Genomic DNA, 52900 nt, shown 5'->3' on the forward strand with positions numbered 1-52900 from the left:
AAACGCTTTCTTCCGCTCTCTGAACTTTGATTTTATTTTTTGCTATAGGTGCAATTTACTTGGTCTTTCTATTAGCCTTGAGACTAAACGAGCTCCCGGAAAGCAAGGAGTTGCACCTAAGGGACTATGCCCAGTAAAGCCAGGCCCGGGCTTTACTGGACATAGTCCCTTAGGCTCCACTCCTTAAACGCTTTCTTCCGCTCTCTATGCAAAGGTCCCAATCTTTGTTATAATGACAAGTGAATTTTTATTAATCATACCCGATACTTTAGGAGAAAGTAGGGTTTTAACTATGGCGCGCGAAGCTAGAGGACCTAAGGAAGGCGACTTCGTTACGATCAAAAGCTATAAGCACGACGGAAGTTTGCATCGAACTTGGCGCGATACAATGGTACTTAAAACAAGTGAAAATGCCCTCATCGGTTGCAATGACCACACGTTAGTCATTGAAGACGATGGGCGGCGGTGGGTGACTCGTGAGCCGGCAATCGTTTATTTTCATAAACACTATTGGTTTAATGTGGTAGCGATGATCCGAGATAATGGTATTTCCTATTACTGTAACCTCGCTTCACCATACGTTCTGGATAAGGAAGCATTAAAGTATATTGATTATGACTTAGACGTTAAGGTCTTTCCTGACGGCGAAAAACGGTTGCTTGACGTTGACGAGTACGAAGTGTTCAGCCGTCGCTGGCATTACTCCAAAGAGATCGATCAGATTTTAAAGGCGAACGTGCTCATTTTGGTTGATTGGATCAACAACCGAAAAGGACCATTCTCCAAAGAATACGTCGATCTCTGGTATTCACGCTATCTCGAACTTTCCCGGCGGAGCTAATGGGTTGCTTTCGAGGTCAATTTAAAATGAACCCGGCAGGATCATCGCTGTGGTTCATTTTTTTGAATCAAAGCCCCGCTAGACAACACAACGACAAATTGTGCTGGAATCTATTAGAGACGCTGGTACGTGGGGCGTAATCACGTTATAATAAACATATTTTCAACACGAAACGAGGGAGGGGCCTATGTTTGATCAGTATCGCAGGTCCAAATTATTATTTTGGTCGTTAGAGATCCTTATTGCGGCAACGTTGATTTGGGTCTGCACGAAAATTGATTTTCTTTTTTCACCCATCGCAACATTCTTCAATACGATCTTCATGCCGATCCTATTAGCTGGGGTGCTGTTTTACCTGCTAAATCCGGTAGTTAAGCTGATTCAAAAGGTGAAGATCGGCAAGTGGCATATTAGCCGAACATGGGCAGTTGCCCTCATTTTTATTTTGTTTGCGGCGATTCTAGCTGGTGGCATTGTTTGGTTGATTCCACGACTGATTCAACAAGTTAGCACACTGGTCAATAACGTGCCGAACATCGTCAAAATTATTCAGACGGGGTTAGCTGACATTAACGATAAGCTGAGCAGCTATACTTGGCTGAAAAATGTTGACTTCAGTAAATATGGTGACCAGATTGAAAAGAACCTGGCCAGCTATGCGCAAAAATTTATGACTGGGCTGACCTCCAGCGTTGGGACGGTCGTCGGGATGGCAACGAGTGTGACAGTTGTAGCGGTCACCGTTCCAGTGATGCTGTTTTACATGTTGAAGGATGGGCATAAACTTGTTCCAAGTATTAAAAAGTTTTTGCCGGATCGTCACGCGGATCAAATCATCGACTTGCTGAACAAAATGAGTCATACGCTGTCACGCTATATCGGCGGGCAAATGATCGAGATCTTATTCGTTGGGACGTTTACCTCGATCGGGTTTAGCCTCGTTGGTGAAAAGTATGCGCTGTTGCTCGGTATTTTTGCCGGCATGTGCAATATTATTCCTTACGTGGGGCCTTACATTGGGGTCTTACCAGCAGTGATCGTTGCTATCGAAAGCGGCTTGACGCAGGTCATTCTCGTTCTCGTTGTCACGGTCATCGTGCAACAGGTGGATGGAAACTTCATCTATCCAAATGTCATTGGTCGGACGCTGAACATTCATCCGTTGACCATTATTATCATTTTGCTGGTGGCGGGTAACATCGCCGGGCTGTTCGGTATGATCCTTGGTGTGCCGCTGTATGCGGTGGTCAAAACGGTGGTTGAGTTCATCTACAACATTTTCCACCTGCAACGCGAGCAAAAGGAAAAGACGCCGGCTGATTCGGCCAAATAGCCGCCGTTTCTTAAAGGATTCCTAAGGACAGCAAACTTTCCCTGGTCAGATATTGGGTTGCATCGCAATTTATGATATTATAGTCGAGTTAGGACTCAGGGAAACAACACATTAATAGCGACTACACAGATAAGCGGGAGATTTTATGAAAAAAGTTATTACTTACGGCACTTTTGATTTATTACACAAGGGCCACGTTAGATTATTGAAGCGGGCGGCTGCGTTAGGTGACCACTTAACGGTCTGCCTTTCCTCTGATGAATTCAACGCCATTAAGGGCAAGCGCGCATACACCTCATACGAAGACCGAAAGTATATTCTGGAAGCCATTCGTTACGTGGATGAAGTGATTCCAGAAAAGAACTGGGATCAAAAAATCAAGGATGTTCAGGACAACGATATTGATTTGTTTGTGATGGGCGATGACTGGAAGGGTAAGTTCGACTTTTTGAAGGACTACTGTGAAGTGATCTACCTGCCTCGGACAGAGGGTATCTCCACCACGAAGATCAAGCAGGACCTTGGCTTGACCACTGGTGCGGACTGGAAAGAAAATAAGTAGAATGTGACGACAATATCCCCGGTTGCGACTAGGGATATTTTATTGTAAAAGCGAGGGTAATCATGAAGCAGGCAATCTTTTTAGTAACGTCATTAGCGGGTATTAAAAAATTGACGTTTAAACAAAAAATCACGATGCTGCGCAACGACGATATCCAAATCACTGTGGTGTTGGGTATGGTGCAGTTTGACGAGTATGAGGCCGCAAAACAGCTCATCCAAACGATGGTGGGTGCTGGCCGGGTGATTGTGATGTCACTGGCAGAATTAGTGCGCGATAAGCCGGGCATTGCGGTCGCTGAAAAGGATCAGTTTACGGCAGACTACCGCGACCTTGACGTGAAACGATTCAGTGCAGGAGACAACACTGATGATGTGATTCTCCGCTACGTGGCAGAGGGCGATATTGTGGCCGAGGAAGTGGTCGACGCTGATGGCCGGCTGATCACCGCGACTAAGATCAGTCAAAATCAACCGGTGGCAGCGGCCGTTTATGAAGACGACAAGCAGATCGGGCTGCTGCACTATACGGACGGTAAGCACGACGAAAGTCTGTTGCTGAACGGTGCCGGTGAGCTGGTCTATCGTTTCATTCGCCACGACCACCACGTGACCTATGATTATGAAATGCAGCGGACCTCGAAAATGGCCTTTACCAATCTGATCTCTGAAACCGACGAAAAAACGGATCAGGTCAGTTACCGGCTCAGCGAAGAGCGGCCATACTATGAGGTTGTTGATCACGTGGACTTTCACCGGTTCAACTCGATCTTTGAATTCTATGCGGAATTTATCAGTACGGAATTTGCGGACGTGCCAGCCAGTCTGTTCATCGATCTCAACGACAACCCGCATTTCGCTGCCTATCTGCAACAACTATTGATCTTTAATTACTAAGGAGTCGTTCTCGTGCGTGCAATATTATCAGGATTACATCAAAAAAAACAACAGCAGGAACTGGAATTCGAACTGATCGATGTGCCAGGATCCTTCGATAATTTACGGGTAACCTTCTTGGAAACGACCAGTCTGGCGTCCGTCACGTTGCCAGTGACACGCATCATCGACAACAATCTGGTTCGCGTACAGATCGATCCCGCAAAATTGCAGTTCAATGCCTTCGACCAGTCAGAATTCACCTGGCAGCTTTTCTTGGCCTTCGATGCCAACGAAGAACAGGTGATCCTGCAGGTCGAAAGTGAATACTTAAGCGACCGTCACCAGTTATCGCTGACGAGTCAGTTCCAATTTAATGCCGACTCTGAGGCATGGCCACATTAAACATCCACATTCGTCAAGCCGAGGATGAATTCACGGTCAACGCAGTGAACTTGGTGGATAATACCCTGCAGATCACCGGTTATAACAAAATTAACAACCAGAAGATCACGGATCAAAAGATCATCTTGAAGTCGCGTAATTCGGATGCTAAGTTGGCTTACCCAACCAAAAAGGGCACCCTGCGTGGGCTGTTTCGCGTTGCGATTCCGCTGACTGATCTGCCGCAGGATTCCATTGAGGACCTGTCGATTTCATATAAGATGGGATCCCAGCCCATTACTCAGCGGTTGATCTTAGCGCGGTCATTGGAAGGCCAAACTGTTCAAGCTGTGTTACCTGGCAACCGGCTGGTCCTTATCGAAAAGCGGTTTAATAACGGGATCGTCATCAAGGAGTTCCCAGCACCAAGCCTTGGCGAAAAAATTGCGGCCGTCCCTGGCAAGACCCACGCTGTTGTGGACCTTGGTCGGACGGTGCAGGATAAGGTGAATTTGCGGCGGATGCGGTTCCTGTTTAAGTCAGGCCACCGGCCATACGACCAGACGACCATCGTGTTTGAATCATTTGGCGGCCGTCAAGTCAGTGACAGTCCGTACGCCATTTACCGCTTGTTCAAGGAACTCTATCCCGGCTTTAACTTTGTTTGGTCGATCGATCGGTCATTGAAGAAGTTCTGCAAGGAAAACAACATTCCGTTCGTTGTCCGCCGAACTTCGAAGTGGGTCCGAACGTTGGAAAAGGCCACTTACTGGATCAGTAACGCACGGTTCCCATCCTGGGTCAAGAAACCTAATTATGTGACGTACATTCAGACCTGGCACGGGACACCGTTGAAAAAACTGGGGCTGGACATCGAAAACGTTTCGATGCCGGGGACGACCACGGCCAAGTACCACGCTAACTTTGTGAAGGAAGCCAACCGCTGGGATGCACTGGTTTCACCAAACGACTACTCAACACGCATCTTCCGGTCAGCCTTTGGGTTCAATAACCAGATTCTTAAGGTTGGGTATCCTCGTAACGATGAATTACTGAACTCTTCTGCTGATGATATTCAACGTCTGAAGGAAGAGATGGGCATCCCGCTGGATAAGAAGGTCGTGCTTTACGCCCCAACTTACCGGGACAACCAGTTTGCTGAAAAGGGAAAGTACACCTTTGAACTGCCGTTTAGTCTGGACGACTTTAAGAAACAGTTTGGCGAGGATACGGTCCTGATCTTGCGGATGCACTATTTGATTGCGAACGCGCTGGATATTAGTGATTACACCGACTTTGTGTACGATTTTTCGAGTCACCCAAACATTTCAGACCTGTACTTGGTTTCCGATATGCTGATCACCGACTACTCCTCGGTTTTCTTCGACTATGCCTACCTCAAACGGCCGATCTTGTTCTACCCGTACGACTACCATCTGTACAAGGATGAACTGCGCGGATTCTACCTCGATTACGAAAAGGACCTGCCTGGGGACATTGCCAATAATGAATCAGAACTATTAGCTGGCATTAAAAAAGATTTGCAGCAACCCGATATGAGTCATGACGCAAGGTTTATGAAGTTCTATAAGCGCTTCTGTGCCATTGATGACGGGTTAAGTTCATTGAAGATCGTTAACTATGTTGTGCATCAGATTGAAAAGAACGGTTAATATCCTTGTTCCCTAGTGGTAGCGATTATCGTTTCGTTCCAATAGTCTGCATAGGTTACGGTTTCCACTACTGCGGAGTGCCAAATTGCAGAATGCAGCGGATTTCAACGCAATCAAAAAAAGGCTGGGAATAACTTCCCAGTCTTTCTTGCTGTTTACCCAAAGGCAATTGGCTAATGGGCGTCATTAAGTTATACTACTAGATGGACGAATTTAAAAAAATGAACGCACAACCAACTGAAAACTTGAAAGGAACAACACTATGACAACATTATCCAACGACGTTGCGACCCGGCGGACCTTCGCCATTATTTCTCACCCTGATGCCGGGAAAACAACGATTACGGAACAACTGTTGCTGTTTGGCGGAATCGTGCGTCAGGCGGGGACAGTTAAAGCCCGTAAAAGTGGCAACTTTGCCAAGTCAGACTGGATGGAGATCGAACAAAAACGTGGGATCTCCGTTACCAGTTCAGTGATGCAGTTTGATTACGAAGGCAAACGCATCAATATCTTGGATACACCAGGACACGAAGATTTCTCTGAAGATACGTACCGGACATTGATGGCAGTGGACTCTGCTGTCATGGTCATTGACTCCGCAAAGGGGATCGAACCGCAAACTAAGAAACTGTTCCAAATTTGTAAGATGCGGGGAATCCCGATCTTTACCTTCATGAATAAGCTGGACCGTGATGGCCGCGACCCACTTGATCTGATTGCCGAATTGGAAGACGTTCTGGGAATCGAAGGGTATCCAATGAACTGGCCAATTGGTATGGGGAAAGAATTAAAGGGCCTGTACGACCGTTACCACAACCGAGTGGCTATGTTCCGTCCAGATTCCGAGGAGACCGCTACGTGCCATTAGACGACAATGGCGACATTCCTGCTGACAACCCGCTCCATGATGACTCGTGGTACGAAGATGCCCGGGACAACATGGAACTGATCGAAGACGCTGGTAATTCGTTTGACATGGACAAGATTGCAAAGGGGGACCAAACCCCCGTGTTCTTTGGGTCAGCGCTGGCTAATTTTGGGGTCAAGACATTCCTTGAGACTTACCTGCAATTTGCACCGCAGCCTGAAGAACATAAAACAACGGATGGTGAAGAAATCGATCCAACGGATGATAACTTCTCTGGGTTTGTTTTTAAGATTCAGGCCAACATGGATCCGAAGCACCGGGATCGGATCGCCTTTGTCCGAATTTGTTCTGGCCGGTTCAATCACGGCATGGACGTTACGTTAGGTCGGACTGGGAAAACGATGCGACTCTCAAATGTGACCCAGTTTATGGCTGATACGCGTGAAAACGTCGATACTGCTGTGGCCGGGGATATCATCGGGTTGTACGATACTGGGAATTACCAAATTGGCGATACGATCTATACCGGTAAGAAGAAACTGCAGTTTGAAAAATTACCGCAGTTTACGCCAGAATTATTTGTGCGGGTCACAGCTAAAAACGTCATGAAGCAAAAGTCCTTCCACAAAGGGATTAACCAGCTGGTACAGGAAGGTGCCATTCAGCTCTATACCTCGTATACCACTGGGGATTACATCCTTGGGGCGGTTGGTCAACTGCAGTTTGAAGTCTTCCAGTTCCGGATGAAAAACGAGTATAACTCGGACGTCATTATGGAACCGATGGGCCACAAGACTGCTCGGTGGATCGATCCGGAACAGTTGGATGAACGGATGTCTTCCAGCCGAAACCTGCTGGTCAAGGATCTGGCCGGTGAGCCGTTGTTCCTGTTTGAAAACGACTTTGCGGAACGCTGGTTTAAGGATAAGTATCCAGATGTGACGCTGACGGCAAAATTATAGACAACAGATAACCACTTGGGCCATCAATTGGACGGCTAGGTGGTTTTTTTTGACAACTTAGTTAGTTTATATTGACAATGACTAACTAAATAAGTACACTGGTTTTTGTTAGTTAGCGGGATCTTGACACTAACTTAGACTGAACGTGACAGCTGGAAGACGGCTTGACAGCCCTAAGACACTCCGGTATATTGGGCCACGGTACAAATAATCGAAATGAGGCAAGTGGGTAATGGCATTCTTGGAATTACACGACATTCATAAGTCGTACTATCTTGGAAAAGAAGAATTCCCGGTGTTAAAGGGGATCGACCTAGACTTTGAACTAGGTGAGTTTGTATCAATTTTAGGGGAATCTGGTGGTGGGAAGTCTACCTTGATGAACATTATCGGTGGCTTGGACCGGAACTTTGACGGCTCGGTCACGATTCAGGGCCAGACACTCGACCACACAAAAGAAAAACAAATGGATAATTACCGGCGCGGCACGATTGGGTACATTTACCAGTCGTACAACCTAATCAGCATTTAAGCGTGCTGGACAACGTTTTAGTCTCTTTGGACATGACTGACTTAAACAGCAGCCAACGTAAACAACGGGCCGTTGAATTGCTGAATAAGGTGGGTCTGAGTGATCAGATCAAAAAACATCCTAACCAGCTTTCCGGTGGGCAAAAACAACGAGTTGCGATTGCCCGGGCGTTGGCTTCCGACCCAAAAATAATTATTGCTGATGAACCAACGGGGGCGCTGGATTCAAAGAACACCGCTGAAGTTTTGAGCCTGTTGACTGAGATTGCTCAGGAGGGCAAGCTGGTCATTGCGGTGACCCACTCTCAGGATGTGGCCAACCATGGGACGCGAATCGTTCACCTTGCTGACGGTCAGATCGATGGTGATGACCGCTTGAAGGATGCGTACCCACTTGGTGAAGACAAGCATTTGATGCATCCTAAGGTCTTGTCGAGTACGGCCAGCTATCGCAACGCGTTCAAGCACTTTAGTTTTAACTTCTGGCGAAACTCATTGATTATGCTTGGGACAGCAATCGGGTTATTTGCCGTTCTGCTGTTTAGCGGGTTAGGTAACGGGATCAATGCGTTTATCCAAAATCAGATCAATTCGATGGTCAACCCCAACTCGGTCACGGTGATGAAAAACCCGACTGGCAAAAAATTGAGTACCAGCCAGTTCGAATCAGAAATGGGGAACTTCCAGAGCGACCCCACGAAGATGATGATCGATTCGTCACTTATGACCAAGCTGGATAACTTAAAGCACGTTGACAAGGTTGAACCGGGTTATCAAATGAGCAACTATTCGTTAAACTACGGTAAACAATCAAAGACGGGTTCTGGTTTCCAAACTTGGACCAAGGCCTATACCAGCAACACGATCAAGTCAGGTCACGCGCCAAAGAACAACCAGATTGTTCTAGATAAGACTCAGGCCGTTGCCTTTATGGGGCAAAAGAATTACAAGAAGATCCTGGGTAAAACGGTGACGCTAAACTTAACTTGGGTCAACGACCAAAAGCAGCCGGTTCAGGTGAAGGCAAAGCTTAAAGTTGTCGGGATTGCAAATGGCGGCCAGGCTGGGGCTATTACGGGTACCAACTACAGCACCATGCACAAGTTGCTGAAGGACGCCAAGCTTTCACAAAGCCAAACTTTGTCTCCGTTAACGCCAGCAGCATGAACGACGTTAAGACGGTTGCTAATGAGGTTAAGGACATTAAGGGCAGCAACGGCAAGTATGCGTTTGGCGCGATTACCGTTGGTGACATCCTTGATACGGTGAACCAGTATGTTAAGATCGCCTCGATTGTCTTATCATCGATTGCCGGTATTTCACTGATCGTTTCAGCACTGATGATCATCGTGACGATGTACATGTCAGTTTCTGAACGGACTAAGGAAATCGGGATTTTCCGAGCACTTGGTGAACGACGGAAGGATATTCGACGGCTATTTACAGCTGAATCCCTGATCATTGGGGTATTCTCAGCCGTTCTGGCGCTGGTTTTAGCTTACCTGGGCAGTATTGGGCTCAATCACGTGCTGTATGGCATCGTGAAGTTTAATATGGTCCAGCTGACATTGGGCAATGTGATCACGACGTTTGTGATTGCCATCGTGATCTCGTTTATTGCGGCCCTCATGCCAGCAAGACGGGCATCACGATTGAATCCGATCGATGCGTTGTCAGCTGATTAAGTTTAACTAAAAAAGGCGCGGACGTGATTTGTTCGGGCCTTTTTTAGTGGTATCGGGTGGGTTAGCCGACTGCGTTATATCAGGTTGACTGTTACCGCCACTTCTAGAAATAAAAACAGCATCCCCAAATTGGAGGTGCTGTTTTTTAATTTATTATTTTTTAGTTTGCGCCCGTTTCTGAAACAGGTGCAGGTTTTCGTTTAAAATGAATCTGTGGTCGCCCAATCAAGACGCCAAATGGTGGGACCTTGTAGCAGAACCATGAAATTAAGAAGGCACCGCCGGCCACAAAAGCATACCCGATCGGCAGGCAGAGGACCAGCAACCAAGCTGGCATGTGGATGTGATTCATGATCAGCGTTAAGAAGGTCAAGGGAATCATTTGAACAAGGTAGATCCCGAAGGAAACCTTCGCACCATTATGAATCCAACGGTCGACCCAGGGCCACAGACCGTGTTGACGCGCATAGGCGTAGCGCCGTCCAACCCAGAAGACGAAGATGATCATCACCGTGTCATACACCAACATGTAGGTTGGTGAACCGACATTGTTGCCGCCATTGAGAGTTTTAGGATGTGGATATTGCACCAGTATAGCGCAACGGTTCCAAGTGCCAGAACGGCGGTGAAGAACCCAATGGCTTTTGCATGATCGCCAATGAACTTATCCACTTCTTTATAGTGAATGGAAACAAATGCCCCAAACAGGAAGTAGAATTGGTAAACCAGAACGTTTTCGCCATAGTTTTTAAACAGGAACCACCAGTGACTGGTATCAACGTGTGGCAGCCAGTACTTGATGCCGATCATCAAAAAAATCTGAATAATGAAACTGACGACCATGATGCCAGCGTGGGAATTTGGCATTTTTTTGAACAGCATCACAAGCAGTGGGAACAGGACGTACAACTGAAGGGTGACCAAAATGTAGTACATGTAGAACTGATCCCCATGAATGATGGCGTCCCAGGCAAGGTAGGGAATGCCGGAACTGGAAAAACGTTTCTTCCAGAATGTGACCCAGTGAGGCTCACGGTTATAGTAGTTCAGCGTGAGCACTAGTCCAGACATGAACATGAATCCCATTCGGGTAAAATGCAGGATGAGGTGGGTTGCCTCAAGAAAAGTTTGACTGTTTGACGTGTTGACAATGTGCGCCATGTAGACAGTCGTTGTGTGGTTCAGTAACACCCCAAAAATAAAGATGACCCGCATCAGGTCAACTTCGTAAAGATAGGGCCGCTTGGTTTTGGTAGCCAAGCCATCACCTCCTAAATTAATGTCCCTAAACACAGGGTTATTTCTTTTTCCTATCAAGGTATGAGTGCAATAGTCTATGATGTGACTGGTAGCTTAAGGGAAGCTTAAAAGAGTGTGAAGCAAGGCGGTTAGCTTCTGCAGGAGCCCTCTGCCTTGCTGAACACGCTTCGGCAATGTAACAGCGATGCACATCGCCAAAAAACAACTCTAGCAGAGATACCTGGCATTTTTACCACAGCCAGCGCACAAAGACATTCACTAAAAAGCTGGCATAGCGCCCTAAATAAAAAGCACTTCCTAGAAACTAACAATCAGTCTAGAAAATGTTACCACAAAATCGCCTCACAATGATACACAATAGCAAAATTGAATCAACACCGACAATGTGAAAGGATTTGACTATCACCATAGCAGCATAAAAAACGCCACCCAGAGCGGGTGACGTTTTTAATCGATCATTAAAGTTTAAAGGCGATTATTTAACAGTTTCTTTGGCGACCTTTGCCTGGGCAGCTTGAGCCAGAATATTCAAGTAGTTGAATGGCCGGTCAAAGTTTGGTTGGAACAGCATGTCGACCATCGCAAGGTCATCAATGGTGTTCTTGTTTTGGATGCAAACGGACAACAAGTTTGCTGATTGTGAGATGTCGTACTTACTCATTAAAGCACCGCCAAGAATTTCTTTGGTGTCTGGGTTAAAGACGAGAGACATCAAGACGGGCAGGGTAGTCGCATGAATTCAGGCCGGTAGTTGTCTTCAACAATGACCTGTTCAGCGTTGATTCCCTGAGCTTTAGCTGCATCGTAGGTAAGACCGGTTGAACAAATTGATGTCCCATAGAGGGCTAAACCAGATGAAGATTGGGTCCCCATGTAACGGGTGGTTGGTTTTACGAGGTTCTTACCCACTAAGATACCTTGACGAACGGCGTTGGTTGCCAATGGAATGTAGGCATTTTTGCCCGTTGGGTTATAGTGAACTGCTGCACTATCACCGGCAGCAAAATGTCTGGGTCAGAAGATTGCATGTAGTCGTTGGTGATGATGGCACCGTTATCTGCCATGTCAACTTTACCCTTGAGCAGGTCGGTATTTGGCTTGAACCCGATGCATAAAATGGCAAGGTCAGCTTCAATTGTTTCTTTGTCGGTCGTAATCGTGACACCAGTGGCGGTCGTGTCGAATGAGGCTACTTTTTGACTAAGTGCCAACTTAACACCGTGGTCAACGTAGTCCTGTTCGATCTTATCAGTGAAGGCTTGGTCATAATACTTAGGCATCACCCGGTCTTGAGCGTCAATGAGCGTGACATCGTGACCCTTCAATGAGTAGGCTTCAGCTAATTCAGCGCCAATATAGCCGGCACCGATAACTGCGATGCGCTTTGAAGAGGCTGCTTTTTCAAACAGGGCTTGAGCATGTGCCCAGTTTTTGCAGAGCAAGACTTTATCAGAATCAATTCCCAGAATAGGCGGGATAACGGGCCATGAACCAGTCGTCATAACAAGCTTGTCGTAGGCTTCTGTGGTAGTTTCGTGCGTGTCCAAATCTTCCACAGTGATCGTGTGTGCTTGATTATCGATGTTTGTGACATCGTGACGCATCTTAATGGTGGCACCAAGTTTTGATAACGCATCTGGACTTGAGTAGAACAGGCCCTGAGGATCCTTGACTTGGCCCCCGAGATAAAGTGCGATCCCGCAAGACAAGAATGAGATGACATCGTTTCGTTCATAGACGGTGACCTGAGCATCCGGGTTTTCCGCCAAAATTTGTTGGGTCGCAAAGGTCCCATCATGGTACAACCAATAACAACGACTTTCATATTCAACTGCCTCCTATGTGCATCTTGCACAAATAAAATTGTTCACAATCATATTTTACACAATTAAAATTAATTGTCAACGTTTTCACAAGTAAATTGTCATTGTTCTTTCAGTTGTTATTTTCATGAGAGGGGTATAATGTTAGGCAAACGAGCAAAGGGAGATTTTGAAATGAAAGAATCAGCTTGTACGTCAGTGTTAGTCGGAAAGGCAGCTTCAATCGACGGATCCGTCATGATTGCCAGAAACGATGACACGTTTTTACCATTAACACCACAGCGTTTTGAAATGATGCCGGCAGTTAAGGGCCGGCATGAGACGCTTGTGTCAAACCAAAACGGGTTTACTGCGCCACTTCCAGAAGCCGGGATGCGTTACCAGCAGACGCCTAATGCGGATGTTGATAAGGAGGGAATTTACGCCGAAAGCGGCTTTAATGAACGAAACGTGGCGATGAGTGCTACCGAAAGTGTTTACGGCAATCCGAAGACGCTCGCCTATGACCCTTGGATCGAAAACGGCCTTGCTGAGGATAGTTTACAGACCATGGTCTTACCCTTTATCACCAGTGCCCGTAACGGGGTCGAATACCTCGGTAATTTGATCAAACAATACGGATCACCTGAAGGTAATGGTGTTTTGTTTGCAGATAACAATGAAGCTTGGTACATGGAAATCGTAACTGGCCACCAGTGGGTTGCCCAACGGATTCCGGATGATGCGTACGTCATCACCGCCAACCAGGTTGCCATTCAAACTGTTGACTTTGATGATCCTGATAACTTTATGTGGGCTGAAGGGATTCAAAAATTTGTGAGTGACCATGGCTTGAACCCAGATCTTTCCGGCTGGAATTTCCGTCATATTTTTGGGACGAGCAATGAAAAAGACCGTCACTATAACACGCCGCGGGTATGGTTTGGTCAACGGTACCTCAATCTAGAACACAAGCAGGAACCAACATCATCAGAGTTGCCGTTTATCTGTCATGCGTCACGTAAAATTAGCGTGGAAGATGTGGAATATATTTTGAGTTCCCACTATAACGAAACCGACTACGATCCATTGGGTCGCGGACCAGAAGATTTGAAAACAAAATTCCGGCCAATTTCAATGAACCGGACGCAGAATTCACACGTGCTCCAATTACGGAACAATGTGCCCGCGGAACAATCGGCCATCATGTGGTTGTGCTTCGGGGTGCCAGCTTTTAGTCCTTACGTGCCATTCTTTGCGAACGCAACGGATACGGATCCATCATACTCAACTACACCGCTTCATGCCGATGCGGACAGTGCCTACTGGATGTACCGTAAGTTATCAGTGTTAGTTGAATCGCACTATGCAGAATTCATCCAATCGGATACGGACTTCTTAACTGCGGTTAAGCAGGCATTTCAGACGCATATCGCAGAAACGGACGCAGCGGCAGCAAACTTGTCGGGAGATGCGTTAACTGATTACCTGACAAAACAAAACTACGCAGTGGTCGCTGAGATGAAGGCAAAGACCACTCAGTTTATGAATGAGTTGTTTGAAGAGGGGTTGGGGCTTTCGAAGTTGACGTTTAATATGGATGTCAATTTGTAGAGTGTGAAGCAAGGCGGTTAAGGGGCGGTGTGTAATGGACTCTGACCGAAAAGTCCGGACCTGACTTTTTGGTCAGAGTCCATTACACGTTAGTCCCGTGCCTTGCTGAACACGTTTCGGCAATGTGAAATTAGAACACGTCGCCAGGCCAACTTCTTACAGAAATTCGCAAAACCGGGTCTGACTTTTTGGTCATCATCCGTTACACGTTAGCCCCGTCTTGTTGAAGACGTTTCGTCAATGTGAAATAGAAAGTCAGAAACAAGAACCACTCGATATCAGCAAAACGGTATTTTTGCCAAAGTTAGCTTATGCAGGAGTACCTTGCTGAACACATTTCGACAACGTACAAAAAAATAAAACCAAAAAAGCCTGATGAAGCCAATCCCTTCATCAGGTTTTTTAGCATCTGCCTTGACATCCTAAAATCTTCACACAAAATTCATAGAAAAATATTATTTAAATCATAAGATATTAATTAAAATCTATTGTCTATCGCCAACAATTTCGATAAACTATAAGAGAAGACTAGGACAACTTTCAGCTCCTAAATCCAGCTGTTGATCCGATTCCCCGCAGCAAATTCAAGAAAGGACTGCTCGCGATGACAATTCATAATGCAGAACTGACGCACGCACAATTAGCTAAAAAACTCGAAACGGACCTGTCGCAGGGACTCACGACCGCTCAGGTGACCGAACGGCAACATGAAGGGCGCAACGTTTTACAGGAGGAGAAGCCACCGACCGTTTTTCAAAAGGTCTGGCGGCATCTGTCCGACGTTGCCTCCCTGGTACTGTTGTTTGCCGTTTTGCTGTCGACGTATTTAGCGCTGACAGCTGACGGTGGATGGACGAAAACTATCGTGATCGGCAGTATCTTGATCATTAACGTCGCCATCGGAATGTATCAGGAACACAGTGCTGAAAAATCGTTGGCGGCGTTAAAAAAATTGAATGTACACGAGGTGACTGTGATCCGTGATGGGGACTCTCAGGTGGTGGACGCGGCTGATTTGGTTCCGGGTGACATTGTGTTGCTGACTGGCGGTAATCAGATTCCAGCGGATGGGCGATTGATTGCTGCGACTGATCTGAGAATCGACGAAGCCATCTTAACGGGCGAAAGCGAACCCGTTAAGAAAACGGCTGAGGCAGTGCCAGAAGCTGAGGAACTCGGTGACCGGATCAATGAAGTGTTTTCGGGAACCGGGGTCGCACAGGGGACTGGAACAATGGTCGTGACCGCAACGGGGATGGCCACTGAGCTTGGGGCTATTGCTGGGATGTTAAACCGTACGAAGGCGCGGATGACACCGTTGCAGAAACGGTTAAATCAGTTATCAGCGCGACTGACGGCGGTGGCGCTAGTGGGTGGTGTGATCATCTTTGCGCTTGGTATCTTCTACCAGGGCGAGCCGCTGACGGATGCGCTCATGATTGGCGTATCGTTGGCCGTTGCAGCCGTGCCAGAAACGCTGCCAATCATTGTCACCATTAGTTTGTCACACGGTGTGAACGTCATGGCGAAACAACATGCCATCATGAGGCGAGTTGATGCGGTAGAAACGATTGGTGGCGTGAACGTCATTGCTTCAGATAAAACCGGCACCTTGACGCAAAATAAAATGACCGTCACGCGGTTTTGGCCGGCTGGGGCAAATGCCTCAGTGAGTGTGGCAAAGATGCACGTGAATGATGAATCACTCAAACTCATGCGTTTAATGGGATTAGCAACCAATGCCACACGCCAGACCGTCAACGGCGAACTGGTCGAGGTGGGGGATTCAACTGAGTTAGCAATTGTTCGCTGGCTGGCAAAATTTGATCATAGTCGCTCCGAATTAGAACGAGACTATCCGCGGTTGGCGGAAGACCCGTTTAATTCGACCAAAAAGACAATGGCGACGTTGCATGACACCCCGGACGGCCGTTACCTTTTGATCGTCAAAGGCGCAGTTGACCATTTGCCATTACAACAGACGGCAGCAGAGCAACGCGAGATGATGCGGGTTCATGATACGTTTGCGCACGAAGCACTGCGGGTGTTAGCAGTCGGTTACCGCTACTTCGAGGAACGCCCAACGGCGCCGATTGAAAACTTGCAGACCGACCTGACATTTGCGGGGCTGATCGGCATGATCGATCCGCCGCGCGAGACGGCTATTGCGGCCGTTCAGCAAGCTGCCGATGCAGGTATCAGAACGGTCATGATCACTGGTGACCACTTAGAAACGGCGAAGGCAATTGCCACTCAAATCGGTATTTTGCACGTGACGGATGATGTCATCACTGGTGCTGACCTTCGGCAATTGACGGATACTGAACTGACGGCAAGAATTGACCGCATCAGCTTTATGCGCGGGTGTCGCCAGAGGACAAGATTCGCATCGTGACTGCTTGGCAAAACAAGGGGGCAACGGTGGCAATGACTGGCGATGGGGTCAACGATGCCCCGGCTTTAAAGGCAGCTGATGTCGGTATCGCGATGGGCATTACGGGAACCGAAGTCTCCAAGAATGCGAGTGACATGATTTTAACGGATGATAATTTTGAAACGATCGTCGCTGCCGTCTCGACGGGGCGGGCGGTTTATCAAAACATTCTTAAAGCCGTTGAATTCCTGATTGGTGTGAACTTCGCGCAGATTTTCCTGATGATCTTCGCGGTAACCGTTGGCTGGGGTGCGCCGCTGATTGCCGAACAATTGCTGATCATTAACGTGTTAGCGGATGGGATTCCAGCTTCTATCTGAGTCGAGAACCAGCTGAGCCGTCTAATATGAAACAATCGCCAATTGGCAGGTCAGTCAGTATATTTGCGGACGGACTTGGACAGCGTGTCGCCCTGAGAGCAACCACGTTTGTCCTGTTGACGCTCGGCATTTATGCGCTTGGCCGGTTTGGGTTATCAGCTAATGATCCGTTAATGGGCACGACAATGCTGTTCATGATTTTAGCCATCGGGTCAATGATTGATATTTACCCAATCAAGCGGCGGTCGCCACTGACATGGGCAAGTATTAAGGCAAATCGTGAGATCAATATTGGTGTCTGTTTAGCCGCTGTAATTGTGTTTGCAATTGCGTTGGTACCTGGTCTGCAACACGTGTTTGAACTCACTGCAATGCCGGTATTGAACTGGATGATCGTGCTTGTAGCGGTGTTTGTGCCTAGTGTGATCTTGGAAATCAATAAGCGCGTTCAGCGTAAGCGTCGGCCTGAGGAAATTCAGGTGGAAGATGTAGTGGATTGATGGGATGAAAAAAGCAACCTCGGAGTGTCGGGGTTGCTTTTTTCGTGATTGCTTTTTCTGTTATATGTTTGAGAGGCTTTTCAAGGTATTGGGAAAGCGTCTGGTTTGAGGTGTTTTTCTCACGATTAGTTCTTGCGGCTGGTTTTCTATGTTATATTGCCGAAACGTGTTCAGCAAGGCTGAGGGCTACTGCGTAAGCAACTCTGGTCAAAAAAGTCAGACCCGGACTTTTCTGACCAGAGTTACTTACGCTCCGCCCTCAAACCGCCTTGCTTCACACTCTACACCATTTGCACATTCATCAACCTCACATACTGGGCTTGAATCACTTCCTTATGATCCAACTCATACCATGGAATCTTAGCATCATCAACAAGTTTACCCGTCACCATGACCAAGGTGCCGTCTGGAATGTGACCCATGATTTGCCCGTTTGGTGCATTGAAAATGTTGACTGAATGGTCGGCTATAAAGTCGATCTGGCCAGATTTATTCATTGGGTCAAATTTTGGTTGCTCCAACGCTGTTTCACTTTCTAAGGCTGATGCTGCGGGCCGGTCGGTGACGACGATCTTATCGTTAATGATCCACTGCGGCCCGCCGAGGTTGTACCAAGTTTGGCCATCAGATAGAGTTACCTTGATAAAGGCCCGCCAAACGGAATGGTCCGGGAAGTCGTACGGTTGAATTTGGCCATTTGGGGCATCGTAAACGACCGTTGTTTGATTGAGTTCCAGATAGTAATTGATGCGTTGAACAGACTGCCACGTATTTCGTCGTAACATGACAATGATCATTTGCGGTTCAGTCGTAAAGTGGCCATTGAGCGGGCGACTGGCCTTGATCAAATGATAGTCCTCAATATCAGGCTGTTTAAGCGCAAATGGGGCGTTAATTTGGCCAGTAATGACGTGGGGTGTTTGGAGCAGTTGGCCAGTGTCATAGTCGACTGGGTATAGCACAACTGGGTGTCCCAATTTCTGCATAAACTGCAGGGTCATGATGTGGTAGGGACTCGTATAGCTGGTTAGAAACCCCTTGATATTAATTAAAATCTTATCTTCAAAGTTTTTAAATTGGAGGTGGATCGGATCGCCGATGTGACCGTTCAACCATTCCGGATCAGCTAATGAACGGCCATCTTCGCCGAGATATAATACAACGAGCACAGCATCCGTGGTAGTGCTTGGCACACTAGCCTGAGCGGGTTGCTGATGCTGGGGTTCTGAGACGGTTTGATCTGGTTCGGGCTTCGGTGTTACCGTAATCTTTTTTGATTCACCACGGGGTGCAATGTGGCTGGCCTGATGCTGGCTTCGAGGCGCGGCAGCATGCCGCGGCGTGGGCGCATTTTGCCCAGATAACCAGTGCCATAATCGATCTAAAATTGCCATGCAACCCCTCCTCCGTGCTTTACTAATAGTATACCGCATACGTTGAGGGAATTTGTAGGTAAAAGGGAAATTTAGGAAAGAGCGCGGAGCAAGGCGGTTAGAAGGCGGAGTGTAAGTAACTCTGGTCAGAAAAGTCCGGGTCTGACTTTTTTGACCAGAGTTGCTTACACAGGAGCCTTCTGCCTTGCGGAGCGCGTTTCAGCAAGGTTGCCAAGAAAGAACCAACCAACATAAATCAAAACCACCAACCCCAAAAAGAGGTGCATTGTAAAACCCGCACCCAATAACCAAAATACAATTTGCGCCAAAATTCTCAAAAAGGGTCAGTGAAAGCAAGCCACCTAACAAGAGCTTACCCAAACTGAGCTTAGTTTCTCAGTCACAACCAACACCCTCAAACTCAGCAAACCAAAAAAAGTCTCGCAACAACACACCGTTGTCGCGAGACTTTCAAACATCACTATTTTGTTTCAGGTTTCTCTTCGGTACTTGCAGTGGCGGTATCGCCAGCTTCAGCACCTAACGTAATCTTGTCATGGTTCAATGTTGCAATCAGGTTCTTGATATCACTGTGGTCGAGGTAGTAGTCCGCAATGCGGTCTTCGATCTGTTCTTGAATCACTCGACGTAATGGTCGAGCACCCATGGCCGGATCGTAACCTAAGTCAACTAACTTATTCTCAACGGGTTCAGTAACGTGAACGTGGAGGCCTTGAACAGCCAACATACTGTTAACGTCATCGATCATCAGGTCAACGATCTTCATTAAGTTTTCCTTAGTGAGGGCGTTGAATTCAACGATGTCGTCGAACCGGTTCAAGAATTCTGGCTTGAAGTAGTTGGTTAATTTGTCCAAAACAGAGTGGGTCTTACCACTTGCTTCGGCACCAAAACCAACACTGGCTTCAACATCACCAGTTCCTGCATTTGAGGTCATAATGATGATGGTATCCTTAAACGATACAGTGCGACCCTGTGAATCAGTCAAGCGCCCATCGTCCAAGATCTGAAGGAACATGTGCATCACGTCTGGGTGTGCTTTTTCGACTTCGTCCAGCAAAATGATACTGTATGGATTCCGACGAACCTGTTCCGTCAGTTGACCAGCTTCTTCATAGCCAACGTAGCCAGGAGGCGAACCAATCAATTTAGACACTGAATGCGGCTCCATGTACTCAGACATGTCAAACCGGATCATGGCGTCCTTTGACCCAAAGAGTTCACGCGCCAGTTGTTTTGCAAGTTCCGTTTTCCCAACACCGGTTGGGCCAACGAATAGGAATGACCCGATTGGCCGACCAGTGCCGTTTAAACCGATTCGGTTACGACGGATTGCCCGCGTCACTTTATCAACGGCCTCATCTTGGCCGATCACGTGCTTCTTCAGTGATGGGCCAAGGTCTTGCAACTGCGTCTGTTCCTTGTTTGCTAACTCGCCAACAGGGATACCAGTCTTTTCCTCAACGATCTTTTGCATGTCTTCTTCAGTGACTTCAGGTGTTTCGTCAGGGGAGGCAGAGGCACTATCCTTTGTCTTTTCTAACTTATTCACCTGATCACGGTAGTAGGCTGCTTTTTCGTAATCTTCCTGCTTCAACGCCGCTTGTTTTTGGCCTTCCGCAGTATCGATCTTTTCTTGGATCGTCTTAGGGTCGGCAACGTTGATCGTCAGGTTCTTCTTTGAGCCTGATTCATCGAGTAAGTCGATTGCCTTGTCTGGTAAGAACCGGTCTTGAATGTAACGATCGGACAACTTGACGGCGGCTTCAATGGCACCATCAGAGTACTTAACGTGGTGATAGTCTTCGTACTTCTTTTGAATCCCTTTGAGGATCTCAATGGCTTCTTCAAGTGATGGTTCGTTGACCGTTACGGGTTGGAGCCGTCTTGCCAGCGCCTGATCCTTTTCGATGTCACGGTATTCATTGAGGGTAGTGGCCCCAACAAGTTGGAACTCACCACGGGCAAGGGCTGGTTTCAAAACGTTACCAGCATCCATGCCGCCTTCAGCGTTACCGGCACCCACAATTTCGTGGATTTCATCAATAAACAGGATCACGTTTGGATCTTGTTGCACTTCTTGCATCAACTGTTGCATCCGTTGTTCAAACTGACCACGAATACCAGTCCCTTGAACAAGTGAAACAACGTCTAACCGAATAATCTTCTTATTTAATAGTTTTTGGGGAACGTCACCAGCGACGATCTTGAGTGCCAGTCCTTCGACCACGGCCGTTTTACCGACCCCGGCTTCACCAATCAGAACAGGGTTGTTCTTGGTGCGTCGGTTGAGGATCTCAGTGACCCGAGCAATTTCTTTATCACGCCCAATAACGGGGTCAATTTTGCCCTGACTTGCCAGTTCAGTAAGGTCTAACCCATATTGGCCTAATAGACCACCTTGTTGGTTATTACGACCTTGGCCGTTACCACCGGTTGGGCCTTGCGGCTGAGTAGGTGGCACTTGCTGTTGAAACCCTTGCTGACCGTTGTTTGGGGTACCACCGTCCTGCATTGCGCGGAAGATGTCGTCTAAGTTACCGAACCCAAATGGATCTTGTGCCATTTGCGTACCTCCGTTTCCGGAATTTGGATTTTTTGGCTGCTGATCTTTCAGGAGCTGATAACAGTTCTGACAGAGATCAACTTGCTGCCGTTGGCCATTAACGTTTAAGTACAAATGAATTGTGGCTTCGCGTTGATGGCAATTTTGACAGAGCATATATTGACTCCCTTCTATATAAAGTAGTCAAGCCAATTGGCCAAACAATGCGAGATTGTTTGACCAATACTGACCATTGATTTAATTATACCCTAACTTGACCTTGAAGCAAGCAGTTTGCTTCAAAAATTAGCACTCTTTGATTCCAGTGCTAATCACACTGTAAGTTGTATAACATTTAGGCTTTAGATGCAAGTCATGTGCTTTAACGCGACTGATAATAGATGGTGACGGTTTTTGTTAGCGACGATTGCCACCAGATTGAACCATTACGTCAGGTCCATACCGACCTTGTCGCGAAATGATGAAAGGTGTCCGCTCACTAAAATTATTTTGTCCAAAATTGTCATGCTGACCAAAATAGGGGGTTCAAAGATAATCGGGTTTCATCTATAATAGACAGGTTGTTTTAAACGGCGTAACATGGTGACATGGGTTTCAGAAAAGGGGGGATATCGCCAGTGGACAAGGACTACACGAAGATGATGGAACAGCTGAAAGACGGCGAATTAGACGAGTTTGTTGTGAAACCGGATGAGTTTATGAGCTTCTATCCCGCCTACATGAATTTCGAGTTTCGTAAGCGGGTCATTGGTAAGGCTGACAAACTTGGGATTCTCACTTATCACTATGATCATGACCAAACTTCATAAAAACAACAATGTAAGCGGTCACTATTTGCTTACATTCGCTTGTATTTTAGTGAATAAATTGATATTCTTAGGATAAAGGCAAGTTTTCCCATCAATTCGAAGAAGCGGGGTTCCTTGAACTTGGTGGCAACAGCGCCCTAAAAGAAAAAATATTGTGCTCGTAAAAGGAGATCGATAACTATGGAAAAACGCAACTTTCACATTACCGCAGAAACAGGGATTCATGCTCGTCCAGCAACTTTATTAGTTCAAGCTGCCAGCAAGTATAACGCTGACATTACCCTTGAATACGAGGGCAAGTCCGTTAACTTGAAGTCAATCATGGGTGTGATGTCTCTCGGTGTTGGTGCCAACACTGACGTCACCATCGCTGCTGACGGCGACGACGAAAAGGACGCCATGAAAGACGTTGCTAAGACCATGAAAGAGGAAGGCCTGGACTAATGCCAAGTCGGTACTTAACGGAATCGCCGCCAGCGATGGTGTTGCGATTGCCGAGTCATATCGGCTGGTAGATCCGGACCTGTCTTTTGATAAGGTCAAGATCTCTGATGTTAATGCCCAGGCAACCAGGTTATCCGCTGCGCTTGTTGCGTCTAAACGTGAATTGGCGCAGATCAAAGAACATGCTATTCAAACAATGGGTGAGGATGAAGCCGCCGTTTTCGACGCGCACCTCGCCATTCTGTCCGATCCAGAAATGATTCGGCAGATTGTTAAACAAATCCGTGACCAGCGGGTGAGTGCCGAGGAGGCGCTGACCGTTGTCACGGATTCGTACGTTAAACTGTTTGAAAACATGCAGGATAACCCGTATATGCGTGAGCGGTCTGGCGATATTCGGGACGTGACAAAGCGGGTATTAGCGCATTTGCTGGGTGTTGAATTGCCGAATCCGGCGCTGATCGACCATGAAGTGATCGTGGTCGCTCATGATCTGACCCCAAGTGATACGGCTCAATTAGATCGCCGATTTGTGAAGGGGTTCATTACCGATATCGGTGGGCGAACCTCTCACTCCGCAATTATGTCGCGAACGCTTGAAATTCCAGCGGTTGTTGGTACCAAAGAAGCAACGTCACTGATTGAAGATGGCCAGCCACTTATTTTGGATGGCATTCACGGCCAGGCGATTTTGCAGCCAACAAGCACTGAACGTCAGGAATACCACGATATGGCAATCGATTATCAAACACAGCGGATCGAGTGGCAGAAACTGCAAGACAAGCCAAGTGTGACGAAGGATGGTGTCCACCACGTTCTAGCTGCCAACATTGGGACACCAGAGGACCTGACTGCCGTAAAGACAAATGGGGCTGAGGGTGTCGGCTTATTTCGCAGCGAGTTTCTGTACATGAATGCCAATAATTGGCCAACCGAAGATGACCAGTTTGAAGCCTATAGGACCGTTGTTCAAGGCATGGCGGGCAAACCCGTTGTCGTGCGCACCATGGATATTGGTGGTGACAAGGGGTTGCCTTATTTGGACATGCCAAAAGAAATGAATCCGTTTATGGGCTACCGGGCGATTCGGATCAGCCTAAGTAAGACGGCAATCTTTAGAACCCAATTACGGGCGCTGTTGCGGGCATCGGCCTATGGTGATCTTGGTATCATGTTTCCGATGATCGCAACACTTGATGAGTTTCGCTCGGCAAAGCGGATCACCAAGGAGGAACATCAGAAGTTGCTGGATGACGACGTTCCGGTAGGCGACCCGCAGTTGGGCATAATGGTTGAGGTGCCGGCTGCCGCTATTTTGGCCGATCAGTTTGCTAAGGAAGTCGATTTTATGAGTATCGGCACGAACGACCTGATCGGGTATTCAATGGCTGCTGACCGCACGAATGAACGCGTTTCTTACCTTTATCAACCCTACAACCCAGCGATTTTACGTTTGATCAAACACGTGATCGATGCCTGTCATCAGGAGGGCAAAATTGCGGCCATGTGCGGCGAAATGGCGGGTGACCAGTTGGCAGTCCCAATTTTGGTCGGCATGGGCTTAGACGAGTTCTCAATGAGTGCAACAAGCATTCTAAAAACACGGGCGTTGTTTCGCCGGTTAGATTCGGCTAAGATGGCTGTTTTAGCCGATAAGGCGATTCATGCTGGCACCAATGAAGAAGTGATTAAATTGGTGGATGAATTCGTGTTTTAGAGCGTGTAGGAAAACGGGAGGAAGCGGAGGGCCTTTCGAATGTTAGGTGATAGTCCGTTGCATTCCGCAATTTGGCACTCCGTGTAGTGGCTCGCGACTGAGCTAACTCGATTTCTGCTGCGCAGCTCTCGAGTGGATCTCAATCGTCTCGCACATCAGTAACCGACCGAAGAACGGTCGCTAACTGATGTCGACACCACAGCTCCGTGCCAAATTGCTGCATTCTACTCACGTTGAGCTTATTTTTACTACTAGTTAAGCATCACATTGGTGTTAAACCAAGTTTGAAGAGAATCCGCCCTCGACTGCTAGTAAGGCAATTAACAGCAATGCTTCTCATGATGTGTCTGTCACCAGTAACGATTAATATAGAGGTTTCGTGATACCACTTTTGAAGACTTATTAACTGTGATGACCACTGTCAGCATTGCAGGGTAGTGGAGCCATCCGGCATTGCAGGCTCTGTGGTTGTCGGTGGTCGTTAGCGGCCGTCCTTAAGCCGGTTACGAACACGGGAGACATAGGAGATCTTTGAATTTCTAGTGTATATTGCGGAAACGTGTTCCGCAGGCCTGCTCCACACTCTTACTTCAGCCTGCAGGGCCGAACGGTGGAACGAAGCGACATTAAGTGCTACTTTGAATCACCCAACAATGGAGAGTACCCATTGCGGAGCGCGCTTCCACTATGGAAAATAGATAGAATTTTTCAGTTTTCCGAATTACGTTTCAGCACAGCTGACAAGAAAAATTATGTGAATAAAAAACTAACATCCTAAAAACACAAAAGCACCAGCCCAAAATCCAGGATAGGAATTTGGGCTGGTGCTTTTGTGATGCATAGGGTGTGCACGGGTTCGTGATGCAGACGAAATAAACAACGCTGTGGCTTGACACCAGCTCGTCAGTCACGTAAGATACTTGTAAAATCATATTATATGGGATATAGTATGTATTCACCAGGTCCTAACGGCGAGATCAGCCAATGGCATTGACTTCAAAAAAGACTAGTAACAGGTGGTTAATTGAAGTTGACAGGACTCGTTCAACTCGGTAGGATAGGGTAACTTTTCAATTCAAGACAATTGGTTATTTGATTGGCGGTTGCGTTACGGCGCAAAATGCTATATAGTTAATTACTGAAGTAACTAACCTGTCAATTTGTTAAATTGTTAAATTTACATGCCAATTTACGAAGTTATCGGCCGTTTGGCTTGGACTAACGCTAAAGAGGGCGTATGATTAATTGTGATAACATGGGCGTTTGAAGTCCATTATTAGACTGTAGAAGCGGTACAGATTTAATAAGTTCTGTCCGTTATGTTGAACTAATTTTGTTGGGGGGATCAGCGTGAACATTGGACTATTTACGGATACCTACTTCCCTCAGGTAAGTGGTGTTGCCACATCCATTAAAATTTTAAAACACGAACTTGAAAAACAAGGGCATAGAGTCTACATTTTCACGACGACTGACCCGCATATTGAGCGCGACGTATATGAACGCAATATTTTCCGGTTCCCAAGTGTGCCGTTTGTGTCGTTTACTGACCGGCGCATCGCGTTTCGTGGGCTGTTTCATGCCTATCAAATTGCGAAAGAACTGGATTTAGACATTATTCATACGCAAACCGAGTTCTCAATGGGGTGGATCGGCAAATTTGTGGCGCGGAACCTTAAGATTCCGTGTCTGCATACCTACCATACAATGTATGAGGATTACCTGCACTATGTGGCTAACGGTAAAATTTTAAAGCCGGTGCACGTTAAACAAATGACGCTTGCGTTTTGTGCCCATTTAGATGGCGTGGTTGCGCCAAGTGATCGTGTGATCGATACGCTAACCGGGTATGGTGTTAAGACACCGATTCGTGTCATTCCAACTGGCATTGTCTTGGATCAGTATGCGCAGCCAAGTGCGCTAAATGTTCGTGAAACTTACAACATTTCACCAGATGCACCGCTGATTTTATCACTCAGCCGGCTTGCGTTTGAAAAAAATATTAAAGAAGTTATCGATGGGATGCCAAAGGTGATCGACGAATTGCCGAACGCCAAGATGTTGATCGTTGGTGATGGTCCAGCCCGGGAAACACTCGAACAACAGGTTAAGAATCTGAAACTAGACGACCACGTTATTTTTACCGGTGAGATCAATAACGACAAGGTTGCCGCATTTTACCAAGCTGCCGACCTCTTTGTCTCAGCTTCTGAATCAGAATCTCAGGGACTGACCTACATTGAGTCGTTGGCAGCTGGCACCAAGATCGTTGTCAAACACAGCCCATATACTGATGACCTGTTGGCGGGCGATACGCTTGGCAGTACCTTTGCCAGCTTTGATGAGATGGTTGCCGATATGGTGCATTTTCTTAAGGATCCTGTTATTAAGGACCAAGAAACGCTTAAGAAAACGTTGCACGATTCGTCGTCAGATGCGTTTGGCGAACAGGTCGTTGCGTTTTATCAGGACTGTCAACTCGCTTACGAGCAAGTTCATGAAGACTCAGCTGGAATCAGTAACTAAGTGTAGAAGACTGGAAAAGGCAGAAATTCGGGACGAGTTTTTGCCTTTTTGCGTGTTTTATTTTGAGTGATACTATCAGTTGGGGTGCTAGGCTAGCGGTTGGGGTTACAACGACTGCGGATTATGATGAGGAGTGCCAAATGTTAAAGATAACCATGTTTTCAACAGCGGATAAAGTTGCCGGTCAGGGCGTTGGCAGTGTCTACGTCGAACTGTTGCGATTGCTGCGAACACAGGCAAATGATGAATTGAAGATTCAGGTCAACACCTACGGACGGGCTGATATTAGTCATTATCACACCATCAATCCGCAGTATTATTTATCGACCTTTATGCCGAATCGCGGCCGCAAGATCGGGTTCGTTCATTTTTTGCCTGAAACACTTGAGGGGAGTCTTAAACTTCCTCGACTGTTTAAGGGGATTTTTTACCGGTATGTCATTGCGTTTTATAAACGGATGGATCAGCTGGTCGTGGTGAACCCCAGTTTTAAGGAAAAATTGATGGCGTATGGGATTCCAGAGGCAAAAATCACTTATATTCCTAACTTTGTCAGCAGCAGTACCTTCTATCCAGTGACGGATAAGAAGCGGACTGAGTTGCGGGAACAGTATCATTTTCCCGATAAGTTTACCGTTCTAGGGTCTGGTCAAGTCCAGGTTCGAAAAGGGGTCCCAGACTTTATCGAATTGGCAAAACGCAATCCCGATATGCAGTTCATTTGGACGGGAGGCTTTTCCTTTGGCCGGATCACAGACGGTTATGCGGAACTGAAGAAAGTGGTTGATGATCCGCCGGCTAACCTGAGCTTTCCAGGAATCGTCGACCGCAACAAGTTAGTGGACTACTATAATATGGCCGATGTTTTTCTGTTACCGTCCTATAACGAGCTCTTTCCCATGTCAGTTTTGGAGTCGTTCAGTACCCATACCCCAGTCCTGGTGCGTAACCTTGACCTGTATGATGCCATCTTAAAAGGTGACTATCTTGGCGCTGATGACGTTGACGAAATGGATCGAGATCTCCATGAACTGCGCGATGATCCGGCGGCTCTACAGGCGTTGCAGGATAAGGCAAAGGACGCTGCTGATTACTATTCCGAAGATCGACTCGTTAAGATCTGGGTCAAGTTCTATCAGGATCAAGCACATCTACGTAAAAGAGGATAGAAACTATGTCGAGACGTAATAAACTGGTACTGGTCCTGATGCTGATCTTAGGACTTGGCGTTTTTGGGTATTCCCTGTGCGACATCAAGATCAGTATTTTGATTCATGACTTTACCACCATTAATCTTTGGTGGCTGGCAGTAGCCATCGGCTGTATGTGTGTGTACTTCGGCCTTGAAGGACTGATCGTTAAGCTGCTGGTTGAGAAACGATTAGGAAAATATTCGTACAAGAGCGCGCTGCGGATCCCGTTGATCGAGCAGTTGTTTAACGGCATTACACCGTTTTCTTCCGGTGGGCAGCCGGCCCAGTTAGTGGCGATGCTGCAATCGGGTGTTGATGGTGGTCGGGCAAGCTCCATCCTGCTGATGAAGTTCGTTGTCTTTCAGGCGATGATTGTCATCAACTTCCTGATTGCCTTGATCATCGGCTTTCATTACATGGTCGCTAAAATGAGCTACCTAGCACTCTTTGTAGTGTTAGGCTTCATTATCCATTTTTCAGTCATTGTCGGCTTACTGCTGATCATGTTTTGGCCGCGATTTACTAAAAAATTAATTAAGGTCGTGACCTGGCCGCTCAAGTTCTTTATGAAACCGGAACGGGTCTCGAAAATGGCCGCGAACCTGGATAATAAAGTGGACTTGTTTTACGACGAAAGTGTGCGACTACTCAGTGAGCGTAAGTTGCTGATCGAAGTGGTTATCGTGACGTTCTTTCAACTCCTGTTCTATTACCTTGTCCCATACTTTATCATGCTGGCACTTGGCTATTCACACGTCAACGCCGTTATGGTCACATGCCTGCATATTCTGATCATCATGGTGATCTCCATCTTCCAATTCCGGGTGGTGAAGGCGGGGCGGAATATAGTTTTGAAGTTTTATTTAGAAGCTACATTACCAACTCCAGCAAATTAGTGTTGGCCATGCTGTTGTGGCGGATCCTGACGTACTATTTTGGAATCTTTGCCGGTATCGGCGCTCTGGGTGTGAAACCGGACCCGTTGAAACCGCATGACCGCCAGAAGATCGAAAATGAAGAAGCAAAAGAAAAGGGAGCAAAAACACCAAAGTAAGCTTGGCCGATGGCTGGGCTTTTTTTTAGAGGGTGAAGGAAAACGGGTGAGACCAGAACGTAAGGCACGGGCGTGATAAATCCCGGTCCTGGATTTGTCACACCTGCGCCTTACGTGGCCGGTCTCAGTTTTCCGAAACCCGTTTCGGCACGGTTGCCAAAAAAATACTGCTTAGTCGGTTTGGAATGAGTCAAAAAAGTGGCACAAAAGCCACACCTAAACCAACGGCAACTCAACACCGACGTGCCTCGTAACCCTTGACAGATCAAACGTTAACACCAACCAACAAACCGGCACTCAGCCTGACACTCAAGCTTGATTCAACGCCTTGTTTCATGGTACACTTTTTAGGCAAACATACGTTTTTAAACGGTAAGGAAATGGGGGACGATCACACCATGTTTCAGTATTTAGAGGGCCGGATCACCGACGTTCAACCCGCGTACATCGTGGTTGACGTGCACGGCGTTGGCTACCTCGTTCGAGCCGCCAATCCCTATCAGTACGAGGTTGGTGATCAACTTGTGCGCGTGTACGTGCACCAGACGATCAGTGATACCGCCCAAGTATTATATGGATTTGCGACTTTGGATGAGAAAAAACTTTTCGAAAAACTATTAGCGGTTTCTGGCATCGGTGCTAAAAGTGCGCTTGCCATTCTTGCTAACGGCGATCAGGCCGCAATTATTCGGGCCATTCAAGATAACGATGTTAAATTTTTAACCCATTTTCCGGGCGTTGGGAAAAAGACCGCGCAGCAAATTGTGCTTGATCTTAAAGATAAACTGGAAGACCTGGGTGAGGTTGGGTTATTTGCCACGCAGCGTGAGCCCGAAACACCAACCTCAGACAATCCGCAGTTGGCGGATGCTTGGCAGCACTGACAGCACTTGGTTATCGCGATCGCGACGTGGCAAAACTCGAAGCCACTTTGAGCCAAGAACCAGGCAAAACCACTGACGATTATTTAAGCGCCGGATTGAAACTATTAACAAACGCATAGGGGAGGTGACATTGTGAACGATGATGATGAACGGTTGGTTTCCGGTCAGCCACAGGGTGACGAAGAGTCAGCTGTTGAACAGTCATTACGACCAAGTTCGCTGGATCAATACATTGGCCAGTCAGCCTTAAAAGACGAACTTAAAGTCTATATCCAAGCGGCCAAACAGCGGGAAGAAGCCTTGGATCATGTGCTGCTTTACGGGCCTCCTGGTTTAGGTAAAACGACGCTGGCAATGATCATTGCTAGTGAAATGCAGGTCGGTATTAAAACGACGAGTGGCCCTGCAATTGAAAAAACGGGTGATCTCGTTGCGTTGCTGAATGAATTGCAGCCGGGCGATGTGCTGTTTATTGATGAAATTCATCGGCTCCCTAAAATTGTTGAGGAAATGCTGTATTCGGCGATGGAAGATTTCTTTGTTGATATCGTGGTGGGTCAGGGACCAACTGCCCACCCCGTCCATTTCCCGTTACCGCCATTTACATTGATCGGTGCGACGACGCGGGCCGGACTCTTATCAGCGCCATTGCGCGACCGGTTTGGTATCGTGGGACACATGGCCTATTACGATGTCGCCGATCTTGAACAGATTGTGATTCGGTCTGCAGGCATTCTGCATTCACCGATCGATGAGCAGGGCGCTCACGAAATTGCGCGCCGGTCACGAGGAACGCCGCGAATTGCAAACCGGCTGCTCAAGCGGATCCGTGATTTTGCGGAGGTGTCGACGTCCCATGACGGCATTGATTTAGCAATCGTTCAAAAAGCATTGAACATGTTGCAAGTTGATGATCAGGGACTCGACCGAACGGATATTAAATTACTTAAAACGATGATTACTTACTATGATGGCGGTCCGGTGGGATTAAACACGATCGCCGCTAACATTGGTGAAGAAACCGAAACTGTTGCGGAAATGTACGAGCCGTTCTTGTTACAGCTGGGGTTCATTAAACGCACTGCCCGCGGCCGAATGGTCACGGCTCAAGCGTATGAACACCTTGGCATTCCAGAACCGCATAACGACTAATACTGCTCAACCTTGAAAGGAAGACGACCATGACACTGACTACAGATGATTTTGACTATGATCTACCGCACGAACTCATTGCACAAACCCCCATTGAAAAACGGGATGCATCCCGTCTTTTGGTAATGGACCATGCCACTGGCGCTTTAGAAGATAAGCATTTTTATGACATCATTGATGAACTGCATGCCGGTGACGCGGTGGTCATGAATGATTCACGGGTCATGCCAGCCCGCATTTACGGGATAAAACCGGATACTGGCGGTCATGTTGAAGTGCTGCTGTTACATAACACTAATGGCGACGAGTGGGAGACGCTCATGAAGCCGGCGAAGCGCATCAAAGTCGGGACAACGGTCACGTTTGGCGATGGTCAGTTAACGGCAACCGTCACCAAGGAATTAGAGCATGGTGGCCGGATGATTGAATTCCATTACGATGGGATCTTTATGGAGATTTTGGAAAAATTGGGTGAAACACCACTGCCTCCTTATATTAAGGAAAAGTTGGATGATCCTGAACGCTACCAAACGGTTTATGCGCGCGAATCAGGTTCTGCAGCTGCGCCAACAGCTGGTTTGCACTGGACGAAAGAACTCTTGCAAAAAGTACAGGACAAGGGCATTAAGCTTGTTTATTTGACGCTCCATGTTGGTCTGGGGACATTCCGGCCAGTCGACGAGAAAAATATTGATGACCATAAGATGCACTCTGAGTTCTATCGGTTGTCAGAAGAATCTGCAAAAACACTGAATGAAGTCCGAGCCAACGGTGGTCGCATTGTGGCCACGGGGACAACGTCAATTAGAACGTTGGAGACAATCGGCACAAAGTTTAACGGTGAGATCAAGGCTGATTCTGGCTGGACGGACATCTTCATCTTCCCAGGCTACCAGTGGAAAGTAGTGGATGCATTCATCACTAATTTCCACTTGCCAAAATCAACGCTAGTTATGTTGGTGGCAGCCTTTACGGGCAGAGATAACATTTTGAATGCCTATCAGCACGCCATTGAAGAGAAATATCGGTTCTTTAGTTTTGGGGATGCGATGTTCATTAAGTAGAGCGTGAAGCAAGGCGGTTTAGGGGCGGTGTGTAACGGACTCTGACCGAAAAGTCCGGGTCTGACTTTTTGGTCAGAGTCCGTTACACGTTAGCCCCGTGCCTTGCTGAACGCGTTTCGGCTCGAGGACAGAGGCCCACAAGAAATGCCTGATTTTGGCATTTTTGCCAGAGTTAGCTTATGCAGTAGCCCTCAGCCTTGCTGAACGCGTTTCCGCTAGATAAAAGCAAAGCACGTCGCAAGTGGCTCTCTAATAACAAAAAACGCAATCTTGGCAATTTTGTCAGAACCCTCTTACACGTTAGCCTCGCTTACTGAACGCGTTTCGGCTCGAGGACAGAGAACTTCAAAACAATGATCTCAGTTTCTAAATTTATTAATTGAGGAATGCGCATTAACAACAAATAGTAATAACGCTTTAGATCTACATTGTACTATTGGCTACCGCCTTCTCTGTCACATTGTCGAAACGTGTTTCGCAAGGCAAGGGGCGGCAATGTAACGGACTCTGGCAAAAATCCAAACCCGGGATTTTCTGCCAGAGTCCGTTACATTCTGCCCCTAGGCGCCTTGCTCCACACTCTGATCCATGCTACATTAAAGGAACGATTTTCAAGAACGGAGGCACATTCTTTTATGGAACCAGCGATTAAGTATCGCTTAATTAAAACTGAAAAACACACTGGCGCACGGCTTGGTGAGCTGATCACACCACACGGTACCTTTCCAACACCCATGTTCATGCCGGTTGGCACTCAGGCTACAGTAAAGTCTTTGGCCCCGGAAGAACTTGATGAGATGGGTGCTGGTGTGATTTTGGCCAATACTTATCACCTTTGGCTGCAACCCGGCGAAGATCTCGTCAAAGAGGCCGGTGGGCTGCACAAGTTTATGAACTGGCAGAAACCAATTTTGACTGATTCTGGCGGCTTTCAGGTCTTTTCACTTGCTGAGAATCGCAACATCACCGAGGAAGGCGTTCATTTTAGAAATCCGTCTAACGGAGACAAACTATTCTTGTCTCCTGAAAAGGCGATGCAGATCGAAAACGATTTGGGACCCGACATCATGATGAGTTTGGATGAATGTCCGCCCTTCTTTGAGAGCTACGACTACATCAAACACTCCGTTGAACGGACGTCTCGGTGGGCAGAACGCGGTTGAATGCACATCGTAACCCTGATTGGCAAGGGTTGTTTGGCATTGTTCAAGGGGCCGGTTACGAAGAACTACGTCGCCAATCAGCCAATGATCTGGTCAGCATGGATTTTCCTGGCTACTCGATCGGTGGGTTGTCCGTCGGTGAATCTAAGGCGGAAATGAACCAGGTGCTAGAATTTACAACGCCAATGTTGCCAACGAATAAACCGCGTTACCTCATGGGGGTCGGGTCGCCTGACTCCCTCATCGATGGCGTCATGCGCGGCATCGACATGTTTGACTGCGTGCTGCCAACACGGATCGCGCGTCGTGGGACCTGCATGACGAGTCACGGTCGGGTGACAGTGAAGAACGCACAGTACGAACGTGATTTCAGTCCAATTGACGATAATTGTGACTGCTACGCGTGCCGAAACTATACGCGGGCGTATATTCGCCACTTGTTTAAAGCTGATGAGAGTTTTGGACTGCGGTTGACAAGTTACCATAATTTGTATTTCTTACTCCATTTGATGAAACAGGTTCGTCAGGCAATTATGGACGATAATTTGTTGGAATTTAGAGAAAACTTCTTTGAAGCATACGGTTATAACGTCCCGAACCCCAAAAATTTCTAGCGTTTTCAGAGATACCATGGACGAAGGTCCAATTTTTTGTTAAATTATAGAGTAGACGAAAAGGTGGGTGAAACAATTGACAGTTTTAGCAGCAAGTTCCGCTAGTAGCTATTCCGGTATCATCTTGATCCTGGTCATGATCGTGGCCATGTACTTCTTGATGATTCGGCCGCAACGTAAGCAACAACAAAAGCATCAAGATACATTATCAAAGCTTCAAAAGGGTGACCACGTTGTTACCATTGGTCGGCTTCATGGTGTTGTTGATGAGATCAACAACGAAGCCAAGACCGTAACCATTGACTGCGATGGCATTTTCTTAGTCTTTGACTTAAACGCGATCGGTTCAGTTTCTCAACGGGCAGCTAGTTCAGAAGTCGCCGCAGAACCAGCCAAGGCAGAAACAAAGCCAGCTGACGATGCAGCTGCTGACACCGCTTCAACTGAAACGGCAGACAAACCAGCCGACTCAGATGAAACTACTGATCAAGACGCTGACAAATAGGTGCTTGGTTGTTTAGAATCTCCCGTTATTGGGAGGTTTTTTTATTTGGCGTGGGATTCTCTGGCTTCGTTACTGCACGCGGTTTTCTGGCTTGCAAGCGTTCAGGACCTTCGCTATAATGGAATGATGTTTTAGGTGAAAGTAAGGGGGCGGTAACTTGGATAATCCAACGCAAATTGATGATCATCGACACATTTTGCACGTCGATATGGATGCGTTTTATGCGTCAATTGAAGAGCGGGATACCCCAGCTTACAAGACCGTTCCCTTAGTGATCACTCGTGATCCGCGAACAACTGGCGGCCGCGGCGTTGTGACAACCGCAAACTACGTGGCGCGGCAGTATGGGATCCATTCGGCGATGCCGGCTCAGCAGGCGTTAAAATTGTGCCCAAAAGCGACGTTTATTCCACCGAATTTTCCGCATTATCGGGAAATCTCTGACCACATTCATGAGATCTTTCATCAATATACGGACATCATTGAAACGGTCGCGTTTGATGAAGCCTATCTGGATGTGACCCAGAATAAACCTGACATCAAAGACCCCGTTGTTTTAGCGGCCGAGATGCAGCGTCAAATTTGGCAGGAGACTCACCTGACTTGTTCAGTCGGCATTTCATACAGTAAGTTTTTAGCTAAGGAAGCTTCCGACTACCGTAAACCGGTTGGTGTCACTGTGATCCATGCTGAAGACGCACCTGATTTTTTGGCGAAGCTGCCAATTGAACGCTTCCGCGGCGTCGGGAAGAAGACCGTGCCTAAGATGCACGACCTCAATATTACGAATGGCGCCGACCTCTTAAAGTGGCATGAAATGGATCTGATCAACCAGTTTGGGCGGTTTGGTGAGGTGCTCTATCAGCGTGTTCGGGGTGTGGATAACCGCCCCGTTGAATATCAGCGGGATCGTAAGTCAATTGGCAAGGAGCGCACGTACTGGCCGTTTTTGACGACTCAGGGCGAAGTGACGACCCAGTTGACTAAATTAGCGGGAATGGTGGCCGCAGAAGTGCGCAAGAAGCAGACTCATGGCAGGACTGTTGTTCTAAAGGTGCGTTACGGTGACTTCAAGACGATCACTAAACGGTTTACCCAGGCAGATTTTATTGAGACGTCAGCGGATGAATTTTTACGGTTGGCACAGCAGTTAATGACGCAGATGCCAGCGCCGGATGATGGAATTCGCCTGCTTGGCATCACGCTGACTGGCCTGGCACCGCAAGCGTTTGAAAATATAAAATTACCGCTCTTTAATGACCATCGTGATTTTGAATAACAGCTCACAAAACGGTATACTAAAGGGCGACACTGTATGATATCGGACGGAAAGGTGACAAAAATGACACTACGCGAAACGCAATCAGCAATTTTAGACTTGATCAAACAGCATGACACCATTATTATTCACCGCCACCAGCGGCCTGACCCGGACGCCATTGGCTCCCAAATGGGGTTGGCAGGCATCTTGAAGGCGAGCTTTCCAACGAAAAAGATCTACTGCGTTGGGAAACAATATCCAGGATTTAACTGGCTTGGCACGACCGATGTGATTGAAGACGATGTTTACGACCACGCCCTCGTGATCGTGGTTGATACCGCCAACCAGCCGAGAGTCGACGATTTCCGCTATACTAAAGGCGATAAACTGGTTAAGATCGACCACCATCAAACGACGATGCGTTTGGCGATGTGCAGTGGGTAACACCGGCAGCATCAAGTACCTCAGAGCTGGTATTTGATTTTTACAAGGCCTTTGAGAACGACTTGACTTGCACGGACGACGCAGCCCGACTACTCTATGCCGGCATTGTTGGGGATACTGGCCGGTTCATGTACCCCGCAACCTCACCGCACACCATGCGTGTCGCTGGTGACCTGATGACATTCAATTTTTCGGCAAGTGATATCAACCAGCAAGAAGATGCCATTTCCTTGCCGCTGGCACGCTTGTCCGCCTATGTGTACCAGTCGCTGACGATTCTGCCATCGGGCGCTGCGTACATTAAGTTATCAGATGAAGTGGTCAAACCATTTAATTTAGGTGACGAGAGTACCAGTGCTGTGGTACCATTACCAGGCCGCCTAAATGAGGTCGTGGCCTGGGCCATCTTTGTGGAATCCAAGGATCACACCTTCCGGATCCGGTTACGGTCGAAGGGACCGTCCATTAATGATCTTGCTAAAAACCACGGTGGCGGCGGTCACGCACTCGCTAGTGGTGCGGTGGCCCATGATGATGATGAAATTAAACAGGTGATCAAGGAACTAGACGAAATCACCACCGCGTACAAAGGAGAAAAACATGAGTGAATCCTTTAAGGACTTCGGTCTGAAACCATTTTTAAACGAAGCCCTAACGGAATTGAATTTTAAAACCCCAACGCCGGTTCAAGAAAAATTGATTCCGGTCGTTAAAGCTGGCAAAAGTGTTGTCGGCCAGTCTCAAACAGGGAGTGGGAAGACCCACGCCTTTTTATTGCCTATTTTTGATAAGATCGATCCTAACAAGCACGAAGTTCAAGCTGTGATCACCACGCCAAGCCGTGAGTTAGCCTACCAGATCTATGGTGACGCGAAGCAGTTGGCCAAGCATAGTGAGGCTGAGATTCGCATCGGTAACTACGTGGGTGGCACGGATAAGAAGCGTCAGATCGATAAGCTGCAACGTGAACAGCCTGAGATCGTCATCGGGACACCCGGTCGTGTTTTGGATCTGATCCAATCAAACGCTTTAGACATTCACACCGCAACGCAATTTGTTGTCGACGAAGCTGATATGACCCTGGACCTCGGGTTCTTGGAACAGGTCGATAAGATTGCTGGGCGGATGCCTGAGAATCTGCAGATGATGGTCTTTTCGGCAACGATTCCTGACAAGTTGCGGCCATTTTTACGCAAGTACATGGACAACCCAGTGATCGAAGAGATCCCAGTAAAATCAGTGATTAGTCCAACCATTGATAACTGGCTGTTATCAACCAAGGGCCGGTCAAAGAACGAGCTGATCTACAAGCTTTTGACGATGGGTGAACCATACTTAGCGTTGGTCTTTGCGAACACTAAAAAACGAGTCGTTGAAATTGCCGACTTCTTGAAGAGTCAGGGCCTTAAAGTGGCTGTGATTCATGGTGATTTGCCAGCTCGGGAACGGAAACGTGTCATGCGCGAGGTTCAGAACCTGGACTTCCAATTCGTGGTTGCGACAGACTTAGCAGCTCGAGGCATTGATATTGAAGGGGTTTCCCACGTGATCAACGACGGGATTCCTGAAGATCTGGATTACTTTATTCACCGTGTCGGCCGGACTGGTCGTAAGGGCATGCAGGGAACAGCAATTACGCTGTACTCACCAGATGATGAAGACCAGATTGAAGCATTAGAGGATTTAGGCATTGTCTTTAAGCCTAAGGAACTCAAAAATGGCGAAATCGTGGATTCCTTCGACCGTAATCGGCGAAAGAAGCGCGGGAATAAGCCGGTTAAAATCTCCGGCAGCATGGCTGGTGCCATTCATAAGGCTAAGAAAAAGGTCAAACCAGGATATAAGCGGCGCATTAAGAAAGCCATCAGCCGTGAACAGCAAATGGAACACCGTATTGAAATTCGGCAAAAACAGCGCCAGGCTAAGAAGCGAAAGAAAGCTTCGTCGGAGCGTTATAAGTAGTCTTTCTGTTTTTAGGAATGGTTTTGTTTTATAACTAGCTTATAAATCCGTTGCATTTCACAATTTGGCACGGAATCGTGGTGGTTCGCGACTCCGTGCCAAATTGTTCCATTCCACTCACGTTGGATGTACTTTTTCTTTTTGTTAAACATCACAATAGCTTTAACCCTGGTTCGAAGAGCAGTCCGCCCTTGACTGCTTTCGAGTCCATGATTCGCAATGCTTCATACTAAACCTGTCGTGCTAGTATCTACTGATTATCAGACAGCGGTTGTGGTTCCTTATTAATGACAGTAACCTAATGCCGCAATTGTAGCGTAGTGGAGCCGGTCGGCGTTCCGGAGCGACCCCACCTCAGCCTGCAGGGCCGACCAGCGCAACGAAGCGGGGGATATAGACTACGTGGAATGAGTAATCTACTATTACCTGACGAGATTGACATTTAAAGCGTGAACATCTATACTAAATTTCGTGTTAACAACAAGGATATGCTTTGAGGCCGGTCTTTCAGAAACGTTTTGGCAGCTGTGAAAAACGATTCCCAGTCAAAGTGCTCCCTTGCCGTTTAATTGAATACGTTGCTCAAACGATTTTGAGCTTAAGAGGTAAACGATCAGCATCGTTGCAAGTAAAGTGGTACCGCGTCTATGGCGTCTTTACTTACAGCGGTGCTTTATTATTTTTTTAAGGAGATAAACGCACTATGAAGCAGTTAAGCAGCAGCCAGATCCGCCAAATGTATCTGGACTTTTTCAAGAGTAAGGGTCACACCATTGAACCGAGCGCTTCACTGATTCCAGTTGACGATCCAACCTTGCTTTGATCAATTCAGGGGTCGCAACCATGAAGAAATATTTCAACGGGTCAGTTGTCCCTTCAAACCCGCGGTTGACGAGTTCACAAAAGTCGATCCGGACAAACGATATTGAAAACGTGGGTCGGACTGCCCGGCACCACACCCTGTTTGAAATGTTGGGGAACTTCTCAGTGGGCGATTACTTCAAGAAAGAAGCCATTACCTGGGCCTGGGAGTTACTGACTTCCAAGGACTGGTTTGACTGGGATCCCGATCTGTTATACATGACCGTTTATCCCCAAGATGACGATGCCAAGAAGTTCTGGCAGGAAGCGGGCGTTCAACCCGACCACATCATCGAAGCGGAAGATAACTTCTGGGATATCGGTGAAGGCCCTTCAGGTCCCGATTCAGAAATCTTTTACGACCGCGGGGAATCATTTAATAATTTAGCTGAGGATGATCCTGAAAACTACCCAGGCGGCGAAAACGAACGGTACCTTGAAGTGTGGAACATTGTGTTCTCACAGTTTAACCACGAACCTGATGGCTCATACAAGCCGCTCCCACGTAAAAACATTGATACTGGGATGGGCCTTGAGCGGGTCGTTTCTGTGTTCCAAAATGCCAAGACTAACTTCGAAACTGACTTATTCTTGCCAATGATTCACGCTACTGAAGATTTCAGTGATGGCAAGACTTATAATTCTGATCCGAAACTTGATATTTCATTTAAAGTGATCGCTGACCATTCTCGAGCAATCACGTTTGCTATCGGTGATGGCGCGCTGCCGTCAAACGACGGTCGGGGCTACGTGATCCGGCGGTTGATTCGTCGGGCCGTTGTTAATGGGCGTAAACTAGGCATCAACGGGGCGTTCTTATACAAACTTGTTCCCGTCGTGGGCCAAGTAATGCAATCCTACTACCCAGAAGTCTTAGAACAAGCTGATTACATCGCGAAGGTCGTGAAGTCTGAAGAAGACCGGTTTAACGAAACCTTGACTGACGGGTTAGCCCTGTTAAATGATCTGGTCGCTAAGACCAAGGAAAGCGGCGCGAAGGAAATTGATGGTGCCGAGGCCTTTAAGCTTTATGATACTTACGGCTTCCCCGTTGAACTGACACGTGAATACACACTTGATGAAGGCATTACCGTTGATGAAGACGGTTTTAAGGCTGAAATGAAGAAGCAGCAAGACCGTGCCCGGAACGCCCGCAGTAAGGATGAATCCATGGGGGTTCAAACGGATCTGCTGATTGGCGTGAAGAGTCCAAGCGAGTACGTCGGCTATACGCAATTAGACGTCAAGGATGCCAAGGTGACGGATATGGTCGCGGATGGTGCGCTTGTTGACGGTGCCGAAGCCGGTACTGTGCAGGTTATTTTTGATAAAACACCATTCTACGCTGAAATGGGTGGCCAAATTGCGGATCAGGGTGATATTTTGGCAGCCGATGGCAGCGTTGTTGCGACTGTGGCGGACGTTCAGCACGCCCCAAATGGTCAAAATCTGCATACTTTGAAGCTGCAACAGCCAATGCACGTTGGCGACAGTTTTGAATTAAAGGTTGACGCTGCTCCCACAGTAAGGTTGAAAAGAACCATACAGCGACCCACTTATTGGATCAAGCACTGCGAAACGTGTTTGGTGGTCATACCCAGCAAGCTGGTTCATTAGTTGAACCAAACTACCTGCGATTTGACTTTACCCACTTTGGTCAGGTGACTGAAGCGGACCTGGCTAAGGTTGAAGCCATCGTCAACGAGAAGATCTTCGAAGAAATCCCCGTTACGACGGTTGAGACTGATCAGGCCACTGGTAAGAAGATGGGTGCCATCGCGCTGTTTAGCGACAAGTATGGCGACAAGGTCCGGGTCGTTTCCATCGGCGACTTCTCAATTGAATTCTGCGGTGGGACCCACGTTAAGAATACCAACGAATTAGGGTTGTTCAAGATTGTTTCTGAAACTGGGATCGGTGCCGGCACACGGCGGATCGAAGCAGTGACAGCCGGTGATGCTTATAAGTATCTCAAGGCTCATGATGATCTGCTGACAACGACCGCCGCCGCACTCAAGACACCACAAGTTGAAGAAGTGCCCGCAAAGGTGGCACAACTCCAGGAACAAATTAAGACCTTGACGAACGAAAAGGCCGGTGTTGAACCAAGTTGGCTGGCCAACAGGCTGACAAGATCTTTGATAACGTTCAGGAGATCAATGGTAAACAATTGATCACCGGTGTTGTGCAAGTTTCTTCAATGGATCAATTGCGCCAGCTTGCTGATACTTGGCGGCAAAAGAACCTGTCCGACGTTCTGGTTCTTGGTGCCCAGGTCGGTGAAAAGGCGAACTTGATCGTTGCAGCGAGTGACGGCGCCATGAAGGCGGGCATCAAGGCCGGCGATCTCATCAAAGCAATCTCACCAAAGATCAATGGTGGCGGCGGTGGTCGGCCAAACCTTGCCCAAGCCGGTGGGAAGAATCCTGCTGGATTAAACGATGCCATGAGCGAAGCGGCTAAATGGCTGTCAAATTTGGCATAACGTGGTAAACTATAGAGTACGTGACAACGCACCAGTAGGCGACATTAGTTTCTAAAAACGTTGCGTTTTATAGAAATCGATACGCTTCGACTACTGGTGGCGGCTGCGGTACTCGGGCACGTGCTGACGCTTAGTGATCATGCTCACTGAGAAACACTGTCCGAATTTGGGGTTCTATTTTATTACGAATGAGTTACATCGGGGAAACCCGATTGTGGTTAGTTCAGTATTCCGGTAGAATTAGAACAAATAGCATCGGTGGAGGTGTGATCATGAGTACGTTAGACAAGACCATGTATTTCGATTTTGGCGACAAAAAGCCAAAGGACGTTCACGATACCCTGGTAACAGTGTATCAAGCACTTGAGGAAAAGGGCTACAACCCGATCAATCAGATCGTGGGGTACCTGCTCTCTGGTGATCCGGCATATATTCCGCGTTTTAACGACGCCCGGAACTTGATTCGTAAGCATGAACGCGACGAAATCATCGAAGAGTTGGTGCGCTTCTACCTCAATGAGAATGGGACGTTGACTAAATAAATGCGATTAATGGGATTAGATGTCGGATCGAGAACTGTCGGTGTGGCAATGAGTGATATGTTGGGATGGACGGCTCAAGGAATTGAGATTATTCCGATCAACGAAGATGAGAAAGAATTTGGGATCGACCGGGTCAAGGAAATTGTGGCACAGTACGAGGTCACAGGCTTCGTGGTCGGGTTACCCAAGAATATGAACAATTCCCTCGGACCCCGTGCGGAAGCGGCAAAGAACTATGGCGAGCTGTTAAAGGCCACCTTCGGGATGCCGTATGATTTTCAAGACGAACGTCTCACAACTGTTGAGGCGGAGCGGATGCTGGTTGAAGAGGCCGACGTGTCGCGAAAAAAACGCAAGAAGGTTATTGATAAGCTAGCAGCTGACTTGATTTTGCAAATTACTTGGATCGTAAGGGTCCGTTAACACAAGAAAGATGAGGCCGATAATATGAGTGAAAACAAAGATCAACAAATTACAATCGTCGACGAAGACGGCAACGAAGAGTTATATAACGTGCTTTTCACGTTTACCTCTGCAGATTTTGGCAAGTCCTACATTTTACTTTACCCATCAGGTAAGTCTGATGATGAGGAAGTTGATATTCAGGCCTACCAATTAGCAGACTCTGATGATCCGGCTGACCCACAAGGCGGCGATCTGCTGCCAATTGAATCAGACGACGAATGGGACATGGTTGAATCCATGTTAAACACCTTCCTTGACGGCGGCGGTACCGATGCCTCTGATCAAGATTGGGGCGTTTCAGATCCTAAGTAGGGTCTGCAACCGAACAGGTATAATCGTCAAACGACTTAAGTAACAAGTTAGCCGCTGGTCCGAAAAGGGGTCAGCGGCTTAAGTGATTTTAACGTCAAAATGAGGGGGTGACGGCTGTGGGTGAACCAAACAGCATTGGTAACAAGCGCCGGTTCAAGGCGGTTATTGACGGCCAGTCCTATACGATCGTTGGCAATAAGTCAACGGCACACATGCAGGCCGTGACGGAACTAATGAATCAGCAGCTTGCACAGTTGCAGAAATTAGCGCCATCAATGACCAAACAGGAAGCCGCAACGTTACTTGCGTTTAATGCGATCTCTGACCAGTTGGATAAGGCAGCAGAGCTCGACCGGTTACAAAAAACGCAAACACCTACGGATAACTAACGACCCATGACATCGGTTTAACCGGCAGGGCTAACAATGTCAGGGTAACCAACAGGATTTGGGAGAAACAACGACTAATGAACGATAAAATATTTAAAACCATGGCGTTTGATCAGATCAAGCAGCAATTACGGGCACATTTGGTTTCAGCTTCAGGAGAATCTGAACTGAACCATTTAATGCCAGTTGCAGATCAAGAGACTGTTCAACGCGCTATTGATGAAACGAAAGACGGGCTGATGTCTTGCGGTTAGAGGGCGGTATTCCACTGCCAAAAATGGCTGACGTTACCCCGCACGTTAAACGGTTAGCAATCGAAGGCACGTTAAGCGGGACTGAATTGGCGCAAATTGGCCAGGTCTTAAAAACGGTCAGTCGGGTCGTTGACTTCTTTGACGGGCTCCAGGATAAGGCACTTGAATTGCGTCGGCTGTACGCGATTGTCGCGGAACTTGTGCATTTGCCAGACGTGACGCGTCGGTTAAGTATGTCGGTGACGGATGATGGTCGGCTTACGGATGAAGCGTCACCAGAATTGAAACGGATTCGGCGACGGATCACGCAGATCGAAGGTAGTGTGCGCTCACAAATGAACGGCTATACACGCGGTAAACAGGCGAAGTATCTCAGCGAAACGCTGGTGACCATTCGGGATGACCGGTACGTGTTACCCGTTAAAGCGGAGTACAAGAACCATTTTGGCGGCATTGTTCACGATCAGTCTGCCAGTGGGTTGACGCTCTACATTGAACCGGAAGCCGTTGTCTCAGAAAACAACCGGTTACGTGAAGCGCAAATTGCGGAACGTCAAGAAGAGCGGCGAATCCTTCTGGAATTGTCGAACCTGTTACGGCCGTATCAGGATGATATTTCAGCGAATGCCACGGTGCTGGGTCACTTAGACTTTATCAACGCTAAGGCTCGGTATGCACACGAAATTAAGGCGACAGAACCGCTTCTTTCAGCTGAGAACCACGTGAATTTGCGTCAGGCAAGACACCCGTTGATCGACCAGAAAAAAGTGGTGGCTAACGACATCGAAATAGGCGGCGACTACAAAGCCATCGTGGTCACTGGTCCAAACACAGGTGGGAAAACCATCACGTTAAAAACACTGGGGTTGACCCAGCTGATGGCTCAGTCTGGACTGTTTATTCCGGCAAATGAAAATAGCCAGGTTGGGTTGTTTGATGAAGTGTTTGCCGACATTGGCGACGAGCAATCCATTGAACAAAATCTGTCAACTTTTTCTTCACACATGGACAACATTGCGGCGATTTTAAAGGCAGCAACTGATCACAGTTTGATCCTACTGGATGAAGTGGGCGCTGGGACTGATCCGCAAGAAGGGGCAGCCCTTGCTATGGCTATTCTGGATAATGTTGGCACCATTGGCAGTGAAGTGATTGCGACGACCCACTACCCAGAACTCAAAGCGTACGGTACAACCGACCAGAAACCATCAATGCCAGCATGGAGTTTGACCAAGAAACATTGAAACCGACGTATCACTTGCTGATTGGAATCCCTGGTCGCAGTAACGCGTTGGAGATTGCGCAGCGGTTGGGGCTTGACCAATCAATCATTGATGAAGCTCGTGGGTTAACCGATCAGGACAGCCAGGACCTTAATCAAATGATTGCGTCACTGACCGAGCAGACGCGCCAAGCCAATGTGGACGCAGCGGCAGCGGCTGATAAATTGCATGAAAATGAGGCGCTGTACGCAGACCTCCAAAAACAGTTTGACGCTTATCAGAAACAAAAGAGTCAGCTGATGGAAGATGCAAAACGCCATGCAAATGAAGTGGTCGATCAAACGAAGAAACAAGCGGACAAGATCATCAAAGATATCCGTAAAAAGCAATTAGCGGCCGGCAAGACCGTCATTAAAGAAGATCAACTGATTGACGCTCAGGGCAGTATTAATGCGCTGCATCAAGATGAAACCTTGACGCAAAACCGCGTCTTGAATCGTGAAAAGCGCAAGCATCAGCTCAAAAAGGGTGACGAGGTGCTCGTTAAATCCTATGGGCAACGTGGTGTGATCATGGATAAGCTTGATGATCACAACTACGAAGTTCAGATGGGAATTTTGAAGATGAAGATCGATGACAGTGATCTGGAGAAAGCAGCCCCAGAAGCGACGACGAAGAAGGCGCCTAAAGCCACTATTCGCCGAACTCGTTCTGATGGCATGACGCCAACCCTTGACCTCCGTGGTCACCGGTATGAAGAAGCCATGGCAGAAGTGGATCGATACATCGATTCAGCACTGCTTGCTGGTTACCCTTCTGTCACGATCATTCACGGCAAGGGTACCGGCGCATTGCGGCAGGGTGTGATTGACTACCTGAAATCCAATCGCCGGGTCAAATCGTTTGGGTTTTCACCTGCCAATGCTGGTGGGGATGGCTCAACCATCGTTAAATTATAAATTTAGTAATGATTAAGCAGAATGCTTGTGCTTTTATGAGATTCTGGTAAACTTACCTTTAGTAATTAAACAGGAGGCGTCGATATATGGCTGTTGTAGAAACAACTGATAAGACTTTTGAAGCAGATACGTCTAAGGGCGTAACATTAACTGATTTTTGGGCAACTTGGTGTGGTCCTTGTCGGATGCAATCACCCGTTGTTGAACAACTTTCTGATGAAATGGGCGATGTAACGTTCAACAAAATGGACGTTGATGCTAACCCAGATACACCACAAAAGTTCGGGATCATGAGCATCCCAACGCTCCTTGTTAAAAAGGACGGCCAAGTGGTTGACTCAATCGTGGGTTACCACACAAAGGATCAACTCAAGCAATTGTTGACCCAGTACGTTGAAGCATAACGTAACAGAATTGCAAAAAACAGTGTCAGCTGACGCCCAACATTCTGGGCGTCAGTCGACACTGTTTTTGTCTGTGTTCAAAAATTTAGTATGAATAAATGCTATTCTGTTGTTTTCGAATCTTGGGTTGGCAAAATCAGTTTCATTGGAATCAGTTCTTGCGGATCGGACACTGGATCTTTGGGGTCAAGATGCACGGTCATCGTGATTGCGAGTGCCTTACGTGAGCGGGTCAAAGGCGCAACTTCAGTTTCAGCGACCACGCCAATCATCTGTTCAACGGTGGCAGCCAGAAAACCGGCTTCCAAGGTAAAGGCGGTTTTTGAATCAGTGGCAACCCGTAATTCAACTGGCTTACCGGTTAACTCAAACTGCCACTGGGTGGCGGATTGCTTAGTCAGTGACAGGGTGCCGAACTGTGCCTGTGCGAAAAATACAGCAATGTCGCTGGCACTGCCGAGTTTAAACCGGCGGGCTAATTGCTTACCTTCCCAGTATGCGATGTTTGACGCATCCGGGCCTAAAATATCGGTGAGAATGACGTCGCGTAACAAAGCCTGACCAAATAATCCCGAATTGTTGGGATCTGTCAGGTAATTGGTGTAGATCTGTGTATCCATAATGGACTAACCTGCTTTCTTATTCTACGATAATATCGATTTGGATGGTGGTGGATCGGTTGTTGGGACGCTTTTTTGCCAGTTATTCTAGGCGACTATGTCGAAACGCGTCTCGGAAAGGGTCTATCAAATGTTAGGTGATAGTCCGTTGCATTCCGCAATTTGGCAGGCCGTGTAGTGGCTCGCGAATGAGCTAACTCGATTTCTGCTGCGCAGCTCTCGAGTGGATCTCAATCGTCTCGCACATCAGTAACCGACTAAAGAACGGTCGCTAACTGATGTCGACACCACACTCCGTGCCAAATTGCTGCATTCCACTGATGTTGAGCTTATTTTTACTACTAGTTAAGCATCACATTGGCGTTAAACCAAGTTCGAAGAGAATCCGCCCTCGACTGCTAGTAAGCTATTAACAACAATGCTTCTCATGACATGTTAGTCACTAGTAACGATTAATATAGAGGTTTCGTGATGCCACTTTTGAAGACTTATTAATTATGACGGTTACTGCCAGAATCATAGCGTAGTGGAGTCGTTCGACATTGCAGTTCGACCCCACCTCAGCCTACGGGGTCGAACGGTGGAACGAAGCGACATTAAAGCGCTACTTTGAATCACTTAACATTGGAAAGACCCTTCGGAAAACAGAAAGCTGCATGTAAGTCAACTCGGGCAAAAATGCCAAGTGCGGGCATTTCTGTGTGGTTCTCTGTCCTCGAGTCGAAACGCGTTTCGGAAAACAGAAAGCTGCATGTAAGTCAACTCTGACGGAAATGCCAGGTTCTGGCATTCGTCAGAGTTGACTTACACTCCGCTTCCTCCCGTTTTCCTTCACGCTCTTTACAATAAGATTACAATGAAATTAAGTCTGAATGCAAGATTAAATCAAAGTATTGCAAGAATTTAAGATTTTTTCGGAATTCTTGCAACCGGTGCCGAAATGGTCGATAATTAAGACTCAAGATTACTATAGAAAGGGATTAGTTTAATGACATCTCAAGCAATTGGCTTTTTAGATTCCGGTGTTGGGGGTTTAACCGTTGTTAAAGAGGCATTTAAACAGCTTCCCAACGAATCGTTTATCTTTATTGGTGACCAGGCAAGAGTGCCATACGGGCCGCGGCCGATGGCCGAGGTGCGCCGTTTTGTCGCACAAACCGCGTTTTTTCTGGTCTCAAAGCAAATCAAATTACTGGTGATTGCCTGTAATACGGCAACCGTCGCTGCGTTGCCGCTCTTACGTGAGCGCCTGTCCATTCCTGTCGTCGGTGTTATCGAAGCTGGGAGTCGTAAAGCGGCTGCTGTTTCCAAAACTGGTCACATTGGCGTGATTGCGACGGAGGGCACCATCAAGAGCCACGCTTATCAGCAAAATTTAACCGCTATCCGTCCCGGCGCAACCGTTCGTGGGCTGGCATGCCCCCAATTTGTGACGCTGGTTGAACGCGGCGCAGCAAACCTACCGAGTTCATCAGCTAAGGTCAAACGGCAATTAAGACCCTTTAAAACGCAGCCAATGGACACACTGATTCTCGGCTGCACGCATTTTCCAATCCTACGCACGGCCATTCAGGCGGCGATGGGGCCGACGGTGAAACTGGTTGATCCGGGCGCCGAAAGTGTGGCCATTGTAAAACAAGTATTGGCAGATAAGCACCTGTTGGCCGATCGTGACCAGACGCCAACTGCACAGTTTTATACAACGGGTGGGGCAGCACACTTTAAGCGAGTGGCGGAACAGTGGTTACAGCGCGATAACCTCGATGTCCAACACGTGGCACTCACAGAGATGCAGCAGTACCAACTACCACGACAAACGGAGGTTCATTTAATGAAGCATGATCAACTCATTATTGCGACACGAAATTCCAGCAAGGCCCGAGAGTTTCGGGAAATGTTTGAACCAAAGGGTATTACGATCAAAACACTCGCTGATTTTCCGGAGATCGGTGAGATCAATGAAAACGGCACTAGCTTTGAAGAAAATGCCACGATCAAGGCGGAGACCATTAGCCACCAAACGAACTTGCCAGTTTTAGCAGATGATTCTGGACTGGAAGTCGTGGCCCTCGACGGTGCACCAGGGATTCATTCAGCCCGCTATGCCGGAGATCACGACGACGCTGCAAACAACCGAAAATTGTTGGCGAATTTAGCAGACGTTCCGGCCGAGAAACGGCAAGCTGCGTTCCACACGACGCTGGTGTTGTTAAAGCCCAATGGTGACAAATTAGTCGCTGATGGTGATGTCCAGGGCACAATTTTAACTGCGCCCCGCGGCAATAACGGGTTTGGCTATGATCTTATTCTGGTTAGCAGATCAGGGAAAATCGATGGCTGAACTGACTGATGCCGAAAAGAACGCCATTAGCCACCGAGGTCGGGCGCTACGCAATATGATGACCCGGTTTGATGATTGGTGGGAGGTTTAGCGGATGAACTATCTAGTCATAAGTGATAACCATGGCGATCAGGCAATTCTTCAAACGGTTTTTGACGCATTTAGTCACCGCGTGGATGCCATTTTTCACTGTGGGGATTCGGAAACGACCCGGGACAACCCCGTTTTTGACAACGTCATCGCTGTTGAAGGCAATAATGATCCGCGGGGTGCGTTCCCAGATGACGTTGTCCAGAAGGTGGGCGATGAGACCGTCTTTATGACGCATGGTGACCTGTATGGTGTGAGCATGGGGTTGACGCATCTGAGCTTGAAGGCTCAGGAAGTCGGCGCGACCCTGACGTTCTTTGGCCACACCCATCAACTTGGAGCTGAGTTCGAGGCTGGCTGCCTCTATCTTAATCCTGGCAGTATCTCGTTACCCCGAGGTCAATATGCGCCAATTGGCGGGACGTTTGCCATCGTGACGACGACACCTGATAACATTGCGGTCACCTATTATGACCGCAAGTTAAACCAGCTGCCAGACCTACAGCAAAAATTCACACGTTAAATAAATGAGGTAATGAGGATATGATTGACCAACCGATTCAGACCATGCTGATGCAAGCCCATGGTCAATGGATCATTCCAGCAAACATTGTTGCCAATGTTATGGTGAACAATGACTGCTATCACGCGTTTTTGGTACTTACAAAGATTGGCTACTCTAAGATTCCAGTCCTGGATAAGGACCAGCATTTGTGCGGCCTGTTGTCGCTGTCGATGATTACTGAAAGAATGTTAGATACGGATCACATTGCGCCCGAAAATCTGCGGCGGATGAAGGTTAAAGATGTCATGCAGACTGATTTTAGAGTTGTCGAAGATCCGGATGATTTGGATGAAGTCATGCACCTACTTGTTGATGATTCGTTTGTCCCGGTTGTGTCAGATGAACGAACGTTTACTGGTATTATCACGCGGCGAGAACTCTTAAAGCGCGTCAATTATTTGGCACATAATTTTGATGACTGTTTTGAGACAACTAAACGGCCTCAGGACTCATCCTCTCAATAAAACAAAAAAAGATTGCGTAATCAAACGACTACGCAATCTTTTTTAGTTGTTTGGTGTGGCATCGTCATGATAGACAGTCGGCAACACAATGTCGGCATCGGAAATTGCTTTGAGATACGCCGCCAACAGTTCACGTTGAACCGTAAATTGATCACCGGGTTTCGTGAAAGTGACGACTTGAATCACCAATTTGCCATCTGCAAGCGGGGTGGCGCCCATGTTGGTCGGCTCCTGTGTGATACCAGTCAACGATTTAACCACTGTTTGATTCGTCTTATCAATAATGGCATTGATCTGATCGATTGGTGAATCAGGGAAAATGGGAACCTGAACGAGGGCCCGCATTTCGTGTCGGGATTTATTGCTGACGATTGAAATATTTCGGTTGGGGATGAAGTTGAGCGTCCCATCTGCACTGATGACCTGGGTCGTTCGAATCCCGATGGCGGACACTGTTCCCTCAACCGTGCCAATTTTAACAGAATCACCCACGTTGATCTGTTCTTCCATCAAAATAAACGCACCGGTCACAATATCGGATACAAATCCCTGGGCACCTAGACCTAAAGCTAAACTAAAGATCCCCGCGCCAGCAACCAAGGTACCAACTGGCACTCCCAAGAAGGATAATAGGGCGTAGATCCAGAAGAAGAGGATCGTGTACTGAAAGATATTTTGTACAAGGGTGTAGATGGTGTTGACTCGGTTAACAGAAATCGTATTAAGCTTAGTAGCCTTATAGCGGTTAAAAAGGTGTTTAATGACCTTTTCCCTAGCCAGTTGACGATTAACAGACCGATCGTCACTAGGACGAGTTGGAAAATAGTTACCGCAATCTGTTCGCCAATGGACTGCCAATCAAAGTGTTTAATGAAATGATTGAGCAGTGAAGAAATGGAAGTTTGTTTAAGTATCATGGCAAGTTCTCCTTAGTGAGATCATCTTCTAGTGTACCAAAGGCGAGGGGGTACGGCTACTGTTGGTTTTTTTGTTGGGTGGGGAGGGTTGGAATTATTAGAAAGTTGAGCGCGACGTTTAGTAGGTACAGGTTTTCTAGCGCAGAGTGGTAACTGCTACTGCTCGCGCTTTTTACAATGCCTGAACGTGTTCAGCAAGGTACGGGGCTAACGTGTAACGGAGGCTGGTCTAAAAGTCAGGCCCGGACTTTTCAGGTTTTCAGCAACTGAGTGGTAACCACCACTGCGCGCCCTTATTACATTGCCTAAACGTGTTCAGCAAGGCACGGGGCTAACGTGTAATGGAGGCTGGTCTAAAAGTCAGGCCCGGACTTTTAGACCAGCCTCCATTACACACCGCCCCTAAAACGCCTTGCTTCACACTCTCTAGTGATTTTTATTGCTTCCACCCATCGTCAATGCTATTCTTAAACCAATAAGGTTTTTACTAAGGAAGGGGCGATATGCGATGACTGGAGGACAAGTTGCCGGGATGATTGCGGCAGTTGCATTTTTGATCCTCGTGCTCTTCATTGGCATGTTTTTATCCAAGATGTTGACCACTTTAAAAGAAGTTAATCGTAGTATTCAAACGTTAACGGATGATGTTGACGTCGTTTCAAAACAGGCGGAGGACATTATGGCCAATGCCAATACATTACTTGAAGACGTGAACAAGAAAGTGGCAACAGTTGATCCCGTCTTTCAGGCGGCCGCTGATCTGGGTACCAGCGTGTCTGATTTGAATGATGCCACTCGAAACCTGACAAGTAAGGTTTCTAAATCAGCAAAGAAAACTGCATCAACGAACATCTTAGTTCGGACTGGTGAAGCGGCATTTAATTTCTATACAAAACACCGGCGTTCAAACAGTGATGATTAACGCAAATTAGAAGGGAGTTTTGAACATGGCAAAAAAGACAGGGTTATTTTTAGGACTTTTGGCGGGTGCCGCTATCGCGCACGTTGCCTACCATCATCTATCAAAGGATGAACAATCGCAACTGAAAGATGACGTCTCTGACAAGCTAGACGTTTTAAAGGATCGCGCCGTGGACTACGCATTTTATGCTAGCGATGCCTGGGATGACTTCAAGGAAACGTTTGAGGATCAATCCCAACACGTTTCTGACAAAGTGAAGGATGTAGCAGGTCAAATTGATACTGACAGACTCAAGCAAGCCGCATCTTCATTGGGTAAGCGAAGCATGATGAGGATCCAGATCTGCGGTCAGAATTAGCGGATGTGTCAACTTCTGCGGACGACGATTCGGATGACATTGTCTTGAATAGCGAGGAAACCTTCGGCGGCGCTGATGTGAGCGATGCAGGAGAAGGTAACCGTCCAACAGAAACAATTTTGCCGGATGGAACGAGTGAACCGGTAGAATATTAGAGAGCGTGTAGGAAAACGGTAGGAAGCGGAGTGTAAGCCAACTCAGGCGAAAATGCCCGAACTTGGCATTTTTGCCTGAGTTGGCTTACATGCAGCTTTCTGTTTTCCGAAACGCGTTTCGGCATGGTTGACCAAGAAAGAACAGCAGAAAATGACCTGGAACATTGCCATTTTG

General features: G+C 47.4%; 30 protein-coding genes and 14 pseudogenes. 37 read left to right on the forward strand and 7 right to left on the reverse strand.

Features of this window, described 5'->3' with window-relative positions:
* The first annotated feature begins 292 nt into the window (after positions 1 to 292).
* From ntdP to JCM11969_RS07580, 7 genes and pseudogenes are all read left to right on the forward strand, one after another.
* Entirely contained in the window at positions 293 to 841 is a 549-nt protein-coding gene (gene ntdP / locus JCM11969_RS07550) for a nucleoside tri-diphosphate phosphatase (RefSeq protein ID WP_054710041.1), read from the forward strand.
* A gap of 187 nt (positions 842 to 1028) precedes the next feature.
* Positions 1029 to 2174: an AI-2E family transporter gene (locus JCM11969_RS07555; protein WP_054710044.1), complete on the forward strand. Its 1146-nt coding sequence runs from the start codon at positions 1029 to 1031 to the stop codon at positions 2172 to 2174.
* 145 nt (positions 2175 to 2319) lie between these two features.
* The gene (gene tagD, locus JCM11969_RS07560; RefSeq protein ID WP_054710047.1) at positions 2320 to 2736 is read left to right on the forward strand and encodes a glycerol-3-phosphate cytidylyltransferase; all 417 of its coding nucleotides are present in this window, start codon (positions 2320 to 2322) and stop codon (positions 2734 to 2736) included.
* Positions 2737 to 2798: 62 nt separating this feature from the next.
* Positions 2799 to 3632, forward strand: a complete 834-nt coding sequence (locus JCM11969_RS07565; protein WP_054710050.1) for a hypothetical protein — start codon at positions 2799 to 2801, stop codon at positions 3630 to 3632.
* 12 nt (positions 3633 to 3644) lie between these two features.
* Positions 3645 to 5668 (forward strand): annotated as a pseudogene (locus JCM11969_RS07570) (CDP-glycerol glycerophosphotransferase family protein).
* Between the two features lie 262 nt (positions 5669 to 5930).
* Positions 5931 to 7501, forward strand: a pseudogene (locus JCM11969_RS07575) (peptide chain release factor 3).
* Between the two features lie 232 nt (positions 7502 to 7733).
* Positions 7734 to 9717 (forward strand): annotated as a pseudogene (locus JCM11969_RS07580) (ABC transporter ATP-binding protein/permease).
* Between the two features lie 160 nt (positions 9718 to 9877).
* On the opposite strand, the gene JCM11969_RS18860 reads toward JCM11969_RS07580, so the two are convergent.
* The 3 genes and pseudogenes from JCM11969_RS18860 to JCM11969_RS07590 form a co-directional block, all read right to left on the reverse strand.
* On the reverse strand, positions 9878 to 10228 hold the full coding sequence (locus tag JCM11969_RS18860) for an acyltransferase family protein (protein ID WP_225353180.1): 351 nt from the start codon (positions 10226 to 10228) through the stop codon (positions 9878 to 9880).
* Positions 10225 to 10977: an acyltransferase family protein gene (locus tag JCM11969_RS07585; RefSeq protein ID WP_225353181.1), complete on the reverse strand. Its 753-nt coding sequence runs from the start codon at positions 10975 to 10977 to the stop codon at positions 10225 to 10227. The genes JCM11969_RS18860 and JCM11969_RS07585 overlap by 4 nt, the downstream gene beginning before the upstream one ends.
* Positions 10978 to 11452: 475 nt before the next feature.
* Positions 11453 to 12802, reverse strand: a pseudogene (locus JCM11969_RS07590) (FAD-dependent oxidoreductase).
* Positions 12803 to 12974: 172 nt separating this feature from the next.
* Here JCM11969_RS07590 and JCM11969_RS07595 point away from each other — a divergent pair.
* Both JCM11969_RS07595 and JCM11969_RS07600 read left to right on the forward strand, forming a co-directional pair.
* A complete protein-coding gene (locus tag JCM11969_RS07595) occupies positions 12975 to 14393 on the forward strand; it encodes a C69 family dipeptidase (RefSeq protein WP_054710109.1) in 1419 nt (472 codons plus the stop codon).
* A 595-nt stretch (positions 14394 to 14988) separates the two neighbouring features.
* Positions 14989 to 17647 (forward strand): annotated as a pseudogene (locus tag JCM11969_RS07600) (cation-translocating P-type ATPase).
* 281 nt (positions 17648 to 17928) lie between these two features.
* On the opposite strand, the gene JCM11969_RS07605 reads toward JCM11969_RS07600, so the two are convergent.
* Complete coding sequence (locus tag JCM11969_RS07605) at positions 17929 to 19041, reverse strand: MucBP domain-containing protein (RefSeq protein ID WP_054710053.1); 1113 nt, start codon at positions 19039 to 19041, stop codon at positions 17929 to 17931.
* Positions 19042 to 19501: 460 nt separating this feature from the next.
* Positions 19502 to 21763 carry an ATP-dependent Clp protease ATP-binding subunit gene (locus tag JCM11969_RS07610; protein ID WP_054710056.1) on the reverse strand — a complete coding sequence of 754 codons (2262 nt, stop codon included), beginning with the start codon at positions 21761 to 21763 and terminating at the stop codon, positions 19502 to 19504.
* Positions 21764 to 22224: 461 nt separating this feature from the next.
* Between JCM11969_RS07610 and ykzS the strand changes: the two genes are divergently transcribed.
* From ykzS to trxA, 21 genes and pseudogenes are all read left to right on the forward strand, one after another.
* Positions 22225 to 22416 (forward strand): protein YkzS, encoded by a 192-nt coding sequence (ykzS, locus tag JCM11969_RS07615; protein ID WP_156319298.1) that lies wholly within the window; start codon positions 22225 to 22227, stop codon positions 22414 to 22416.
* Between the two features lie 180 nt (positions 22417 to 22596).
* The gene (locus JCM11969_RS07620; protein ID WP_054710058.1) at positions 22597 to 22860 is read left to right on the forward strand and encodes a phosphocarrier protein HPr; all 264 of its coding nucleotides are present in this window, start codon (positions 22597 to 22599) and stop codon (positions 22858 to 22860) included.
* 22 nt (positions 22861 to 22882) lie between these two features.
* Positions 22883 to 24577 carry a phosphoenolpyruvate--protein phosphotransferase gene (gene ptsP / locus JCM11969_RS07625; protein ID WP_054710062.1) on the forward strand — a complete coding sequence of 565 codons (1695 nt, stop codon included), beginning with the start codon at positions 22883 to 22885 and terminating at the stop codon, positions 24575 to 24577.
* 1350 nt (positions 24578 to 25927) lie between these two features.
* Complete coding sequence (locus tag JCM11969_RS07630; RefSeq protein ID WP_054710064.1) at positions 25928 to 27103, forward strand: glycosyltransferase family 4 protein; 1176 nt, start codon at positions 25928 to 25930, stop codon at positions 27101 to 27103.
* Positions 27104 to 27243: 140 nt separating this feature from the next.
* Entirely contained in the window at positions 27244 to 28272 is a 1029-nt protein-coding gene (locus JCM11969_RS07635; RefSeq protein ID WP_054710068.1) for a glycosyltransferase family 4 protein, read from the forward strand.
* 5 nt (positions 28273 to 28277) lie between these two features.
* A pseudogene (locus JCM11969_RS07640) lies at positions 28278 to 29350 on the forward strand (lysylphosphatidylglycerol synthase transmembrane domain-containing protein).
* A gap of 398 nt (positions 29351 to 29748) precedes the next feature.
* A pseudogene (gene ruvA / locus JCM11969_RS07645) lies at positions 29749 to 30353 on the forward strand (Holliday junction branch migration protein RuvA).
* A 13-nt stretch (positions 30354 to 30366) separates the two neighbouring features.
* Positions 30367 to 31386, forward strand: a complete 1020-nt coding sequence (gene ruvB, locus JCM11969_RS07650; protein WP_054710071.1) for a Holliday junction branch migration DNA helicase RuvB — start codon at positions 30367 to 30369, stop codon at positions 31384 to 31386.
* 29 nt (positions 31387 to 31415) lie between these two features.
* The gene (gene queA / locus JCM11969_RS07655) at positions 31416 to 32450 is read left to right on the forward strand and encodes a tRNA preQ1(34) S-adenosylmethionine ribosyltransferase-isomerase QueA (protein ID WP_054710074.1); all 1035 of its coding nucleotides are present in this window, start codon (positions 31416 to 31418) and stop codon (positions 32448 to 32450) included.
* 635 nt (positions 32451 to 33085) lie between these two features.
* Positions 33086 to 34227: pseudogene (gene tgt / locus JCM11969_RS07660) on the forward strand (tRNA guanosine(34) transglycosylase Tgt).
* A gap of 67 nt (positions 34228 to 34294) precedes the next feature.
* Complete coding sequence (yajC, locus tag JCM11969_RS07665) at positions 34295 to 34732, forward strand: preprotein translocase subunit YajC (RefSeq protein WP_420864753.1); 438 nt, start codon at positions 34295 to 34297, stop codon at positions 34730 to 34732.
* 208 nt (positions 34733 to 34940) lie between these two features.
* A complete protein-coding gene (gene dinB / locus JCM11969_RS07670) occupies positions 34941 to 36011 on the forward strand; it encodes a DNA polymerase IV (protein WP_054710118.1) in 1071 nt (356 codons plus the stop codon).
* Between the two features lie 63 nt (positions 36012 to 36074).
* Positions 36075 to 37045 (forward strand): annotated as a pseudogene (locus JCM11969_RS07675) (DHH family phosphoesterase).
* Positions 37038 to 38399: a DEAD/DEAH box helicase gene (locus tag JCM11969_RS07680; protein ID WP_054710077.1), complete on the forward strand. Its 1362-nt coding sequence runs from the start codon at positions 37038 to 37040 to the stop codon at positions 38397 to 38399. Before JCM11969_RS07675 ends, JCM11969_RS07680 begins: the two are co-directional and overlap by 8 nt.
* Positions 38400 to 39102: 703 nt before the next feature.
* A pseudogene (gene alaS, locus JCM11969_RS07685) lies at positions 39103 to 41745 on the forward strand (alanine--tRNA ligase).
* Between the two features lie 272 nt (positions 41746 to 42017).
* Positions 42018 to 42287 (forward strand): IreB family regulatory phosphoprotein, encoded by a 270-nt coding sequence (locus JCM11969_RS07690; protein ID WP_054710080.1) that lies wholly within the window; start codon positions 42018 to 42020, stop codon positions 42285 to 42287.
* A pseudogene (gene ruvX / locus JCM11969_RS07695) lies at positions 42288 to 42724 on the forward strand (Holliday junction resolvase RuvX).
* A 10-nt stretch (positions 42725 to 42734) separates the two neighbouring features.
* A complete protein-coding gene (locus JCM11969_RS07700) occupies positions 42735 to 43064 on the forward strand; it encodes a DUF1292 domain-containing protein (protein WP_054710082.1) in 330 nt (109 codons plus the stop codon).
* A 116-nt stretch (positions 43065 to 43180) separates the two neighbouring features.
* Positions 43181 to 43453 carry a cell division protein ZapA gene (gene zapA, locus JCM11969_RS07705; RefSeq protein ID WP_225353183.1) on the forward strand — a complete coding sequence of 91 codons (273 nt, stop codon included), beginning with the start codon at positions 43181 to 43183 and terminating at the stop codon, positions 43451 to 43453.
* Positions 43454 to 43530: 77 nt separating this feature from the next.
* Positions 43531 to 45889: pseudogene (locus JCM11969_RS07710) on the forward strand (endonuclease MutS2).
* Between the two features lie 86 nt (positions 45890 to 45975).
* The gene (gene trxA / locus JCM11969_RS07715) at positions 45976 to 46293 is read left to right on the forward strand and encodes a thioredoxin (RefSeq protein WP_054710086.1); all 318 of its coding nucleotides are present in this window, start codon (positions 45976 to 45978) and stop codon (positions 46291 to 46293) included.
* A gap of 101 nt (positions 46294 to 46394) precedes the next feature.
* On the opposite strand, the gene JCM11969_RS07720 is transcribed toward trxA, so the two are convergent.
* Positions 46395 to 46913 (reverse strand): YslB family protein, encoded by a 519-nt coding sequence (locus JCM11969_RS07720; protein WP_054710089.1) that lies wholly within the window; start codon positions 46911 to 46913, stop codon positions 46395 to 46397.
* 988 nt (positions 46914 to 47901) lie between these two features.
* On the opposite strand from JCM11969_RS07720, the pseudogene murI reads away from it, so the two are divergent.
* From murI to cbpB, 4 genes and pseudogenes are all read left to right on the forward strand, one after another.
* Positions 47902 to 48603 (forward strand): annotated as a pseudogene (gene murI, locus JCM11969_RS18865) (glutamate racemase); the annotation flags it as partial.
* A 99-nt stretch (positions 48604 to 48702) separates the two neighbouring features.
* Positions 48703 to 49345: pseudogene (locus JCM11969_RS18870) on the forward strand (XTP/dITP diphosphatase).
* Between the two features lie 3 nt (positions 49346 to 49348).
* The gene (locus tag JCM11969_RS07730) at positions 49349 to 49867 is read left to right on the forward strand and encodes a metallophosphoesterase (RefSeq protein ID WP_054710096.1); all 519 of its coding nucleotides are present in this window, start codon (positions 49349 to 49351) and stop codon (positions 49865 to 49867) included.
* A gap of 20 nt (positions 49868 to 49887) precedes the next feature.
* Complete coding sequence (cbpB, locus tag JCM11969_RS07735) at positions 49888 to 50373, forward strand: cyclic-di-AMP-binding protein CbpB (RefSeq protein ID WP_054710099.1); 486 nt, start codon at positions 49888 to 49890, stop codon at positions 50371 to 50373.
* Positions 50374 to 50415: 42 nt separating this feature from the next.
* On the opposite strand, the gene JCM11969_RS07740 is transcribed toward cbpB, so the two are convergent.
* Positions 50416 to 51231: a mechanosensitive ion channel family protein gene (locus tag JCM11969_RS07740; protein WP_156319300.1), complete on the reverse strand. Its 816-nt coding sequence runs from the start codon at positions 51229 to 51231 to the stop codon at positions 50416 to 50418.
* Positions 51232 to 51798: 567 nt separating this feature from the next.
* On the opposite strand from JCM11969_RS07740, the gene JCM11969_RS07745 reads away from it, so the two are divergent.
* From JCM11969_RS07745 to JCM11969_RS17700, 3 genes are read left to right on the forward strand one after another with little or no spacing between them, the layout of a single operon-like run.
* Positions 51799 to 52212 carry a DUF948 domain-containing protein gene (locus JCM11969_RS07745; protein WP_054710102.1) on the forward strand — a complete coding sequence of 138 codons (414 nt, stop codon included), beginning with the start codon at positions 51799 to 51801 and terminating at the stop codon, positions 52210 to 52212.
* 25 nt (positions 52213 to 52237) lie between these two features.
* Entirely contained in the window at positions 52238 to 52570 is a 333-nt protein-coding gene (locus JCM11969_RS07750) for a YtxH domain-containing protein (RefSeq protein ID WP_054710105.1), read from the forward strand.
* A gap of 5 nt (positions 52571 to 52575) precedes the next feature.
* Positions 52576 to 52725, forward strand: coding sequence for a hypothetical protein (locus JCM11969_RS17700; RefSeq protein ID WP_156319301.1), 150 nt, complete (start codon positions 52576 to 52578; stop codon positions 52723 to 52725).
* The last annotated feature ends 175 nt before the right edge of the window (positions 52726 to 52900 follow it).

The organism is Secundilactobacillus paracollinoides DSM 15502 = JCM 11969, assembly GCF_001311135.1.
GTDB lineage: Bacteria > Bacillota > Bacilli > Lactobacillales > Lactobacillaceae > Secundilactobacillus > Secundilactobacillus paracollinoides.

Excerpts from the sequence above, each read along its gene's own strand:
- ntdP (WP_054710041.1), top strand. The coding sequence starts at position 293 with ATGGCGCGCGAAGCTAGAGGACCTAAGGAAGGCGACTTCGTTACGATC.
- JCM11969_RS07555 (WP_054710044.1), top strand. The coding sequence starts at position 1,029 with ATGTTTGATCAGTATCGCAGGTCCAAATTATTATTTTGGTCGTTAGAG.
- tagD (WP_054710047.1), top strand. The coding sequence starts at position 2,320 with ATGAAAAAAGTTATTACTTACGGCACTTTTGATTTATTACACAAGGGC.
- JCM11969_RS07565 (WP_054710050.1), top strand. The coding sequence starts at position 2,799 with ATGAAGCAGGCAATCTTTTTAGTAACGTCATTAGCGGGTATTAAAAAA.
- JCM11969_RS07595 (WP_054710109.1), top strand. The coding sequence starts at position 12,975 with ATGAAAGAATCAGCTTGTACGTCAGTGTTAGTCGGAAAGGCAGCTTCA.
- JCM11969_RS07605 (WP_054710053.1), bottom strand. The coding sequence starts at position 19,041 with ATGGCAATTTTAGATCGATTATGGCACTGGTTATCTGGGCAAAATGCG.
- JCM11969_RS07610 (WP_054710056.1), bottom strand. The coding sequence starts at position 21,763 with ATGCTCTGTCAAAATTGCCATCAACGCGAAGCCACAATTCATTTGTAC.
- JCM11969_RS07620 (WP_054710058.1), top strand. The coding sequence starts at position 22,597 with ATGGAAAAACGCAACTTTCACATTACCGCAGAAACAGGGATTCATGCT.
- JCM11969_RS07635 (WP_054710068.1), top strand. The coding sequence starts at position 27,244 with ATGTTAAAGATAACCATGTTTTCAACAGCGGATAAAGTTGCCGGTCAG.
- queA (WP_054710074.1), top strand. The coding sequence starts at position 31,416 with ATGACACTGACTACAGATGATTTTGACTATGATCTACCGCACGAACTC.
- dinB (WP_054710118.1), top strand. The coding sequence starts at position 34,941 with ATGGATGCGTTTTATGCGTCAATTGAAGAGCGGGATACCCCAGCTTAC.
- JCM11969_RS07680 (WP_054710077.1), top strand. The coding sequence starts at position 37,038 with ATGAGTGAATCCTTTAAGGACTTCGGTCTGAAACCATTTTTAAACGAA.
- JCM11969_RS07690 (WP_054710080.1), top strand. The coding sequence starts at position 42,018 with ATGAGTACGTTAGACAAGACCATGTATTTCGATTTTGGCGACAAAAAG.
- JCM11969_RS07700 (WP_054710082.1), top strand. The coding sequence starts at position 42,735 with ATGAGTGAAAACAAAGATCAACAAATTACAATCGTCGACGAAGACGGC.
- trxA (WP_054710086.1), top strand. The coding sequence starts at position 45,976 with ATGGCTGTTGTAGAAACAACTGATAAGACTTTTGAAGCAGATACGTCT.
- JCM11969_RS07720 (WP_054710089.1), bottom strand. The coding sequence starts at position 46,913 with ATGGATACACAGATCTACACCAATTACCTGACAGATCCCAACAATTCG.
- JCM11969_RS07730 (WP_054710096.1), top strand. The coding sequence starts at position 49,349 with ATGAACTATCTAGTCATAAGTGATAACCATGGCGATCAGGCAATTCTT.
- cbpB (WP_054710099.1), top strand. The coding sequence starts at position 49,888 with ATGATTGACCAACCGATTCAGACCATGCTGATGCAAGCCCATGGTCAA.
- JCM11969_RS07745 (WP_054710102.1), top strand. The coding sequence starts at position 51,799 with ATGACTGGAGGACAAGTTGCCGGGATGATTGCGGCAGTTGCATTTTTG.
- JCM11969_RS07750 (WP_054710105.1), top strand. The coding sequence starts at position 52,238 with ATGGCAAAAAAGACAGGGTTATTTTTAGGACTTTTGGCGGGTGCCGCT.